53 protein-coding genes and 1 pseudogene (1 of these 54 only partly in view) are annotated in these 56,196 nt (G+C 73.0%); 12 read left to right on the forward strand and 42 right to left on the reverse strand.

Features of this window, described 5'->3' with window-relative positions:
* Positions 1 to 242: 242 nt before the first annotated feature.
* Positions 243 to 806 (forward strand): DoxX family membrane protein, encoded by a 564-nt coding sequence (locus AB0P06_RS18995; protein ID WP_363608691.1) that lies wholly within the window; start codon positions 243 to 245, stop codon positions 804 to 806.
* 353 nt (positions 807 to 1,159) lie between these two features.
* Here the strand turns inward: AB0P06_RS18995 and AB0P06_RS19000 are convergent, their stop codons facing one another.
* Positions 1,160 to 4,015, reverse strand: coding sequence for a DEAD/DEAH box helicase (locus AB0P06_RS19000; protein ID WP_363608693.1), 2,856 nt, complete (start codon positions 4,013 to 4,015; stop codon positions 1,160 to 1,162).
* A 239-nt stretch (positions 4,016 to 4,254) separates the two neighbouring features.
* Here AB0P06_RS19000 and AB0P06_RS19005 point away from each other — a divergent pair, with 239 nt between their 5' ends.
* Positions 4,255 to 4,629: a hypothetical protein gene (locus tag AB0P06_RS19005; RefSeq protein ID WP_363608695.1), complete on the forward strand. Its 375-nt coding sequence runs from the start codon at positions 4,255 to 4,257 to the stop codon at positions 4,627 to 4,629.
* Between the two features lie 28 nt (positions 4,630 to 4,657).
* Positions 4,658 to 5,008: a metalloregulator ArsR/SmtB family transcription factor gene (locus tag AB0P06_RS19010; protein WP_363608697.1), complete on the forward strand. Its 351-nt coding sequence runs from the start codon at positions 4,658 to 4,660 to the stop codon at positions 5,006 to 5,008.
* A gap of 62 nt (positions 5,009 to 5,070) precedes the next feature.
* Here the strand turns inward: AB0P06_RS19010 and AB0P06_RS19015 are convergent, their stop codons facing one another.
* Positions 5,071 to 6,243, reverse strand: a complete 1,173-nt coding sequence (locus AB0P06_RS19015) for an aminotransferase class V-fold PLP-dependent enzyme (RefSeq protein WP_363608698.1) — start codon at positions 6,241 to 6,243, stop codon at positions 5,071 to 5,073.
* A 79-nt stretch (positions 6,244 to 6,322) separates the two neighbouring features.
* On the opposite strand from AB0P06_RS19015, the gene AB0P06_RS19020 reads away from it, so the two are divergent.
* Both AB0P06_RS19020 and AB0P06_RS19025 read left to right on the forward strand, forming a co-directional pair.
* Entirely contained in the window at positions 6,323 to 8,389 is a 2,067-nt protein-coding gene (locus tag AB0P06_RS19020; protein WP_363608700.1) for a prolyl oligopeptidase family serine peptidase, read from the forward strand.
* A gap of 201 nt (positions 8,390 to 8,590) precedes the next feature.
* Positions 8,591 to 10,963, forward strand: coding sequence for an immune inhibitor A domain-containing protein (locus tag AB0P06_RS19025; RefSeq protein WP_363608702.1), 2,373 nt, complete (start codon positions 8,591 to 8,593; stop codon positions 10,961 to 10,963).
* A gap of 336 nt (positions 10,964 to 11,299) precedes the next feature.
* On the opposite strand, the gene AB0P06_RS19030 is transcribed toward AB0P06_RS19025, so the two are convergent.
* Genes AB0P06_RS19030 through AB0P06_RS19050 form a run of 5 tightly spaced genes read right to left on the reverse strand, consistent with a single transcriptional unit; the run spans position 11,300 to position 16,982 of the window.
* Entirely contained in the window at positions 11,300 to 12,277 is a 978-nt protein-coding gene (locus tag AB0P06_RS19030; RefSeq protein WP_363608704.1) for an oligopeptide/dipeptide ABC transporter ATP-binding protein, read from the reverse strand.
* Positions 12,274 to 13,275: an ABC transporter ATP-binding protein gene (locus tag AB0P06_RS19035; protein ID WP_363608706.1), complete on the reverse strand. Its 1,002-nt coding sequence runs from the start codon at positions 13,273 to 13,275 to the stop codon at positions 12,274 to 12,276. The genes AB0P06_RS19030 and AB0P06_RS19035 overlap by 4 nt, the downstream gene beginning before the upstream one ends.
* Positions 13,275 to 14,261: an ABC transporter permease gene (locus AB0P06_RS19040; RefSeq protein WP_363608708.1), complete on the reverse strand. Its 987-nt coding sequence runs from the start codon at positions 14,259 to 14,261 to the stop codon at positions 13,275 to 13,277. Before AB0P06_RS19040 ends, AB0P06_RS19035 begins: the two co-directional genes overlap by 1 nt.
* Positions 14,258 to 15,217, reverse strand: coding sequence for an ABC transporter permease (locus tag AB0P06_RS19045; RefSeq protein ID WP_363608710.1), 960 nt, complete (start codon positions 15,215 to 15,217; stop codon positions 14,258 to 14,260). The genes AB0P06_RS19040 and AB0P06_RS19045 overlap by 4 nt, the downstream gene beginning before the upstream one ends.
* 13 nt (positions 15,218 to 15,230) lie before the next feature.
* On the reverse strand, positions 15,231 to 16,982 hold the full coding sequence (locus AB0P06_RS19050; RefSeq protein WP_363608712.1) for an ABC transporter substrate-binding protein: 1,752 nt from the start codon (positions 16,980 to 16,982) through the stop codon (positions 15,231 to 15,233).
* Between the two features lie 215 nt (positions 16,983 to 17,197).
* Here AB0P06_RS19050 and AB0P06_RS19055 point away from each other — a divergent pair, with 215 nt between their 5' ends.
* Complete coding sequence (locus AB0P06_RS19055) at positions 17,198 to 18,673, forward strand: aminopeptidase P family protein (RefSeq protein WP_363608714.1); 1,476 nt, start codon at positions 17,198 to 17,200, stop codon at positions 18,671 to 18,673.
* Positions 18,674 to 18,694: 21 nt separating this feature from the next.
* Here AB0P06_RS19055 and AB0P06_RS19060 read toward each other — a convergent pair whose 3' ends face one another.
* From AB0P06_RS19060 to AB0P06_RS19070, 3 genes are all read right to left on the reverse strand, one after another.
* The gene (locus tag AB0P06_RS19060; RefSeq protein WP_363608716.1) at positions 18,695 to 19,024 is read right to left on the reverse strand and encodes an XRE family transcriptional regulator; all 330 of its coding nucleotides are present in this window, start codon (positions 19,022 to 19,024) and stop codon (positions 18,695 to 18,697) included.
* Positions 19,021 to 19,392, reverse strand: a complete 372-nt coding sequence (locus tag AB0P06_RS19065) for a type II toxin-antitoxin system RelE/ParE family toxin (RefSeq protein ID WP_363608718.1) — start codon at positions 19,390 to 19,392, stop codon at positions 19,021 to 19,023. Before AB0P06_RS19065 ends, AB0P06_RS19060 begins: the two co-directional genes overlap by 4 nt.
* A 98-nt stretch (positions 19,393 to 19,490) precedes the next feature.
* Positions 19,491 to 20,462 (reverse strand): aldo/keto reductase, encoded by a 972-nt coding sequence (locus tag AB0P06_RS19070; protein ID WP_363608720.1) that lies wholly within the window; start codon positions 20,460 to 20,462, stop codon positions 19,491 to 19,493.
* 95 nt (positions 20,463 to 20,557) lie between these two features.
* Between AB0P06_RS19070 and AB0P06_RS19075 the strand changes: the two genes are divergently transcribed.
* Positions 20,558 to 20,968, forward strand: a complete 411-nt coding sequence (locus AB0P06_RS19075) for a MerR family transcriptional regulator (RefSeq protein ID WP_363608722.1) — start codon at positions 20,558 to 20,560, stop codon at positions 20,966 to 20,968.
* Here AB0P06_RS19075 and AB0P06_RS19080 read toward each other — a convergent pair.
* The 3 genes from AB0P06_RS19080 to AB0P06_RS19090 all read right to left on the reverse strand — a co-directional run bounded on the left by AB0P06_RS19080 (position 20,956) and on the right by AB0P06_RS19090 (position 23,975).
* On the reverse strand, positions 20,956 to 21,981 hold the full coding sequence (locus AB0P06_RS19080; protein ID WP_363608723.1) for a nitronate monooxygenase: 1,026 nt from the start codon (positions 21,979 to 21,981) through the stop codon (positions 20,956 to 20,958). The genes AB0P06_RS19075 and AB0P06_RS19080 overlap by 13 nt on opposite strands.
* A 118-nt stretch (positions 21,982 to 22,099) precedes the next feature.
* On the reverse strand, positions 22,100 to 22,747 hold the full coding sequence (locus AB0P06_RS19085; RefSeq protein ID WP_363608725.1) for a response regulator transcription factor: 648 nt from the start codon (positions 22,745 to 22,747) through the stop codon (positions 22,100 to 22,102).
* A gap of 13 nt (positions 22,748 to 22,760) precedes the next feature.
* Complete coding sequence (locus AB0P06_RS19090) at positions 22,761 to 23,975, reverse strand: sensor histidine kinase (RefSeq protein WP_363608727.1); 1,215 nt, start codon at positions 23,973 to 23,975, stop codon at positions 22,761 to 22,763.
* Positions 23,976 to 24,143: 168 nt separating this feature from the next.
* On the opposite strand from AB0P06_RS19090, the gene AB0P06_RS19095 reads away from it, so the two are divergent.
* Positions 24,144 to 25,220, forward strand: a complete 1,077-nt coding sequence (locus tag AB0P06_RS19095; RefSeq protein WP_363608729.1) for an ABC transporter permease — start codon at positions 24,144 to 24,146, stop codon at positions 25,218 to 25,220.
* Positions 25,217 to 25,897, forward strand: a complete 681-nt coding sequence (locus AB0P06_RS19100; RefSeq protein WP_363608731.1) for an ABC transporter ATP-binding protein — start codon at positions 25,217 to 25,219, stop codon at positions 25,895 to 25,897. The genes AB0P06_RS19095 and AB0P06_RS19100 overlap by 4 nt, the downstream gene beginning before the upstream one ends.
* A gap of 85 nt (positions 25,898 to 25,982) precedes the next feature.
* Here AB0P06_RS19100 and AB0P06_RS19105 read toward each other — a convergent pair whose 3' ends face one another.
* The 25 genes and pseudogenes from AB0P06_RS19105 to arc form a co-directional block, all read right to left on the reverse strand.
* Complete coding sequence (locus AB0P06_RS19105; protein ID WP_363608733.1) at positions 25,983 to 26,693, reverse strand: GntR family transcriptional regulator; 711 nt, start codon at positions 26,691 to 26,693, stop codon at positions 25,983 to 25,985.
* A 367-nt stretch (positions 26,694 to 27,060) separates the two neighbouring features.
* The gene (locus AB0P06_RS19110; RefSeq protein ID WP_363608735.1) at positions 27,061 to 28,014 is read right to left on the reverse strand and encodes an ornithine cyclodeaminase family protein; all 954 of its coding nucleotides are present in this window, start codon (positions 28,012 to 28,014) and stop codon (positions 27,061 to 27,063) included.
* The gene (locus AB0P06_RS19115) at positions 28,011 to 29,057 is read right to left on the reverse strand and encodes a proline racemase family protein (protein WP_363608737.1); all 1,047 of its coding nucleotides are present in this window, start codon (positions 29,055 to 29,057) and stop codon (positions 28,011 to 28,013) included. The genes AB0P06_RS19110 and AB0P06_RS19115 overlap by 4 nt, the downstream gene beginning before the upstream one ends.
* Positions 29,057 to 30,421, reverse strand: a complete 1,365-nt coding sequence (locus AB0P06_RS19120; RefSeq protein WP_363608738.1) for an aldehyde dehydrogenase family protein — start codon at positions 30,419 to 30,421, stop codon at positions 29,057 to 29,059. The genes AB0P06_RS19115 and AB0P06_RS19120 overlap by 1 nt, the downstream gene beginning before the upstream one ends.
* Before the next feature lie 20 nt (positions 30,422 to 30,441).
* Positions 30,442 to 31,446 (reverse strand): proline racemase family protein, encoded by a 1,005-nt coding sequence (locus tag AB0P06_RS19125; RefSeq protein WP_363608740.1) that lies wholly within the window; start codon positions 31,444 to 31,446, stop codon positions 30,442 to 30,444.
* 82 nt (positions 31,447 to 31,528) lie between these two features.
* Positions 31,529 to 32,437: a dihydrodipicolinate synthase family protein gene (locus AB0P06_RS19130; RefSeq protein ID WP_363608742.1), complete on the reverse strand. Its 909-nt coding sequence runs from the start codon at positions 32,435 to 32,437 to the stop codon at positions 31,529 to 31,531.
* 90 nt (positions 32,438 to 32,527) lie between these two features.
* Positions 32,528 to 33,982: an NAD(P)/FAD-dependent oxidoreductase gene (locus AB0P06_RS19135; protein ID WP_363608744.1), complete on the reverse strand. Its 1,455-nt coding sequence runs from the start codon at positions 33,980 to 33,982 to the stop codon at positions 32,528 to 32,530.
* Complete coding sequence (locus AB0P06_RS19140) at positions 33,963 to 34,277, reverse strand: (2Fe-2S)-binding protein (RefSeq protein WP_363608746.1); 315 nt, start codon at positions 34,275 to 34,277, stop codon at positions 33,963 to 33,965. The genes AB0P06_RS19135 and AB0P06_RS19140 overlap by 20 nt, the downstream gene beginning before the upstream one ends.
* Positions 34,278 to 34,410: 133 nt before the next feature.
* On the reverse strand, positions 34,411 to 35,574 hold the full coding sequence (locus AB0P06_RS19145) for an FAD-dependent oxidoreductase (protein WP_363608748.1): 1,164 nt from the start codon (positions 35,572 to 35,574) through the stop codon (positions 34,411 to 34,413).
* Positions 35,575 to 35,744: 170 nt separating this feature from the next.
* Positions 35,745 to 36,635 carry a twin-arginine translocase subunit TatC gene (gene tatC / locus AB0P06_RS19150; RefSeq protein WP_363608750.1) on the reverse strand — a complete coding sequence of 297 codons (891 nt, stop codon included), beginning with the start codon at positions 36,633 to 36,635 and terminating at the stop codon, positions 35,745 to 35,747.
* Between the two features lie 124 nt (positions 36,636 to 36,759).
* The gene (tatA, locus tag AB0P06_RS19155; protein WP_363608752.1) at positions 36,760 to 37,077 is read right to left on the reverse strand and encodes a Sec-independent protein translocase subunit TatA; all 318 of its coding nucleotides are present in this window, start codon (positions 37,075 to 37,077) and stop codon (positions 36,760 to 36,762) included.
* Positions 37,078 to 37,290: 213 nt separating this feature from the next.
* Positions 37,291 to 37,467, reverse strand: a complete 177-nt coding sequence (locus AB0P06_RS19160; RefSeq protein WP_363608754.1) for a hypothetical protein — start codon at positions 37,465 to 37,467, stop codon at positions 37,291 to 37,293.
* A 36-nt stretch (positions 37,468 to 37,503) separates the two neighbouring features.
* The gene (locus tag AB0P06_RS19165) at positions 37,504 to 37,734 is read right to left on the reverse strand and encodes a hypothetical protein (protein WP_363608756.1); all 231 of its coding nucleotides are present in this window, start codon (positions 37,732 to 37,734) and stop codon (positions 37,504 to 37,506) included.
* A 3-nt stretch (positions 37,735 to 37,737) separates the two neighbouring features.
* Positions 37,738 to 38,694, reverse strand: coding sequence for a WYL domain-containing protein (locus tag AB0P06_RS19170; RefSeq protein ID WP_363608758.1), 957 nt, complete (start codon positions 38,692 to 38,694; stop codon positions 37,738 to 37,740).
* A complete protein-coding gene (locus AB0P06_RS19175; protein ID WP_363608760.1) occupies positions 38,691 to 39,713 on the reverse strand; it encodes a WYL domain-containing protein in 1,023 nt (340 codons plus the stop codon). The genes AB0P06_RS19170 and AB0P06_RS19175 overlap by 4 nt, the downstream gene beginning before the upstream one ends.
* A 168-nt stretch (positions 39,714 to 39,881) precedes the next feature.
* The gene (locus AB0P06_RS19180; RefSeq protein WP_363608762.1) at positions 39,882 to 40,256 is read right to left on the reverse strand and encodes an FKBP-type peptidyl-prolyl cis-trans isomerase; all 375 of its coding nucleotides are present in this window, start codon (positions 40,254 to 40,256) and stop codon (positions 39,882 to 39,884) included.
* A gap of 163 nt (positions 40,257 to 40,419) precedes the next feature.
* Positions 40,420 to 41,730, reverse strand: coding sequence for an FKBP-type peptidyl-prolyl cis-trans isomerase (locus AB0P06_RS19185; RefSeq protein ID WP_363608764.1), 1,311 nt, complete (start codon positions 41,728 to 41,730; stop codon positions 40,420 to 40,422).
* A 240-nt stretch (positions 41,731 to 41,970) separates the two neighbouring features.
* Positions 41,971 to 42,960, reverse strand: coding sequence for an FKBP-type peptidyl-prolyl cis-trans isomerase (locus AB0P06_RS19190; protein WP_363608766.1), 990 nt, complete (start codon positions 42,958 to 42,960; stop codon positions 41,971 to 41,973).
* Between the two features lie 140 nt (positions 42,961 to 43,100).
* Positions 43,101 to 44,462, reverse strand: a complete 1,362-nt coding sequence (pafA, locus tag AB0P06_RS19195; RefSeq protein WP_363608768.1) for a Pup--protein ligase — start codon at positions 44,460 to 44,462, stop codon at positions 43,101 to 43,103.
* 269 nt (positions 44,463 to 44,731) lie between these two features.
* The gene (gene prcA / locus AB0P06_RS19200) at positions 44,732 to 45,487 is read right to left on the reverse strand and encodes a proteasome subunit alpha (protein WP_363608770.1); all 756 of its coding nucleotides are present in this window, start codon (positions 45,485 to 45,487) and stop codon (positions 44,732 to 44,734) included.
* Positions 45,488 to 45,518: 31 nt separating this feature from the next.
* The gene (gene prcB / locus AB0P06_RS19205) at positions 45,519 to 46,316 is read right to left on the reverse strand and encodes a proteasome subunit beta (RefSeq protein WP_363608849.1); all 798 of its coding nucleotides are present in this window, start codon (positions 46,314 to 46,316) and stop codon (positions 45,519 to 45,521) included.
* A pseudogene (locus AB0P06_RS19210) lies at positions 46,313 to 46,390 on the reverse strand (recombination endonuclease VII); the annotation flags it as partial. The gene prcB and the pseudogene AB0P06_RS19210, both read right to left, overlap by 4 nt.
* A 134-nt stretch (positions 46,391 to 46,524) precedes the next feature.
* On the reverse strand, positions 46,525 to 46,743 hold the full coding sequence (locus tag AB0P06_RS19215; RefSeq protein WP_344321819.1) for a ubiquitin-like protein Pup: 219 nt from the start codon (positions 46,741 to 46,743) through the stop codon (positions 46,525 to 46,527).
* A gap of 174 nt (positions 46,744 to 46,917) precedes the next feature.
* Positions 46,918 to 48,429 (reverse strand): depupylase/deamidase Dop, encoded by a 1,512-nt coding sequence (dop, locus tag AB0P06_RS19220; protein WP_363608772.1) that lies wholly within the window; start codon positions 48,427 to 48,429, stop codon positions 46,918 to 46,920.
* 240 nt (positions 48,430 to 48,669) lie between these two features.
* Positions 48,670 to 50,436 (reverse strand): proteasome ATPase, encoded by a 1,767-nt coding sequence (gene arc, locus AB0P06_RS19225; protein ID WP_363608774.1) that lies wholly within the window; start codon positions 50,434 to 50,436, stop codon positions 48,670 to 48,672.
* A 285-nt stretch (positions 50,437 to 50,721) separates the two neighbouring features.
* Here arc and AB0P06_RS19230 point away from each other — a divergent pair, with 285 nt between their 5' ends.
* On the forward strand, positions 50,722 to 51,024 hold the full coding sequence (locus AB0P06_RS19230) for a ferredoxin (RefSeq protein ID WP_363608776.1): 303 nt from the start codon (positions 50,722 to 50,724) through the stop codon (positions 51,022 to 51,024).
* Positions 51,025 to 51,027: 3 nt separating this feature from the next.
* On the opposite strand, the gene AB0P06_RS19235 is transcribed toward AB0P06_RS19230, so the two are convergent.
* The 3 genes from AB0P06_RS19235 to AB0P06_RS19245 form a co-directional block, all read right to left on the reverse strand.
* Positions 51,028 to 51,633, reverse strand: a complete 606-nt coding sequence (locus tag AB0P06_RS19235; protein WP_363608778.1) for a hypothetical protein — start codon at positions 51,631 to 51,633, stop codon at positions 51,028 to 51,030.
* Between the two features lie 142 nt (positions 51,634 to 51,775).
* Complete coding sequence (locus AB0P06_RS19240) at positions 51,776 to 52,741, reverse strand: tRNA (adenine-N1)-methyltransferase (protein ID WP_363608780.1); 966 nt, start codon at positions 52,739 to 52,741, stop codon at positions 51,776 to 51,778.
* A gap of 69 nt (positions 52,742 to 52,810) precedes the next feature.
* Entirely contained in the window at positions 52,811 to 54,028 is a 1,218-nt protein-coding gene (locus tag AB0P06_RS19245) for a site-2 protease family protein (RefSeq protein ID WP_363608782.1), read from the reverse strand.
* Between the two features lie 174 nt (positions 54,029 to 54,202).
* Here AB0P06_RS19245 and AB0P06_RS19250 point away from each other — a divergent pair, with 174 nt between their 5' ends.
* Positions 54,203 to 55,111 carry a RecB family exonuclease gene (locus AB0P06_RS19250; protein ID WP_363608784.1) on the forward strand — a complete coding sequence of 303 codons (909 nt, stop codon included), beginning with the start codon at positions 54,203 to 54,205 and terminating at the stop codon, positions 55,109 to 55,111.
* On the forward strand, positions 55,112 to 55,783 hold the full coding sequence (locus tag AB0P06_RS19255) for a response regulator transcription factor (protein ID WP_030299918.1): 672 nt from the start codon (positions 55,112 to 55,114) through the stop codon (positions 55,781 to 55,783).
* Positions 55,784 to 55,889: 106 nt separating this feature from the next.
* Here AB0P06_RS19255 and AB0P06_RS19260 read toward each other — a convergent pair whose 3' ends face one another.
* Positions 55,890 to 56,196, reverse strand: the 3' end of a protein-coding gene (locus AB0P06_RS19260) for an ABC transporter substrate-binding protein (protein WP_363608786.1). 1,304 nt of this gene lie beyond the right edge of the window; 307 of the gene's 1,611 nt are visible here — the last part of the coding sequence; the start codon falls outside the window, past its right edge; it ends in the stop codon at positions 55,890 to 55,892.

Raw genomic sequence — 56,196 nt, forward strand, 5'->3', positions numbered from 1 at the left:
GGGGCGCGGGCGGGCGCCGGCGCGCGCCCGGCCTGGACCGATCTTCATCGCATCATCGGACAACACAATGAACCTACCCGCCGCGGCAGCAGGGCGCTAAGCTGCGAACTTCCGAGCCGGCACCTGACAGGCCGCGCCCCGGTTGGTGCTTCGGGCCGCCCCTCACCCGGATCCAGCCAACCGCGGTGTGCCCCGTCCTCTTCGGTGCCGGGGAACTCTGAAGGGATCTGAAGGAGGGGCGGATGGAGTCACATCTCGCACGGCTGGTTCGGACGGGCAGACGCCGGGCCGACGATTTCTCCCGCGGCTACCGGCGGGTGGCCCCCGGAGTCCTGCGGGTCAGCGTCGGGGTGGTGTACCTCTGGTTCGGGGTGCTCAAGTTCGTCCCGGGAGCCAGCCCCGCCGAGGACCTCGCCACCCGCTGCATGAGCCTGATGACCTTCGATCTGGTGCCGCCCGGCGTCTCACGGCCGCTGCTGGCACTCATGGAGGTCATCATCGGGGCCGGCCTGGTCACCGGACTGCTGCTCCGCGTGGTGCTGGCAGTCTTCTTCGCGCACATGACCGGGGTGTTCGCGACGCTCGTCCTGCTGCCGAACGACGTGTGGGTGCACGGCATCCCGCCCGTCCCGACGCTGGAGGGGCAGTACATCCTCAAGAACATCGTGCTGATCGCGGCCTGCCTGACCGTCGCCGGCCGACGAGAGGAACGGACCGAACCCGGCCCGGCACCCGAGCCGGCCCCGCGCGGCGGTCACCTCGTCGGCACCAGCGCCCGAGCCGACCGACAGGCGATGACGGGCTGACCGCGGACCAGACCGCGGCGGCCCCGGGGAGCCTCGGCCCGTCGCGGCAGGACGGGCTGCGGTGGCGGCCTCGCTCGGGTCGGGCGAAGCCGCCCCGGTCGAGCGCGGTGGTCGGGTTCGCCATCTGGATCGTGCAAGGCCAAGGCAGTGGCACCGGGCCCTGATACCGGTCTTCGCCGTCCTCGAAGACCAGGGCGGAGGCTGCAGAAACACTCTCGCCGTCTTCTGCGCAGGAGGTCGGCTGGGCCGGCTTCCTGCGAGAGGCAGGGGGCGGGGGTGGAGGGTGGAAGTCACCGGCACGCGAAGGGGCCCGCACGTTCGTGGCGAACGTGCGGGCCCCTCCGGGTGTCCGGCTAGCCGACCGAGGAGTAGGCGATGATGCCGCGGCGCAGCCCGTCCACCGCCTTGCGAGCGGTCCGGCGCAGCTCGACGTCCTCGCCGGCCGCGTCCTGGATCTGGCCGAGCACGTCGATCAGCTGCTTGGTCCAGCGGACGAAGTCACCGGCCGGCATGTCGGCTTCGCGCAGGACGGCGTCCAGGCTGTGGCCGAGCGCCCAGCGGTAGGCGACCCAGGCGAAGCCCAGGTCCGGCTCGCGCTGGCCGACGCCCTCGGCGGTGTTGATCCGGTGCTGCTCCTCCAGGGCGTCCAGGTGGCCCCAGATCCGGACCATCTTGCCGAGCGCCTCCTTGGCGCCGCCCTCGGGCACCTTGGGGGCGGCGGCGTCGTCGGCCTGCCGGGCCTCGTAGACCAGCGCCGAGGCGCAGGCGGCCAGTTCGGCGGCGGCGAGGCCGTTCCAGACGCCCTCGCGGATGCACTCGGAGGCGAGCAGGTCCAGCTCGCCGTAGAGCCGGCCGAGGCGCTTGCCGTCGTCGGTGACGGTGTCGCCCTGGAGGTAGCCGAGGTCGGCGAGCAGCCCGCAGACCCGGTCGAAGGTGCGGGCGATGGTGTGCGTACGGGAGCGCATCCTGCGCTCCAGCAGGTCGGTGTCGCGGTGCAGCCGGTGGTAGCGCTCGGCCCAGCGGGCGTGGTCCTCGCGCTCGTCGCAGCCGTGGCAGGGGTGGCGGCGCAGCTCGGTGCGGAGCCGGGTGATCTCCGGGTCGTCGGCGGCGGCGGCCCGGCCCTTGCGGAACCGCTCGGGCTCCAGGTGGCCGGCCTTGGTGCGCAGTGCGGAGGCGAGGTCGCGCCGGGACTGCGGGCTGCGCGGGTTGAAGGACTTGGGGATCCGGACCCGCTCGATGGCGACGACCGGGTGCGGGAAGTCGATCATGGCGAGCCGCTTGACCTGCCGCTCGGCGGTGAGCACCACCGGGCGCGGCCCGTCCTGGTAGTCGGGGTGGCGCGGACCGCCGCGCGGCGAGCGGCTGACCGGCGGCAGACCCGGGTCGAGGACGAGGGCGAGACCGGCGAACTTGCCGGTGGGGACGTGGATGACGTCGCCCGGCTTGAGCTGCTCGATGGACTCGACGGCGGCGGCGCGGCGCTGGCTGCTGCCCTCGCGGGCGAGCTCGTTCTCGCGCTCCTTGAGCTGCCGGCGCAGGCCCATGTACTCGTCGAAGTCGCCGAGGTGGCAGGTCATGGAGGCGCGGTAGCCGTCCAGTCCCTCCTCGTTGCGCTGGACCTGCCGGGCGATGCCGACCACCGAGCGGTCCGCCTGGAACTGCGCGAAGGACGTCTCCAGCAGCTCGCGGGAGCGGTGCCGGCCGAACTGGGAGACCAGGTTGACGGCCATGTTGTAGGACGGCCGGAAGGAGGACTTCAGCGGGTAGGTGCGGGTGCCGGCCAGGCCGGCCAGGGCCTCCGGGTCGAGGCCGCGCTGCCAGAGCACCACGGCGTGGCCCTCGATGTCGATGCCGCGCCGGCCGGCCCGGCCGGTGAGCTGGGTGTACTCGCCGGGGGTGATGTCGGCGTGGGTCTCGCCGTTCCACTTGACGAGCTTCTCCATGACCACCGAACGGGCGGGCATGTTGATGCCGAGCGCCAGGGTCTCGGTCGCGAAGACGGCCTTGACGAGGCCCTTCACGAAGAGCTCCTCGACGACCTCCTTGAACCGCGGCAGCATGCCGGCGTGGTGGGCGGCGATGCCGCGCTCCAGCCCGTCCAGCCACTCGAAGTAGCCGAGGACGTGCAGGTCCTCGTCGGGGATGTCGGCGCAGCGCTCCTCGACGATGGCGCGGACCTGGGCGCGGTCGGCGTCCTTGTTGAGCCGCAGGCCGGAGCTGAGGCACTGCTGGACGGCGGCCTCGCAGCCGGCCCGGCTGAAGATGAAGGTGATCGCGGGCAGCAGGCCCTCGGCGTCGAGCCGGTCGATGACGTCGACCCGGCCCGGCGTCCAGACCCGGCCGGGGCGGCCGTTGGGCATGGAACGGCCGCGGCCGCGGCCGAACTTGTCGCGCGGGTTGCGGTCCAGCTCGGAGCGGGCGAGACGGACCAGTTCGGGGTTGACGGCCTTGGCCGGGTTGCGCGGGGCGTCCTTGGGGCGGCCGTCGCGGTCCGGGTCGGCGAACAGGTCGTACATCCGGTTGCCGGCCATGACGTGCTGCCAGAGCGGGACGGGCCGGTGCTCGGAGACGATCACCTTGGTGCCGCCGCGCACGGTGTCCAGCCAGTCGCCGAACTCCTCGGCGTTGGAGACGGTGGCGGAGAGCGAGACCAGGGTGACGGACTCGGGGAGGTGGATGATGACCTCCTCCCAGACGGCGCCGCGGAAGCGGTCGGCGAGGTAGTGGACCTCGTCCATGACGACGTAGCCGAGGCCGTCGAGGGTGCTGGAGCCCGCGTAGAGCATGTTGCGCAGCACCTCGGTGGTCATCACCACCACGGGTGCGTCGCCGTTGACGGTGTTGTCACCGGTGAGCAGGCCGACCTTGGCGGCGCCGTAGCGCTTGACCAGGTCCCCGTACTTCTGGTTGGAGAGCGCCTTGATCGGCGTGGTGTAGAAGCACTTGCGCCCGCCCTGGAGGGCGAGGTGGACGGCGAACTCGCCGACGATGGTCTTGCCGGAGCCGGTGGGCGCCGCGACCAGGACACCCTCACCGGACTCCAGGGCCTGGCAGGCCTCCAGCTGGAAGTCGTCCAGCGGGAAGTCGTAGAGCTGCTGGAAGCCGTAGAGGGCGGTCGCCTGCTCCTTGGCCCGGCGGCGGAAGGCCGCGTAGGCCTCGGCGGGGCCGAGCTCCTGGTCGTCGTGGGGCTCGGGCACAGGGGTGTTCATCGCCGTCCGGGTGTGATTGGTGTGATCTCGCATCTCAGCGAGAGGTTACCCGTGAGGGCCGACATCGATAGCACCGTTTTTCTGCGCTACTGGATCACTTCTCTCTCAGATCCATAGTTGCAAATGTCTTCAAGCGATCACGAACGCGCCAGCTTCGGACGTCTCCGGTCATCTTCGCTGGAGTACCGCCCACCCTCCCTAGATTCGGACCACAGCCACCACTCACGGGAGGAATGACGATGGCGAACCTGGAGACATCCCTCAAAGAAGCCATGGGCATCGAGGGCGCGATCGGTGTGGCCCTGGTCGACTACGGCAGCGGCATGGCGCTCGGCACCCTCGGGGAGGGCGGCGAGTTCGACCTCAACGTCGCCGCCGCCGGCAACACCGACCTGGTCCGGGCCAAGATGCGGACCATGGAGATGCTCAACCTCCACGACAACGAGATCGAGGACATCCTGGTCAGCCTGACCAGCCAGTACCACCTGGTCCGGCCGCTCACCATGCAGAACGGCCGGGGCCTCTTCCTCTTCCTGGCGCTCAACCGGGCCCGCGCCAACCTCGCGATGGCCCGCCACCAGCTGAAGCGGATCGAGCTGGGACTGGAGCTCTGACCGGCCGGGCAGCGGGGAAGGGGGCGCCGTGGCGGTCGCGCTGTACCAGGCCAAGGCCGAGTTCTTCCGGATACTCGGCCACCCCGTCCGGATCCGGGTGCTGGAGCTGCTGCAGGCCGGACCGACGCCGGTCCGGGACCTGCTCGCCGAGCTGGCGGTCGAACCGTCCAGTCTCTCGCAGCAGCTCGCCGTCCTGCGCCGGTCCGGCATCGTCACCGCCACCCGCGAGGGCAGCACGGTGGTGTACGCGCTGGCCGGGGGCGATGTCGCCGACCTGCTCCGGGCCGCCCGGCGGATCCTCACGGTGCTGCTCGCCGACCAGCACCTGCTGCTCGCCGAGCTGCGCGCCGCCGCGGACCGGCCGGAACAACCGGGCTGACCGAATCAGCCGGAGCAGCCGGGCCGAGCGGGCCCGGCCGCGGCCCGGCGGGGTGCCGCGGGTCAGCCGCGCAGCAGCTCCGGCAGCCGCTCCGCCAGCGTCCGGTACTCGTGCGGCCGGTTGTACAGCTGCGCGCTGACCCGCAGCACCCCGCCGCCCGGCCAGGGGCGCACCGCGATCCGGGCGGACAGCCGCCGCCACACCTCCGCCATCACCGCCCGTGCCTCGGCGTCGCTCTCGCCCACGCCCCGCGGCAGGCGCAGCGCGCGCATCGACAGGCCAGGGGTGGCCGGCAGCGGCGTCAGCCCGGCGTGCCCGGCCAGCAGCCGCGCGCCGTGGGCGGCGAGCCGCTCGTTGTGGTCGCGCACCCGGTCGGCGCCCAGTTCGCGCAGCAGGTCGAACCCGGCCGGGGCGGCCAGCCACGGCGTGTAGTCGCAGGTGCCGCGCCACTCGACGCTGGCGGGGAAGCCCCGGTGGTGCTCCCAGGAGAGCGCGAGCGGGCGGACCCGGCCGGTCCACTCCGGGCGGACCGCGAGGACGCCGGTGGCGCGCGGGGCGAAGGCCCACTTGTGCAGGTTGCCGAACCAGAAGTCGGCCGCCCCGGCCACCGGCGCGGGCAGCATGCCGGGCGCGTGGGCGCCGTCCACCACGGTCGTCACGCCGTGCTCGCGCAGCGCGGTGAGCAGCTCCGGGCCGGCGATCCGGCGGGCGGTGGGCGAGCTGATCTGGTCCAGGACGGCGAGCCGGGTGCGGTCGGTGACGCCGGCGAGGACGGCCTCCCGGACGGCGTCCTCGTCCGGGAGATCCAGCGGCAGGTGGACGGTGTGCACCTCGGCGCCGGTCTCCCGGGCACGCCGCCGGACCGCCTCGGTGACGGCTCCGTAGCCGTGGTCGGTGACCAGGATCCGGTCGCCCGGCGCGAGCGGGACGCTGTCCAGGGCGATCGCGACGGCCTCGGTGACGTTGGCGACCAGGGCGAGCCGGGCCGGGTCGGTGCCCAGCTCGGCGGCGATCCGGGTACGGGCGGCGGCGACCCGGTCGGGCAGGTCGGCGAAGAAGCCGTCCGGGTCGCGCTCCTGCTCGGCCCGGAGCAGCTCCTGGGCGCGCTGGACCGGGACGGGCACCGTGCCGAAGGAGCCGTGGTTGAGATGGGCCGCCTCCGGCGCCAGGGTGAACAGCGTGTCCGTCCCGGGCAGCGCGGCCGGGGGCTCGGCTGTCCGCAGGTCCTCGGTCACTGCGCCTCCTAAGTGATGTGTGACATTTCACATGACAGAATACTGGCCGGGCGAGGCACCGCGCGGAGACCATCGGGCCGTGACCATCACCGACCCCTTCCTCTCCCTCAGCGCCCGTACCGGCCGCTTCACCTACGGCGCTCCGCGGGCGATCACCCTCAGCGAGGACGGTACCCGGCTGCTGCTGCTCCGCTCGACCGGCCCGGAGGACCGGGTCGAGCGGCTCTGGCTGCTCGACCCGGCCGAGGGCGGCGAACGCCTGGTGGCCGACCCCGCCGCCCTCGCCCCCGGGCGGACCGGCGACCGGGCCGGCCTCCCGGCCGTCGAACGCCGCCTGCGCGAGCGGATCCGCCTCACCGCGGCCGGCATCGGCGCCTACGCCGCCACCGCCGACCTCTCCACCGCCGTCTTCACCCTCGACGGGCGGCTGTTCCGGGCCGACACCGCCACCGGCGAGTGCCGCGAACTCCCGGCCGCCGGGCCCGCCTTCGACCCCCGGCCCGACCCGGCCGGCGAGCACGTCGCCTACGTCGCCGACGACGCCCTGTACGTCACCCCCGGCCCCGCCCCGCTCAGCCCGGCCGACGGCGCCCGCTGGGGCGTCGCCGAGTTCGCCGCCGCCGAGGAGCTGGGCCGCTCCCGGGGCCACTGGTGGCGCCCGGACGGCGGCGCCCTGCTGGCCGCCCGGGTGGACGAATCCGCCCTGCCCAGGCGCTACTTCGCCGACCCGGCGCGCCCGGCCGAACAGCCCGAGGACTTCGCCTACCCGCAGGCCGGCGGGCCCAACGCCGACGTCCAGCTCTGGGTCCTCGGCCTGGACGGACAGCGGACCCGACTGCACTGGGCCGCCGCCGAGTTCCCGTACCTCTGCGCCGCGCAGTGGGCCGACGAGGGCGAGATCCTGCTCACCGTCGCCGACCGGCTCCAGCAGCACGTACTCCTGCTCAGCGCCGACCCCGCCACCGGCGAGACCCGCGAACTCTCGCGCACCACCGACGAGTTCTGGGTCGACGAGCTGCCCGGCACGCCCGCCCGGCTCGCCGGTGGACGGCTGCTCACCGTCCACGACACCCCCGGGGCCCGGGGCCTGGCACTCGACGGCAAGCCGCTGGACACCACCGGCCTGCAGATCCGCCGCGTGGTCGGCCGGCTCCACGGCAAGCTGCTCACCGAGACCGGCGAGGGCGACCCGGCCGACCAGCACGTCCACCTGATCGACCCGGACGGCGGCGCACCCGAGCGCCTCAGCACCGGCCCCGGCGTGCACAGCGCCCTCGCCGCCGCCGACACCCTGCTGCTCACCTCCGCCGACCCCGACGGCATCCGCCGCCGGCTGCTCCACCACGGCGAGGAGAGCGAGCTCACCGACCTGAGCGCCCGGTTGCCCTACCGGGTCGATCCCCGGCTCGCCCGGGTCACCGAACTCGGCCTGCCCACCGCCGTGGTGTACCCGCGCGACCATGTGGCCGGCCGCCGGCTGCCCGTCCTGCTGGACGTCTACGGCGGGCCCGGCTACCAGGCGGTGGCCACCGAGCCGCGCCGCTGGCAGCTGCGCCAGTGGTGGGCCGACCAGGGCTACGCGGTGGTCACCACCGACAACCGGGGCACCCCGTTCGTCTCGCCCGACTTCACCCGGGCGATCTTCCGGCGCTTCTCCCAGGTGGCGCTGGACGACCAGGTGGCCGCCCTGCGGGCGCTCGCCGACACCCACCCCGACCTCGACCTCGGCCGGGTCGGCGTCCGCGGCTGGTCGTACGGCGGCTACTTCGCGGCGCTCGCCGTGCTGCGCCGCCCGGACGTCTTCCACGCCGCCTGCGCGGGCGCGGCGCCCACCGACTTCCGGCAGTACGACACCGCCTACACCGAGCGCTACCTCGGTCTGCCGCAGCACAACCCGGAGGGCTACGCGGCCGACTGCCTGGTCGGGGACGCCCCGGCGCTCACCAGGCCGCTGCTGCTGATCCACGGCCTGGCCGACGACAACGTCCACCCCTCGCACTCCCTGCTGCTCTCCCAGGCGCTCACCCGGGCCGGCCGCCCGCACGCCGTGCTGCCGCTGCCGGGCGTCACCCACATGACCCCCGGCGGGGTGAACGAGGAGATCACGCAGGCCGAACTCGCCTTCCTGAACGGCGCGCTGCGGTAGCCGGCGGCACGGCGGTGAGCGGCGGCGCTCGGCACCGCCGTGGAGCACACCGGAACTGAGATCTCGTCACATCAGGGGCGCCGCACGACCGGCCGGGTCGCGCGGCGCCCTTTCCGTCAGCGCCACCCCTTCCACGTAACCCGTGACATGTGAAATATTACCTGCGCCCACCCGACCACCCCTCCGGAAAGGACCGGTCAGTTGCGCAGACTGTCCGCGGCACTCGCGGCCGCGCTCACCACGAGCGCGATAGCGGCCACCCTCCTCGGCACCCCCGCCCAGGCCGCCTCCCCCTCCCCCGTCACCACCGCGGCCATCGCCGCCCGGAGCGCCGAGGCCGGCGGCGCCGAGGCCCCGCCCGCACCGCTCGCGCCACAGGAACGCGAACGCCAGGCGCTTCGCACCAAGGCGCTGGAACAGCTCAACAAGGGCGTCGTCGCCAGGACTCCGGACCGGCGGACGCCGGCCAAGGTGAAGATCGGCAACGACTACGTCCAGCTCGCGCAGGAGCGCAAGGACAAGGTCTTCGTCATCCTCGCCCAGTTCGGCGACCAGGTGGACACCACCACGCTCCACAACGGCCAGCCCCGCTACGGCGGCACGCCGGGCCCGCGCCACAACACCATCCCCAAGCCCGACAAGAGCGACAACCACACGCTCTGGAGCGGCGACTTCGACCGCGACCACTACCAGCGGATGTTCTTCGACGACCGGCCCGGCGCCGTCTCGATGCGCAACTACTACCGCACCCAGTCCTCCGGCCGGTACGACGTCGAGGGCACCGTCAGCGACTGGGTGACCGTGCCGTACAACGAGGCCCGGTACGGCAGCAACAAGGGCCCGCAGGGATCCGGCGCCTGGACCCAGGCCCAGGAGTTCGTCCAGGACGCCGTGAAGGCCTGGTACGACGGCGAGATCGCCAAGGGCCGGACGGCGGCGGACGTCAGGAGCCAGCTCGCCCAGTACGACGTCTACGACCGCTACGACCACGACAAGAGCGGCACGTTCAGCCAGCCGGACGGCTACCTGGACAACGTGATCGTGGTGCACGCGGGCGTCGACGAGACCTGGGGCGGCGGCGCGCAGGGCGCCGACGCGCTGTGGGCGCACCGCAGCTGGGCCTTCCCCGACCCGGCCGGACAGACCGGCCCGACCGGCAACCGGATCGGTGGCGTCCCGGTCGGCGACACCGGGCTGTACGTCTACGACTACGTCCAGGCCGGCGAGAACAGCGGAGTCGGCCTGTTCGCCCACGAGTTCGGCCACAACCTCGGCCTGCCGGACCTCTACAGCACCGCCGGCGGCGACAACAGCGTCAACTTCTGGTCGCTGATGGCCTCCGGCTCCTACCTCGGCAAGGGCAGCAACACCACCGGCGGCTACCCCGGCGACCTCGACGCCTGGAGCAAGCTGCAGTTCGGCTGGCTCAACTACGACGAGGGGCAGGCCGCCACCCGCTCCAGCCACGCCCTCGGCGTCAGCGGCTACAACACCGACCAGGCCCAGGCCCTCCTGGTCCACCTGCCGGACAGCACCACCACCACCGAACTGGCCGACCCCTACCAGGGCGGCAAACAGTGGTGGAGCGACACCGGTGACAACCTCGACAACTCCCTGGCCCGCAGCGTCGATCTGCGCTCGGCCGGCGGACCGGCCGCACTGGACGCCGCCGTCTGGTACGACACCGAGTTCGACTACGACTTCCTGACCGTCGAGGCCTCCACCGACGAGGGCCGGACCTGGAAGCCACTCGGCGGCACGGTCGACGGCGCCCCGATCGGCAACACGAGCGCCAACACCCCCGGCCTGAGCGGCGCGTCCGGCGCCTACCGGCAGCTGCACATCCCGCTCGACGGGTACGCCGGGCAGCAGGTCCGGCTGCGCTTCCACGTCACCTCGGACAACAACACCCACGGCAAGGGCGTGCTGGTCGACGCCGTCCGGATCACCGCCGGTGGCACGGAGCTGTTCGCCGACGGTGCCGAGAACGGCGCCAACGGCTGGACGGCCACCGGGTTCTCGGTCATCACCGGGCGCGACGCGGTCAAGCAGCACCCGCGCGCCTACCTGGTGGAGAACCGCCGGTACGCGGGCTACGGCGCCTTCCTGAAGACCGGCCCGTACAACTTCGGGTACACGGGTGTCGCCGGTAAGCAGAACATCGTCGACAACTACCCGTACCAGGAGGGCGTGCTGGTCTGGCTCTGGGACACCGCCTACGGCGACAACAACACCGTGAGCCACCCGGGCGGCGGCCTGATCCTGCCGGTCGACGCGCACCCGGCGCCGATCCGGTTCGCCGACGGCACGCTGGTCAACGGCCGGGCGCAGACCTTCGACGCGACCTTCTCGCTGAAGCCCACCACGGCGTTCACGCTGCACAAGGGCGGCGTCCCGGTGCGGATCCCGTCCGAGCCGGCCGTCCCGGCCTTCAACGACCGCACCGGCGTCTACACCGACCCGGCCACCCCGCAGCTCGGGGTGAAGGTGCCGGACACCAACACGAAGATCGAGGTCGTCCGGGAGTCCCGCGACGGGCGGCTGACCACCGTCCGGGTCGGCCCGGCCTCCTGAGACCGGCACGCAGGCAGGCCCCGGCCCCCCTTCGGCGGAAGGGGGGCCGGGGCCTGCGCGTACTACCGGCTCCGCCTGGTCGCGCGGCACCGTCGAGCTGACGCCGAGGACGACCGCGGCCGGCGTCGGCGGCACCAACGAGGACAGCGGCACCGCACCGGCGCGACGGACCCGGTGGAGCCCGGTGCCACGGGTGGACCCGGCCGGGCGCGGCCCTCGTGAGGTTCCCCGCCGCGCCCGACCGGGGGTCGGTGAGGGGGCGCGCCCCCTCGGAGGGATGCCGTACCACTCGGCGTGGGGGTGACCGAGCGGTACGGCGGCCGGCGGCCCGGGGGCTCAGCCCTCCGGGAAGTGGCAGGCTGCCTCCCGGGCGCCCGGCCCGGCGATCCGCAGCAGCGGCCGCTCGGTCCGGCAGAGCTCCTGCGCCTTCGGGCAGCGCGGGTGGAAGGTGCAGCCGCTGGGCGGGTTGGCCGGGCTCGGCGGGTCGCCCAGCAGCACGATCCGCTCGCGCTCCCGCTCGGCGGCCGGGTCGGGCAGCGGCACGGCGGAGAGCAGCGCCCTGGTGTACGGGTGCGCGGGGCTGCCGTACACCTCAGCCTTGTCGCCGATCTCGACGATCCGGCCCAGGTACATCACCGCGACCCGGTCGCAGACCCGCTTGACCACCGAGAGGTCGTGCGCGATGAACACGTACGCCAGGCCCAGCTCGTGCTGGAGCCGCTCCATCAGGTTGACCACCTGGGCCTGGATGGAGACGTCGAGCGCGGAGACCGGCTCGTCGGCGATCACCAGCCGCGGCGAGGTGGCCAGCGACCGGGCGATGCCGATCCGCTGGGCCTGGCCGCCGGAGAACTCGTGCGGGTAGCGGTCCAGGTGTTCGGGGATGAGCCCGACCAGCTCCATCAGCTCACCGGCGCGCTTGCGTGCGTCGGCCGCGCCGGTGCCCTGGACCAGCAGCGGCTCGGAGATGATCCGGGCCACCGTCTGCCGGGGGTTGAGCGAGGAGTACGGGTCCTGGAACACCATCTGCAGGTCCCGCCGGTGCGGCCGGAGTTCGGCCTGGCTCAGGCCGCCGATCTCGGTACCGTCGAAGGTGACGGTGCCCGAGGTCGGGTCGAGCAGCCGGACGATCATGCGACCGGTGGTGGACTTTCCGCAGCCGGACTCGCCGACCAGGCCGAGCGTCTCGCCCTTGCCGACGTCGAAGCTGACGCCGTCCACGGCCCGGACCGGCGCCCCGGCCCGGCCGGTCCGCCCCCGTCGGCCGGGGAAGGTCTTCACCAGGTCCCTCACGGACAACAGCGTCTCCGTCACGACCGGGCTCCTTCCGGCACCAGGGGCAGATGGCAGGCGGCCTGGTGGCCGGGCGCCAGCGGGCCGAACCCGGGGCGTTCGGCCAGGCAGCGGGCGTGCTCCTCGGCGGTGGCGGCGACGGTGCGGGCGCAGCGCGGGGCGAAGGAGCAGCCAGGGGCGGGGGCGATCAGCGACGGCGGGCTGCCGGGAATGGCCCGCAGCGGGGCGTCGTCGGTGTCGTCGAGGCGGGGCAGGGAGTCCAGCAGCCCCCGGGTGTAGGGGTGCGCGGGCCTGCCGAACAGCTGGTCCACGGGGGCCTGTTCGGCGGCCCGGCCGCCGTACATGACGAGCACCTCGTGGGCGACCCGGGCGACCACACCGAGGTCGTGGGTGATCATGACGACGCCGAGGCCGCGGTCCTGCTGGATGCGGGCGATCAGGTCGAGGATCTGGGCCTGGACGGTGACGTCGAGGGCGGTGGTGGGCTCGTCGGCGATCAGCAGCTCGGGTTCGCAGGCGAGCGCCATGGCGATCATGACGCGCTGGCGCATGCCGCCGGAGAACTGGTGCGGGTACTCGTCGACGCGGCGGGCGGGTTCGGGGATGCCGACCTCGCCCAGCATCTCGATCGCCTTCTCCCGGCCGGCCTTGCGGTTGGCCTTGAAGTGCACCCGGTAGTGCTCGGCGATCTGCTCGCCGACGGTGTAGAAGGGGTGCAGGCTGGACAGCGGGTCCTGGAAGATCATCGCGATCCGCCGGCCCCGGACGGTGCCCAGCTGCCGCTCGGACAGGCCGTTGAGCTCCTGCCCGTGCAGCCTGATCGAGCCGGTGACGGCGGCACCGCGGTGCAGCCCCATGACGGCGAGCGAGGTGACGGACTTGCCGGAGCCGGACTCGCCGACCAGACCGAGGGTCCGGCCGGCCTCGACGGTGAAGGAGATGCCGTCCACGGCCCGGACGGTGCCGCGCGGGGTGTCGAAGGACACCCGGAGGTCGTCGACCTCCAGCAGCGCGCTCATCAGTACCTCACTCTCGGGTCGACGTAGGCGTAGAGCAGGTCGACCAGCAGGTTCGCCGCGACGATGAAGGTGGCCGCGAGCAGGGTGACGCCGAGGATGACCGGCTGGTCGGAGCGGACCAGCGCGTCGTAGAAGAGCCGGCCGATGCCGGGCAGACCGAAGATGGACTCGGTGATGACGGCGCCGGCCAGCAGGCCGCCGAGGTCCATGCCGAAGATGGTGAGGATCGGCGTCATGCCGGAGCGCAGCCCGTGTTTGACGGTGACGGTGCGGGCGGGCAGGCCCTTGGCGCGGGCGGTGCGGATGTACGGCTCGGCCATCGTCTCGATCATCGAGTTGCGGCTCTGCCGGGCGTACATGGCCGCGTACAGCAGGGCCAGGGCGATCCACGGCAGCAGCAGGTTGGAGGCCCAGGAGAACGGGTCCTCGGTGAACTTGGCGTACGCCGGGTAGGGCAGCAGGCCGGCGCTCCGGACGACGCCCCAGATCAGCATGATCGAGGTGAAGTAGACCGGCAGCGAGGCGGTGCCCACCGAGAGCACCATCAGCGCCTTGTCGGTCAGGGTGCCCTTGCGCAGGGCGGAGGTGACGCCGGCGCCGAGGCCGAGCACCAGCCAGAGCACGGCCGCACCGAGGGCGAGCGAGACGGAGACCGGCAGGCGGTCGATGAGCAGGTCCCAGACCGGCAGCGAGTAGTCGTAGGAGTAGCCGAGGCAGGGGAACTCGCAGCGGACGGCGCTGGGCCCGCTGCCGTAGTCGCGCCCGGCGAAGATGCCGGTCAGGTAGGAGGCGAACTGCTCCCAGACCGGCTTGTCCAGGCCCATCGCCACCTTGACCTCGGCGACCCGCTCGGCGGTGCAGGTCTTGCCGCAGGCGGCCGCCGCCGGGTCGTTGGGCAGCAGGTAGAAGATGGTGAAGGTGATGGCGCAGACGGCGAGCAGGATGCCGGCCACGCCGAGCAGCCGTCGGCCGAGGTAGAGGATCACGACCGGCCTCCCCTCGGGTCGAGGATGTCGCGCAGCGCGTCGCCGAGCAGGGTGAAGGCGAGCACCGCGAGGAACAGGAAGACCGTCGGGATCAGGAAGTAGGTCGGGTCGGTCTCGTAGTGGTTGATGCTCTCGGCGATCATCTGGCCCCAGGACGGGGTCGGCGGACGCACGCCGACGCCGAGGTAGCTGAGCGCGGCCTCGGTGCTGATCATGCCGGGGATCAGCAGCGTGGTGTAGGCGATGATCGGGCCGGAGACGTTGGGCAGGATCTCCCGGGTGAGGATGCGCCAGGAGCGGGCGCCGCCGACCTTGGCGGCCTCCACGTACTCGCGGTGCTTGAGCGAGAGGGTCTGCCCGCGCACCACCCGGGCGATGCCGGGCCAGCCGAACAGGCCGATCACCAGGGTCATCAGCAGGATCCGGTTGACGTCCTTGGCCACCGACATCATCGCGATCATGAAGATCAGCGAGGGGAAGGACATCGTCAGGTCCATCAGCCGGGAGAGCGCCGAGTCGACGCGGCCGCCGAAGTAGCCGGCGGCGATGCCGGCCAGGGTGCCGGCGGCCACGACCAGGGCGGTGGCGGTGAACGCGATCAGCAGCGAGACCTGGCCGCCGTGCAGCACCCGGGCGAACAGGTCGCGGCCGGTGGCGGGTTCGACGCCGAACCAGTGCCGGGCGCCGATCCCGCCGAAGTCCCCGAGCGGCAGGCCGCCGAGGTACGGGTCGATGGCGCGCTTGTCGAACTCCTCGGGCGTCCAGCCGCCGAGCGCGCTGAGCGGGCCGGCCAGAGCGGCCATCAGCAGCAGGAGGCCGACCATCACCAGGCCGAACCTGGCCGAACCCCTGGCCCAGAGCTGGTCCCAGACCAGCCGCCAGGGGCCGCGGCCGACGGCCTTCGCGGGGCCCGCCGCCGTGGTGGCCACGGCGGCGGGCTCAGTGGTTGAACTCATGGGTGACGGTCCCTCAGCCCTGGCTCTTCGAAGGGTCCTTGAGACCGATCGTGGCGAAGTCGAAGAAGCCGGTCCACACCGGGTGGCCGAAGGCGCCGGCGATGTTGGTGCCGACCAGCAGCGGGCGGCGCTGCCAGAGGACCGGCACCGCCGGGGCCTTCTTCATCAGGTCCTGGTCCAGCTGGAGCCAGGCGGCGCTCGCCTCGTTGAGGTCGGTCATCGCGTTGATCTGGTCGATCCGCTCCGAGGTGGCCTGGTCCCGGAACTGGCTGTAGTTGCCCTGGTTGCCGGTCTCCTTGATGGTGCGGCCGTCGAAGAGGAAGGGCAGGAAGGTGGCACCGGACGGGTAGTCCGGGCACCAGCCGCTCAGCGACAGGTCGGGGGCGTTCTTGGTGTCACCGATCGTGTCGCTGTAGACCGACGGGTCGGCGGTGTTGATGGTGACCTGGATGCCGGCCTTGGCCAGCGACTGCTGGAGCGCCTCACCGCGGGTCTTGTCGCCGGTGGAGACGGTCAGGCTGACCTTGAGGTCCGGCTTCCCGGCCGCCGCGAGCAGTTCCTTGGCCTTGGCCGGATCGCCGGTCGAGGGGATCTTCAGCGGGTCCTGCCGGGCGCCGCCGGTCAGCGCGGGCGGCAGGAAGGAGCTGGCGTAGTCGGTCATCGCCGGGCCGCCGAACGCGGTCACCTGCGAGTCCCTGTCGACGGCGTACATCATCGCCTCGCGGACCTTGGGGTCGTCGAACGGCGCCCGGGAGTTGTTCATGTACAGCAGGTCGGTACAGCCGGTCCGCTCGGCCACCAGCCGCTCCTTGACGTCCGGCTTGGTGAGCACCTTGGCGACGGACTCCGGGCGCATCCAGGGCATCTCGACGGCCGAGGCGTCCGCGCCCTCGCTGGCGATCAGGCGGTCGTCGACCTGGCCGCCCTTGAGGCCCTGCACGACGACGATCTTGTCCGGGTACGCCTTGCGGACGGGGTCGCCGGCCGGGTCCCAGTTGGTGTTGCGGACCAGTACCAGCTGCTTGCCGCGCTCGTACGTCTCGATCTTGTACGGGCCGGAGGAGAACGGGCGCAGGTCGTACTGGGTGCCCTTCTCCTGGGACTGCGGCACCGGCGAGAAGGTCGGCAGGGTCGCGGTGTAGGAGAACTCGGCGACCGGGCGCTTGAGATGGAAGATGATCGTCTTGTCGTCGGGCGTCTCGACACTGGCGAGGTGCTCACCGGTGAGCGGGCCCTTGTAGTTCTCGCCGCCGGCCAGGTACTGCGCGGCGTAGTCGGGGCCGCCGGTGAGGTCGGGGGCGAAGGAGCGCTCGACGTTGTACTTGATGTCGGCGGCCTTGATCGGGGTGCCGTCCTCGTACTTGACACCGTCCTTCAGGGTGAAGGCCCAGGTCTTGCCGCCGTCCGAGGGCCGGCCGACGTCGGTGGCCAGGTCGGGGACGATCTCGCTGCCGGCCGCGCCGGGCTCCGCTTTGAAGGTCACCAGGGTGCGGTAGAGCAGCCGGATGCCGAAGTCCATGTTCGGCATGGTCCAGTTGCGGGCCGGGTCGAGGTGGGCGAAGTCCTGGTTGGAGAGCACCGTGAGGGTGCCGCCCTTGACCGGCGTACCGCCGACGATGGTGCCGGATGCGGCCCCCGGGGCCTTGGTGCTGCCGGCGGCCTCGCCACCGGTGTCGCTCTTGTCGTCCTTGCCGCACGCCCCGAGACCGAGGGTGAGTGTCGCTGCGAGGGCCGCCGCGAGGGCGGCGTGGGTGCGCCTGGTCATGTGCAACTCCGCAGTGGGGGGCCTGCCGTGAAGGCCCGTGGTCGGCCCCGGGGCTGATCCGGGACCCGGCCGGGGAGGACGACCTCAGGGGGTCTAGCCGCTCCGCGGTGTGACCCGTAACATAGTAATGTGAAATTGCACTGCACAAGGGGTGGCGCATCCCGTTACCGACCTGTGTCCGTGCAGCTCCCCCGCCCCGCATAGGAGTTCCCCCGGTGACCCTCCACCAGCCCGCGCTCAACATCGGCAGCCACGACCTCCCCGTCTCCCCCGCCCTGGACGCCTTCATGGGCACCGCCTGGGCCGCCACCCCGCTCCCCGCCGACCAGCGCGCCCCCGGGTTCGCGGTGCTGCCCGCCCGGCGGACCCGGCTCTCCGCGGCCTTCCCCGGCGAGCGGCTGCTCGTTCCCGCCGGCGAGCTGAAGGTCCGCAGCAACGACGTGGACCACCGGTTCCGCCCGCACAGCGCCTACGCCTGGCTCACCGGCCTCACCGGCGAGGACCAGGTCGGGCACATCCTCGTCCTCGAACCGACCGGGCCCGAGGGCCACGAGCCCGTCCTCTACCTGCGCCCGCGCTCCCCGCGCGGCGGCGCCGGCGCACACGGCTCGCAGTTCTACCGCGACCGCCGCTACGGCGAGTTCTGGGTCGGCCGCCGTCCCGACCTCGGCGAGGCCTCCCGGCTCACCGGCGTACGCACCGAACACCTCGACGACCTCGGCAAGCTGCTGAGCGGCCCGCAGCCCGCCACCCGCGTCCTGGCCGGCGTCGACTCCTCCCTCGACGCCGCCACCGGCCGGCCCGGCGCCCCCGCCCTCGGCCAGGCCGACGCCCAACTCGCCTCGGTGCTCTCCGAACTGCGCCTGATCAAGGACACCTGGGAGGTCGAGCAGCTCCAGCTCTCCGTCGACCACACGGTGCTGGGCTTCCAGGACGTCGTCCGCGCGCTGCCCGCCGCGCTCCGCCACCCGCGCGGCGAGCGCTGGATCGAGGGCGTCTTCAACCTGCGCGCCCGCGCCGAGGGCAACGGCACCGGCTACGACACCATCGCCGCCTCCGGCGCCCACGCCTGCGTCCTGCACTGGATCCGCAACGACGGCCCGCTCGACCCCTCCGCCCTGCTGCTGCTGGACGCCGGCGTGGAGACCGACACCCTCTACACCGCCGACATCACCCGCACCCTCCCGCTCGGCGGCACCTTCTCGCCCGTCCAGCGCCAGGCCTACGAGCTCGTCCTGGCCGCGCAGGACGCCGGCATCGCCGCACTGCGGCCCGGCGCCCGCTTCCGCGACTTCCACCGCGCCGCCATGCGCGTCATCGCCGAAGGCCTGGCCGACTGGGGCGTCCTGCGGATCCCCGCCGAGCAGGCGCTCGCCGAGGACAGCGGCCTCTACCGCCGCTACACCCTCTGCAGCAGCGGCCACATGCTCGGCCTCGACGTCCACGACTGCGCCAAGGCCCGCGCCGAGACCTACCTCGACGGCGTCCTGGAGGAGGGCCAGGTCCTCACCGTCGAACCCGGCCTCTACCTCCAGCCCGACGACGAGACCCTCCCGCTGGAACTCCGCGGCCTCGGCATCCGCATCGAGGACGACCTCGTCATCACCGCCGACGGCGCCCACCTGATGTCCGGCGCCCTCCCGCGCACCGTCGCCGGCATCGAGTCCTGGATGTCCGACCTGCTCGGCTGATCCCGCGCACCGGCAGGGGGATCAGGCCACCTTGACCGTCCGATCCCCCTGCCGCACGGTCACCTCCACCTCGCCACCGATCGCCGCCGCATAGGCCCGCAGGTTGTCGAGGCTGTCCACCTGCCCGTGCTCGATCTGCGACACCCGCGCCTGGCTCACCCCCAGCAGCCCGGCCACCTCCCGCTGCGTCAGCCCCGCCTTCCGCCGCAGCTCCGCCAGCTCGTACCCGCGGATCCGCGCCAGCGTCTCCCGCCGCATCCGGGCCCGCTCCGCCTCCGCCTCGGGCGTGGCCAGCTCGGGGTTGAGGCGCTGTGCCTCGGCCCATACCTCGGTCCAACTACGGCCCTTCATGCGTCGGCTCCCTTCTCGGACTCCTTGACGTACTGCTCGTAGCGCCGCTCAGCCAACGGAATGTTCTCGTCGTACCACCGGGCCCACTGCCCGTTCTTGTCACCGGCGACCAAGAAGATCGCTTCCCGCTCGGCATCGAACACGAAGAGCATTCTGATCTCCGACTGCCCCGCCGAGCCTGGCCGCAGTTCCTTGAGGTTGTGCAGTCCGCTGCCGTGGACCCGGTCCACCAACGGACGCCCCAGCAGCGGCCCGCGGCGCGCCAGGAGGTTGACCGCATTGGCGATCTGGTTGGCGGTGTCCGGGTCATGGACACAGATATCCAGGAACCAGTCGTTCACCGGCCCAAGAAGAGTGATCTCCCACATACCCGCTACGTTAAGTTGTGTCTTATACGTTACCGGCCCCTCGCCCGGCTATCCACTCTTCCGGGGGACGACACGGGCTCCGGCCCGCGCCCCGGCGCTCACGCCCCGTCGAGGTGGGTGCGCTGGGCAGGGGTGAGGTCGAGGTCGGCGGCGTCGAGGGCCTCGTCGAGCTGGGCGAGGGTGGTGGCCCCGATGACGGGGAGGACAGGGATGTCACCGCCGAGGAGCCAGGCCAGGACGACCTGGCCCGGGGTGGCGCCGGTGTCGGCGGCGACCTCACGCAGGGCGGCGAGCCGGGCCGCCGAGTCCGGGTGGTCGTACTGCGGGGGCAGCGGCCGGGCCGGGGCCGCGTAGGCGCCGTGCAGCAGCGGGCCGTAGGCGAGCAGGGTGAGGCCGGGCTCGGCGCGGACGTAGTCGAGCAGTTCGGGGGTGACGGGCTGCTGGACCCCGAAGTCCGCGCCCGGCCGCGGCCGCAGGTACGTGTGGCGCTGCTGGAGACAGCTGTACCCGGCCAGGCCCCGGGTGCGGGCCAGCGCACGGGCCCGCTCCAGCCGCCAGGTCAGCTGGTTGCTGCTGCCCAGGACGTCGACCGTGCCCTCCCGGACCAGGGCCCCGAAGGCGTCGACCGTCTCCGCCAGCGGCGCCCGGCGATCGTCCAGGTGCCCGTACAGCAGGTCGATCCGCTCGGTGCCCAGCCGCTTCAGGCTGCCGTCGACGGCGGTACGGACCGCTGCCGCCGACAGCCCCTCCGCGTTGGCCGGCCACTCCCCCGGGCCGGCCGGGCGGGCGCCGACCTTGGTGGCCAGCACCACGGCGTCCCGGTTGCCGCGCGCCGCGAACCACCGGCCGAGCACCAGCTCGCTCTCGTCGCCGCAGGCGCCGTCGTGCCAGAAGCTGTAGTTGTCCGCCGTGTCGACGAAGGTGCCGCCCCGCTCGGTGAAACGGTCCAGCAGCGCGAAGGCGCGGGCCTCGTCGACCCGGGTGCCGAACGGCATCGCGCCCAGGCAGAGCACGCTGACCTCGGGCCCGGGGGTTCCGTCGGCGCGGCGTCCAAGAGTGCGGTGGCGCACGGTTTCCTCCGTGAAGAGCGGTGGGGTTCGCACCGGAAACCCTGGCAGCTGGAGCGCGGTCCAGGTCAACCGGCAACGGTGGCATGATCATTCGCATGAGTGCATCCGGCAGTGAGCTGTTGACGCCCGCGGAGGCGGTCGAGCGGTCCGGGTTCAGCCTGGACACCCTGCGGTACTACGAACGCATCGGCCTGCTGGGCAGTGTGCAGCGCGCCCGGACCGGTCATCGGCGGTTCAGCGAGCACGACCTCGCCTGGCTCGGCATGCTGCGCTGCCTGCGGGACACCGGGATGCCGATCGCCGGCATGCTGCGCTTCGCCGAACTGGCGCGCGGCGGCGACGGCACCGTGGCGCAGCGGCTCACCGTCCTGGAGGAGCACGACGCGCAGGTGGAGGAGCAACTCGCCCACCTGCGGCGGCAGCAGGAACACATCCGGGCGAAGATCGGCCACTACCGCGCCTTTCTCCACGCCGAGGGCGCCGAGCCCGCCGGTCAGGACCGCTGAGCCGCCCGCCACAGCTCCTCGACGATGGCCGCCACCGGACCGGTGCGGGCCGAGCGGTGGCCGGTGCCGGCCCACAGGTGCATGGCGCCGGTGTCCGCCCGCGCCGTCGCCGCCGCGCGCAGCGGCTGGGTGAGGTGGTGCACCTCGGGGTAGGCGGGCGGGGCGTACGGCTCGTACCGCTCGATGAAGGCGTTGCGCAGGCCGCGGGCCGGGCGGCCGGTGAAGGCCCGGGTGACGACGGTGTCCGGGAGTTCGGCGAGGGCGGCCTTGTGCGCGGCCGAGGCGCCGGACTCGTCCGAGCGCAGCAGCGCCGTGCCCACCTGGACGGCCACCGCCCCGGCCCGCAGCGCGGCGGCGATGGCCGGACCGTCGGCGAGGCCGCCCGCCGCGATCAGCGGCAGCACCGTCACCGCCCGTACGGCGGTGAGGAGTTCGAGCAGCGGGACGGCCCCCGGGCGGTCCGCCACCCGGTGGGTGGCGCGGTGTCCGCCCGCCTCCGGACCCTGCACGCAGAGCGCGTCCATCCCGGCCGCCTCCGCGTGCCGCGCCTCCTCGGGCGTGGTGACGGTGCCGATCTGGTACGCCCCGGCGGCCCGTAGCGCCCGCGCCTCCTCGGGCGAGGGCAGGCCGAAGGTGTACGAGACGACGGGGACGGGCCCGGCCAGCAGCGCGGCGATCTTGGCGTCCCAGTCGTCGCGGTCCGGTGCGATCGTCTCGGGGAGCCGGACGCCCCAGCGCTCGGCCTCCGGCAGCAGGTGCGCCCGGTACCCGGCGACGGCCGCCGGATCGCCGGGCGCGGCAGGGACGAAGAGGTTCACGCCGAACGGCAGGTCCGTCAACTCACGTGTCCGGTGGATCTGTTCGACCATCGCGGCGGCGCTGCGGTACCCGGCGGCGAGAAATCCCAGGGCGCCGGTCCCGTTCACGGCGGCCACCAGCTCCGGGGTGGAGGCGCCGCCGGCCATCGGCGCGGCGATGACGGGAACGGCGAGTTCGTCGAGACGGACGGCCATGAGGGGGTTCCTCCACTCCACACGTACACAAAGCGGTTCGAACCCGGCCCACCCTACGCCCGCCCGGCGGCGGCCGACCGCCGCCCGCACCCGGCACCGGATCAGCCCCCGCGCCGGATCAGCCCCCGCGCCGGATCAGCCCCCGCCCGCGCGCCTCCCGCACCGCCGCCGTACGCGAGTCCACCCCCAACTTGGTGTAGATGTGCACCAGGTGCGACTTCACGGTGGCCTGGCTCAGGTGCAGCTGCCGGCTGATCTGCTGGTTGGTCAGCCCGTCGGCGACCAGCCCCAGCACCTCCGTCTCCCGTGCGCTCAGCGCCGCCGAGGGGGTCCGCATCCGCTCCAGCAGCCGGTCCGCCACCGTGGCCGCCAGCGCCGACCGGCCCTCCGCCGCCGCGCGCACGGCCCGGGCCAGCTCCTCCGGCGGCGCGTCCTTGAGCAGGTAGCCGGTGGCCCCGGCCTCCAGCGCGGGCAGGGTGTCCGCGTCGGTGTCGTAGGTGGTGACGATCAGCACCCGGGGCGCGCCCGGCCGGGCGGTGATGGCCGCGGTGGCCTGCGCGCCGTTCATCGCCGAGCCGGGGCCGAACTGCAGGTCCATCAGCACCACGTCGACCTCGGCCTCCGCCGCCAGCTCGACCGCCCGCTCGGCGGTGGCGGCCTCGGCCACGATGACGAAGTCCCGCTCGCTCTCCAGGACGGCGCGCAGCCCGGCCCGGACCACCGGGTGGTCGTCCGCGAGCAGCAGTCGGATCAGCTGGTCGGTCACAAACGCTCCTCGGTCACGGACGCTCCTCGACAGCGGCGACGGGCAGCAGCACGGCGAGCGCCGTCCCCTCCCCCGGCGCGGACTCCACCGCGAAGGTACCGCCCAGCGCCCGCGCCCTCGCCCGCATCGACGGCAGCCCGAACCCGCCGTCCCCCTCCCCCGCCGCCGCGCCGGAGGCGACCGCCGCCGGGTCGAACCCGGCCCCGTCGTCCAGCACGTCCAGCGCCACCTCGCCCTCCATGTAGCTCAGCGTCACCTCTGCGTGCGAGGCCCGCGCATGCCGGACGGTGTTTCCGAGCGCGGACTGCGCGATCCGCAGCAGCGCGACCTCCTGCGGCACCGGCAGCCGCACCGGATCGCCCGCGACATGCAGCCGGACGGGCAGACCGCTGTGCGCCGTCGTGGTGGCGCAGAGCCGTTCGAGGGCGAGGGGCAGGGAGCCGCCCTCCAGGTCGGGCGGGGTGAGCGCGCGGACGAAGCGGCGGGCCTCGGCGAGGCTGTCCTGGGCGGCCTGCCGGGCCTGCTCGACATGGCCTGCGGCGGCCTCGGTGCGCTCGGGCAGGGCCCGCTGGGCCGCGCGCAGCAGCAGCTGGATGCTGGAGAGGCTCTGGGCCAGGGTGTCGTGGATCTCCCGGGCGAGGCGCTCCCGCTCGGCCAGCACCCCGGCGGCGTGGTGGGCGGCGGCGAGGTCGGCGCGGGCCTCGGTCAGTTCGTCGATGAGCCGGCGCCGCTCCTCGCTCTCCCGGTAGAGCGCCTGGTAGCCGAAGACGGTGGCCACCGCGACGGCCCCGCCGAGGGCCGGTCCGATGGCCGCGGCCAGGCTGAGGATGTGCAGGTGCCAGGAGTACGCGGTGATCGCGGCCACCGCGGTGAGCCCGACGGCGACGAGCCCCGACCGGCGGCCGAGCAGGTGCAGCTCCAGGAAGTAGAGCGGGAAGGCCAGCCAGACCCCGTCCGGGGTGGCGATCAGCACCCCGACCCAGGTCACGCCGAGCAGTGCCAGCCAGAGCGCGGCGGCCCGCCGCGACCGGCGGACGGCGCCGACCAGCGGGCCGGCCGCGTAGACGGCGGCCATCGCGGTGGCGGCGGCGATGACGGCCGCCGGGTCGCCGCCCCGGCCGACCACGGCGCGGGCGACGGCGAGCGCGAGCAGGCCCGCCACCAGCAGGTGCAGGCAGACCTGGAGTACGCGGGCGACGGGGGTGGTGCGGAATCGTTCGGTCGCCATCCGTCCAGCCTAGGATCCGCACCCGTCCTCAGGCATCAATCAAAAGGTTGAACTCCGCTCCTCACCTTTGATGCCGGGGATCCAATCCCCCGGGCGATGCCCCTCCGGCCCCTCCTCCGCCACTGTGGTGAGCGTCGGGGAAGAGCCTCACGGAAGAAAGGGCCATTCGTGTTCGTCGCCTGGAGGGATCTGGGGTTCGCCAAGGGGCGGTTCGCCCTGATGGGGACCGTCATCGTGCTGATCACCGTACTGGTCGGCCTGTTGTCCGGTCTGACGGCCGGGCTGGGGCGGCAGAACATCTCCGCGATCACCGGCCTGCCCGCCGACCAGCTGGTCTTCTCGAAGCCGGCCGACGGTCAGAAGCTCTCCTTCACCGACTCCCAGGTCACGCCCGAACAGTGGCAGGGCTGGGCCCGGACGCCCGGTGTCACCGCCGCGGAGCCGCTCGGCATCACCACCACCAAGGCGGCCGCCGACCGGCGCACCGCCGCGCTCTCCGCCTTCGGCGTCCCGGACGGCTCCGGGCTGGCCCCGCAGGGCGCGCTGATCGCACCCGGTCGCGCCGTCCTGTCCGAGGCCGCCGCCGAGGACCTGGGCGGCCTGCGGCCCGGCGCGAACTTCAGCCTGGCCGGCCACCCGCTCCAGGTCGCGGCGGTGACCGGCGAGGCCTCGTACAGCCACACCCCCGTCGTCTGGACCAGCCTCACCGACTGGCAGGCGTTCGCCCCGGGCGGCGCCGGGCACGCCACCGTGATCGCCCTGACCACCGCCACCGGTGCGGACCTCGCGACCGCCGACGGCCAGTACGGCACCGAGACCCGTGGCCGGGACGACGCGCTCGCCGCGATCGGCTCCTACACCTCGGAGAACGGCTCGCTGCAACTGATGCGCGGCTTCCTGTTCGCCATCTCGGCCCTGGTCATCGGCGCGTTCTTCACCGTCTGGACGATCCAGCGCAGCGGCGACATCGCGGTGCTGAAGGCGCTCGGCGCCTCCACCCGCTATCTGCTGAAGGACGCGCTCGGCCAGGCCGTCCTGCTGCTGGTGCTCGGCACGGCCGTCGGCACGGCGCTGGCGGCGGCCGTCGGCGCGCTGATCGGCTCGACCGTCCCGTTCGTCCTGGACGCGCCGACCGTCCTGTTCCCGGCCGCCGTGATGATCGCGCTCGGCGCGGTCGGCGCGGCCCTGTCCATCCGCCGGATCACCTCCGTCGACCCGCTGACCGCCCTGGGGAGCGCCCGATGAGCCTGCACCTCGACCACATCACCCTCACCTACCCGGACGGCGACGGCCGGCTCACCGCCCTGGACGAGGTCTCGCTCACCGTCCCGAAGGGCTCGATCACCGCGGTGGTCGGCCCGTCCGGCTCCGGCAAGTCCAGTCTGCTGGCCGTCGCCGCGACGCTGATCACCCCGGACTCCGGCCGGGTGGTGGTGGACGGCGTGGAGACCACCGGCCTGGGGCGGGCCGAACTCACCGCGCTGCGGCGGCACCGGATCGGCATCGTCTTCCAGCAGGCGAACCTGCTGCCCTCACTGACCGCCGCCGAACAGCTCCAGGTGATGGCCCACCTGGACGGCCGCTCCCCGCGCGCCGCTCTCCCCCGGGCCCTCGAACTCCTCGACGCCGTCGGCCTGCGCGCCCAGGCCGCCCGCCGCCCGAACCAGCTCTCCGGCGGTCAGCGCCAGCGCGTCAACATCGCCCGCGCCCTGATGAACGACCCCACCGTGCTGCTGATCGACGAGCCCACCAGCGCCCTGGACCACGAGCGCGGCGCCGCCGTCATCGACCTGGTCACCGAGCTCACCCACCGCCGGGCCACCGCCACCGTCCTGGTCACCCACGACCGCACCCACCTGACCGCCGTCGACCGGATCGCCGAGGTCCACGACGGCCGCCTCACGACTCCGGCGGTGGCGTGACTACTTCTTCACGGCGAGGACGTCGTCCACCGACAGCGTCACCGACGCCCCGATCGACTCCGGCAGCGTGAACGACTGCCGCCCCCTACCGCGCCCGCAGGCGCAGCGCCGGACGGTCCGCCTCGGTCTCCTCCTGGCCTGCGGCCCAGAGGGAGCGGACGTGGCCGAGGTGGCGGGCCATGCAGGCCTCGGCGGCGTCGGCGTCGGCGGAGATCATGAGGTCGAGGAGCTCCAGGTGCTCCTCGGCGGAGGAGACCAGCTCGCCGCGCTGGTCGAGGCGGTTGAGGCCGTAGAGGCGGGAACGCTTGCGCAGGTCGCCGACGACCTCGACCAGGCGGGCGTTGCCGACCAGACCGAGCAGGTCGAGGTGGAACTGGCGGTCGGCCTCCAGGTAGCCGATCAGGTCGTGCTTGCGGGCGGCGGCGACGATCGCCTCGGCCTGCGGGCGGAGCCGCTCCAGCTGCTCGGGGGTGGCGGTGCGGGTGACCCGGCCGACGGTGGGGACCTCGATCAGGGCGCGGATCTCGGTGAAGTCGTCGAGGTCGCGCTCGGTGAGTTCGGTGACCCGGAAGCCCTTGTTGCGGACGGCCTCGACCAGGCCCTCGCGGGCGAGGTCGAGCATCGCCTCGCGGACGGGGGTGGCGGAGACGCCGAAGTCGGCGGCGAGGGCGGGCGCGGAGTAGACCACGCCGGGGCGGAGTTCACCGGAGATCAAGGCGGCCCGGAGGGCGTGGGCGACCTGATCGCGCAGCCGCTCCTGGACGGAGATCAGAGTGCGGGGTTTGAGGTCGGCCATGGTGTTCCTCCGGAGGTTGCAGAACACCAGTGTACAATGTCACGTTACGTTGAGTGTGCAACAGTCCGCGATTCGGGCGGCCCACCGGACGGCCCGGCACACCGGTCACCGACGCCATGGTGGCAGCGGCCGCCGCGCGTGGCAACGGGCGATACCGCACTCCCTGCCCCACCCCTCCCCGAACAGCCCGACCCGCTGCCCGGCATCCGCCGCCGGGCCGGTGGAACGCGGAAGCGGCCGGCACGGCGGGGGATCCCTCCCCACCACACCGGCCGCGGCCTCCGGCCGTCCCGTACAACACCGAACCACCACCCGGGGTAACGGGCCCGGGCGTCAGCCGGTGGCGGGGCCGCGCCTCACGCGTTCATCACAGCCCGATCCGGTGGACCGCCGCCGCGACGGCGAGGTCCTGCCAGGCCATGCCGACGCTCTTGAAGAAGCGCGGCCGGTCCGACGGCACCGGCACCTCGCCGCGCACCAGCTCGGCCAGGTTCCAGAGCGGTTCGTCGCCCGTGACACCCGCCATCAGCAGGTCGCCGGCCTCCCGCAGCGCGGCGGCCCGCGCCTCCACGTACAGCTCGGCGCGGCGGACCAGCACGCCGTCCACCTCCCGCGCCTGCGGCTCGTGCGAGCCGACCGCCGCCACGGCGGCGTGGTCGGGCACCAGCGCCCCGTCGAACAGCGGGGTACGGGCGGTGGTGCAGCAGACCACCAGGTCGGCCTGGGCCACCGCCTCGGGCGTCCCCACCGCGGCGTCCAGCCCGCGCGCCCGGGCGTACCGGGCCAGTGCCTCGGCGGGCGCCGCACTGCGGGCGACCACGGTGAGCCTGGTCAGCGACCGGATGCCGAGCAGCGCGTCCAGATGCCCGTACGCCTGCGGTCCGGCGCCGAACAGCACCAGGTGCGCGGCGTCCGGCGCGGCCAGCCGGCGCAGCGCGACGGCGGTGACGGCGGGCGTGCGCAGGGCGGTCAGGGCGGCGCCGTCCAGCAGGGCGACGGGCTGGAGGGTCGGCCCGTCCAGCAGCAGGTAGCTGCCGGTGATCCGGGGCAGCCCGATGCCGGGGTTGGCGGGCGCGACCCCGGCGATCTTCACCCCGGCGTACTCCGCCGAGGCCGCCGGCATCAGCAGCAGTTCCCCGGCGGGCACCGGCACCGCCGACCGGGCGGGCGCGGTCTCCGGGTCCAGCCCGTCGAGCAGCACCCGCTCGATCGCGTCGGCGGCCTGGGTGGGCGTCAGCCCGGCGGCGCCCGGCGCGGCGTACTGGAGCGGCTCAGCCGCCGCGCCGGACAGGGTGGGGGCCTCGCGGCGGTCGGCGGTCACAGCAGGAACCCCGTTCCCAGCGTGTCGTCCCCGTCGAGCAGGAAGCGGTGCTCGCCGGTGCGGTGGGCGGTGCCGGTGACCTCGGTGACGACGCCCCCGGCCCGCGGGTCGCCGCCGGGCAGGACCCGGCCGGTGAAGACGGTGCCGATGACCGACTCGTGCCACAGCTCCTCGCCGGGCGCGAGCCGCCCCTCGGCGGCGAGCACGGCGAGCCGCGCCGAGGTGCCGGAGCCGCACGGTGAGCGGTCGATCTGGCCGTCGGCGAAGACCGTGACGTTGCGCTGGCTCAACCGCTTGCCGACGTCCGGCAGTTCGTCGTACAGGATGACCCCGTAGACGCCGGACAGCCGTGGGTCCTCGGGGTGGGCGACGGCCTCCGAGCCGGCCAGCGCGGCCCTGATCTCCCGCCCCACGGCGGTGAGTTCGGGCAGCAGCCCGGGCTCGACCGACAGGCCGAACGCCGCCGCCGGCACCGAGGCGTAGCAGGCCCCGGCATGCGCGACCGCCACCTCCACGGTGCCGCGCGAGGTCTCCACCGGCAGCTTCAGCGCGCTCACCCGGGTCGGCACGTTGCGGAAGGTCACACCGGTGGTCCGGCCGCCCGCACGGTGCACCAGGGCGGTGACCCGCCCGGACGGGACGTCGATCCGCACCCGCGCCACGCCGTCCTCGGGCGCCGCGACGAGCCCGGAGTCCACCGCGAAGGCGCCGAGCGCGATGGTGCCGTGCCCGCAGGCCGTGGAGTAGCCGTCCTTGTGCCAGAACAGCACCCCGAGGTGCGCCTCGTCGTCGTCCGGCGGCACCAGGAACCCGCCGTACATGCCCGCGTGCCCGCGCGGCTCGCGGGTGAGCAGTTGCCGCACCTGGTCGAGCGCGCTCGGCCGGGGCGCGGTCGCCGTACCGCCCGCGCCGATCGCGACGGCCCGCCGCTCGGCGACGCCGTCGCCGGGGATCACCGGCGCCCCGCCCACCACGATCCGGAACGGCTCACCGGCCGTGTGGTAGTCGACCGTCTCCACCACGCCCTCCACCACGCCGGTCATCACGCACCCCCGGCCGGGAGCAGGGTGACGGTCCGGCTCGCGGTGTAGAAGTCCAGCGCGGCCCGGCCCTGTTCGCGGTCGCCGTGGCTCGCGCCCTTGGCGCCGCCGAACGGCAGGTGGAAGTCGACGCCGCTGGACGGCGCGTTGACCCGGATCATGCCCGCGTCCAGCCGGTCGGCGGCGGCGAGCGCGGTGTCCAGGCTGCGGCTGTGCACCGAGGTGGCCAGGCTGTGCGGGGTGTCGTTGGCCAGCGCGATCGCCTCGTCCAGGTCCGCGGCGGGCAGCAGGACGGCGATCGGGCCGAAGAACTCCTCGCGCCGCAGCGGGTGTTCGGCGGGCACGTCGGCGAGCAGGGTCGGCTCGACGTACCAGCCGGCCCGCTCGGGCACCGCCCCGCCGGTGAGCACGGTGGCCCCCTCGGCGCGCGCCGAGGCGACGGCTCCGGTGAGCCGGTCGCGGGCGGCGGCGGAGATGACGGGCCCGCAGGCCGTGTCGTCGACCAGGCCGAGCGCCTTCACCAGCGCGGCGCGCAGCGGCTCGTACGCCTCGCCGACGGCGATCACCCGGCTGGTGGCGGTGCACTTCTGCCCGGCGTACCCGGCGATGGCGGCCGCCAGATGGGCCGCGGCCTGCTCGATGTCGGCGTCCGGCAGGACCAGCGCGGCGTTCAGGCCGCCCAGTTCGGCCTGGACCGGCACCCCGCGCCCGGTGGCGGCGTGGACGACGGCCCGGCCGACCCCGGTCGAACCGGTGAACGACACCACGTCCGCCGCGTCGACCAGCGCCTCGCCCTCCTCCGCGCCGCCCGGCAGCACCGTCAGCACGCCCTCGGGCAGGCCCGCCGCCGCGGCCAGCTCGGCCAGCCGCAGCGCGCACGCGGTCGCCTCCGGCGCCGGCTTGAGCACGGCGGTGTTGCCGACGGCCAGCGCCGGCGCGGCCTTCCAGGTCGGGATCGCCAGCGGGAAGTTCCACGGCGTGATCAGCCCGGCGACACCGTACGGGCGGCGCCGGGTGAGCAGCAGGCCCGGTCCGGCGGCGGGCTCGTGGACGGCGCCGGACGGCTCGAAGGGCGCCTGCGCGTAGTAGCGCCAGATCGCGGCGGTCCTGGCGACCTCGCCGCGCGCCTCGGCGAGCGGCTTGCCGACCTCGCGGACGATCAGCGCGGTCAGCTCGTCGGCGTGCGCCTCGACGGCCTCGGCGATCCGGGTGAGCGCGGCCGAGCGGGCCGCGGCGCCGGCCGCGTGCCAGCCGGCCTGCGCGGTCCTGGCCCGTCCGACGGCGGCCCGGACGGCCTGCGCGCCGGGCGCCTCGACCGCGAGGACGAGGTCCGCGGGGTCGGCGGGGTTGAGGGAAGTGATGGTCACAGCGGGAACCCTTCGGTGGTTCAGAGCAGGAACCCGGCCGGGAACGGGTCGCTCGGGTCGAGGAAGTACTGGGCGGTGCCGGTGATCCAGGCCCGCCCGGTGACGGTGGGCACCACGGCGGGCCGCCCGGCCACCTCGGTCTCCTCGACCAGGCGGCCGGTGAAGGTCGTCCCGATGAAGGAGTCGTTGCGGAAGTCCTGGCCGAGCGGCAGCTCGCCGCGCGCGTGCAGCTGCGCCATCCGGGCGGAGGTGCCGGTGCCGCAGGGCGAGCGGTCGAACCAGCCGGGGTGGATGGCCATCGCGTGCCGGGAGTGCCCGGCGGTGGAGCCGGGGGCGAGCAACTGGACGTGGTGGCAGCTGTGGATGGACGGGTTCTCCGGGTGCACCGGCCGGTCGGGACCGGCGTTGACGGCGTCCATCAGGGCCAGGCCGGCGTCCAGGATCTCCTGCTTGCGCTCGCGCTCGAACGGCAGCCCGAACTCGGCGAGCGGCAGGATCGCGTAGAAGTTGCCGCCGTAGGCGAGGTCGTAGCCGACCGTGCCGTAGCCGGGCACCTCGATCTTGCGGTCCAGGGCGACGGAGTAGGAGGGCACGTTGCGGATGGTCACCGCCTTGGCGGCGCCGTCCTCGACCAGCACCTCGGCGATCACCAGCCCGGCGGGCGTGTCCAGCCGGACGGTGGTGACCGGCTCCACCACCGGCACCATGCCGGTCTCGACCAGCACCGTGGCGACGCCGATGGTCCCGTGGCCGCACATCGGCAGCAGGCCGGAGACCTCGATGTAGAGCACGCCGTAGTCGGCGTCCGGGCGGGTCGGCGGCTGCAGGATGGCGCCGCTCATCGCGGCGTGGCCGCGCGGCTCGTACATCAGCAGGGTGCGGAAGTGGTCCAGGTGCTGCTGGAAGTGCACACGCCGCTCGGCCATGGTGGCGCCGGGGATGATGCCGAAGCCGCCGGTGATGACCCGGGTCGGCATGCCCTCGGTGTGCGAGTCGACGGCGTGGAACACGTGGCGGCTGCGCATGGGTGGCGACTCCCGTCGGGGTGGGGTGGGTGGGCCGGGGGCCGGCTGCCCCCGCAGCCGGCCGGTCCTTGGGGTGTTCGTGCTACGCGAGGCCCTCGGCCAGCGCCTTCTCGGTGGCCGCGCGGACGGCCGCCTCGATCTCCGGGGTGAGCGGCAGGCGCGGCGCGCGGGTCGGGCCGCCGGGCCGCCCGGCGATGTCCATCGAGAGCTTGATCGCCTGGACGAACTCGGTCTTGGAGTCCCAGCGCAGCAGCGAGTGCAGCGCCTTGTAGAGCGGCAGCGCGGTGTCCAGGTCGTGCTCGACGGCGGCCCGGTAGAGCGCCACACTGGCCTCCGGCAGGGCGTTCGGGTAGCCGGCGATCCAGCCGACGGCGCCGGCCAGGGCCAGCTCCAGCAGCACGTCGTCGGCGCCGATCAGCAGGTCCAGGCCGGGGGCCAGCTCGGCGATCTCGTACGCCCGCCGGACGTCGCCGCTGAACTCCTTGACCGCCACGATCGAGCCCTCGGCGTGCAGCTGCGCCAGCAGCGCGGGCACCAGGTCGACCTTGGTGTCGATGGGGTTGTTGTACGCGACGATCGGGATGCCCGCCCTGGCCACCTCGGCGTAGTGCCCGCGGACGGCGGTGTGGTCCGCGCGGTAGGCGTTCGGCGGCAGCAGCAGGACGGAGCCGGCGCCGGCCTCGGCGGCCTGCTCGGCCCAGCGGCGGGACTCGGCGCTGCCGTACGCGGCCACACCCGGCATCACGCGGGCGCCGTCGCCGGCGGCCTCGACCGCGACCTCGACGATCCGGACGCGCTCCTCGTCGGTGAGGGTCTGGTACTCGCCCAGAGATCCGTTGGGGACGACGCCGTCGCAGCCGGACTCGATCAGCCAGCGGACGTGGTCGGCGTAGGCGTCGTAGTCGACGGAGAGGTCCGGGCGCAGCGGGATCGTGGTGGCGACCATGACGCCGCGCCAGGGACGGGTGGCGTCGTACGCGGTGTTGGACACAGATGACTCCTTGGTGAGGTGTGACATTTTATTAGAGGGCGACGCCGGAGGCAAGAGCCCCCGGCGGCGAGTTCGTCGGTCCGCCGGCGCTCAGCCGTCTTCGGGCCCCGGCCCGGCGGCGAGCTGCGAGAGCGGCACCGGGCAGGCCAGCGGTCGCCGGTCGGCCGGCACCTCGCCGCCGCCCGAACCGCCGTCCGAACCGCCGTCCGGACCGCCACCGGCCAGGCAGGCCACCGCCGGACCGCACATCCGGCCCTGGCACCAGCCCATCCCGGCCCGGGTGAGCAGCTTGACGGTCCGCGCGTCCCCCGCGCCCAGCTCGTCCACCGCCTCGCGGATCGCGGCGACGGGGACCTCCTCGCAGCGGCAGACGTCGGTGTCCGGGCGCAGCCACTCCGTCCAGCCCGGGCCGGGGCGGTGCGCGGCGGCCATCAGCCCGGCGAAGGCCCGCAGCCGGGCGCGGCGGCGCAGCAGCGCGGCGCGCACCGGGCGGTCGGCCACCGCGTGCGCGGCCAGCTCGCCCTCGGCGATCGCCAGGTCGGCGCCGCCGACGCCGCAGGTCTCGCCAGCCGCCCAGAGACCGGGGACGGTGGTGCGCAGCCGGGCGTCGACCTTGAGCGCGGCCGTACCGTCCGGGGTGGTCCTGGTCTCGGCGCCCAGCTCGGTGGCCAGTTCGATCTGCGGCAGCAGGCCGTGGCCGACGGCGAGGGCGTCGCAGGCGATCCGCCGTTCGGTGCCGGGCACCGGCCGCCAGTCGGCGTCCAGCCGGGCTACCGTGACGGCGGTGACCCGGTCGGTCCCGTGCGCCTCGACCACGGCGCTGCGCCGGCGCAGCCGGACGCCGTGGCGCAGCAGCGCGGCGCCGTGGCCGGCCCCCTCGACGAGCTTGGCCGGGACGGCGGCCAGCACGCCGGGGCGCCGGGCGTAGCCGAGGTAGTCGGTGGCCTCGACCACCGCGGGCACCTCGGCCCCTGCGGTGACCAGCGAGGAGGCGGCCGCGAGCAGCAACGGTCCACTGCCGGCCACCACGATCCGCCGGCCGGGCAGGACCAGGCCGGCCTTGAGCATGGCCTGCGCCCCGCCCGCGGTGACCACCCCGGGCAGTGTCCAGCCGGGGAACGGCAGCTGTCGCTCGTACGCGCCGGTGGCGAGCAGCAGGGCGGCGGCGCGGACGGTCGCCCGGTCGCCGGCCCCGGGCCCGAGGGTGGCGTGCAGCACCCACCCCGTGTCGCCGGCCCGCTCGGCCGCCCACACCTGGTGGCCGCCGAGGAAGTCGACCCGGCCGGCGGTCTCGTGGGCGGCGAGCCGGTCCGCCAGGCCGGTGTAGACCGACCAGCCGTGGTGCAGCCGGTCGGGCCGGGCGGCGCCGAGGCCGGGCGCGGGGTGGCGGTAGTACTGGCCGCCGGTGCGCGGGCCCGCGTCCAGCAGGGCGCAGCGCAGACCGAGGTCGGCGGCGGTCACGGCGGCGGCGAGCCCGGCCGGGCCGGCCCCGATCACGGCGAGGTCGTAGGACCGCTCCTGGCGGTCAGACGGCGAGGTCGGCACGGCCGTTGCCCTCCTGGGTGGTGACGGTGGTGCCGGGCTCGGCGGGGAGCAGGCAGGTGCGCTGGTTGGGGCGGCCGTCCACGGTGGCCAGACAGTCGAAGCAGGCGCCGATCCCGCAGAACGCCCCGCGCGGCCGGCCGGCCACCCGGGTGGTGCGCCAGGCGAGCACGCCGTCGGCCCAGAGCGCGGCGGCGATCGACTGTCCCGGCAGTGCGGGGACGGGCCGGCCGTCGAACTCGATGGTGTGGGCGGGGCCGGGTTCCGCCCCGACCAGGGCGGCGGGGGTACGGCGCATCAGCGGGTTCTCCGTTCCAGGTTCTCGGTCTCGGCTCAGCGGCTCAGCGGCTCAGCGGCTCGGCTGTTCGGCTGTTCGGCGGGTTCGCGGCGGTTCGGGCACGGTGCGAGGTGGTTCCGGTCCGTCGCACGGTTCACGAGCCGGCCGGGAACCGGTCGGCCCGGAACGGTTCGAGGTCCAGCCCGGGCCGTTCGCCGGTGAGCTGCCGGCTGATCAGCAGCCCGGTCGCCGGAGCCAGCCCGATGCCCGCGCCCTCGTGGCCGCAGGCGTGGTACAGCCCGGGCACCCGCGGGTCGGCGCCGATCGCGGGCAGATGGTCCGGCAGGTACGGGCGGAAGCCCCGGTAGGCGCGCAGCACGCTGACGTCCGCCAGGACGGGGAACAGCGCGGCCGCCTGCGCGGCGAGCCGGTGCAGCACCTCCACCGAGAGGGTCCGGTCGAAGCCGACCCGCTCCCGGCTGGCGCCGATCAGCACCGGCCCGCCGGGGGTGCCCTCGACCACGGCGGAGATCTGCAGCGCGGCCGAGCCGCTGGCCACGTCCGCGACGTAGTCGGCCGCGTAGACCTTGCGCCGGACGATCCTCGGCAGCGGTTCGGTCACCAGGACGAAGCCGCGCCGGGGCAGCACCGGCAGGTGCACACCGGCGAGCGCGGCCAGTTCGCCGCCCCAGGTGCCGGCGGCGTTGACCACGGCGGGCGCGTCCAGCCGCCGCCGGTCGGTCTCGACGCCGAGCACGGCCCCGTCCGTTCCGGTCCGCACCGCCCGGACGGTCTCGCCGGTGTAGAGCAGGGCACCGTCCCGCCGGGCGACGCGCAGCAGGTGGGCGGCGGCCAGCGCGGGCTGGACCTGGGCGTCCTGCGGGTAGAGGAAGCCGCCGGCCAGCCCGGGGGCGAGGTGGGGTTCGAGTTCGCGCAGCCGCTCGCCGGGGATCTCCTCGGCGGTGACGCCGGCCGTCGCCTGCTTCTGGGCGAAGGCCCGCAGGGCGTCCTGCCGGGCCGGGGTGGCGGCGACCACCAGGCCGCCCTTGGGCTCGTACTCGACGGCGGGGCCGAGGACGGGCACCAGCTCCTGCCAGAGCCCGGCGCTGAACAGCGCGAGGTCGAGCTCGGGGCCGGGCTCCTTGTCGGAGACCAGCAGGTTGCCCTCACCGGCACCGGTGGTGCCACCGGCGACCGGCCCGCGGTCGACGACGGCGACGGCGAGTCCGGCGCGGGCGGCGTAGTACGCGCAGGCGGCGCCGACCACACCGGCACCGACCACGAGGACATCCAGGGGAGGTCTCTGGGACTTGGACACGGCAGTAATATGTCACATGCCATCGAACCTGCCAAGAGCCCCCGCCGTCCGGCCACGAGCAACCCGGCCGACCCCGCAGCAGAGCCCCGGCCTGCGCGAACCCCCCGGCCGACGCAAGAGCCCCGGCCCGCCGGAAGACGGCGGACCGGGGCTCAGGGCGCGTCAGGGCCTCAGGTGATGTCGTCCATCTGCTCGTGCCGGGCGGCCGGTACCGGAGCCCCGGCGACCGGCGTGACGGACGCCTCCACGGCCTCCGCCCCGGCCACCGGCTGCACCGAGAGGTCCAGCTCCGAGGCCTCCTCGTCGCTCAGCCCGAAGTCGGGGTTGCGACGCGCCTTCCGCCGGTCGTTGATCATCGCGATGGCCACGGCGACGAAGTACAGCCCCCAGATCGGCGCGGCCAGCGCCAGCATGCTCAACGGGTCGGCGCTCGGCGTGGCGAAGGCGGCGAACACCGTGATGCCCATGATCATGCCGCGCCACCAGCCCAGCAGGCGCTTGCCGGTGACCATGCCGACCATGTTGAGCATCACGAGCAGCAGTGGGAACTCGAAGGCCAGGCCGAAGACCAGCACCATCCTGGTGGCGATGTCGAAGTAGTCCTCGGGCGGCAGGATCGGGGTGGTGCCGTTCGGGGTGAACGAGATCAGCACCTCGACCGTGGTCGGGAGCAGCAGGAACGCGCAGCCCACACCGGCCAGGAACAGCGGCGCGCCGCAGGCCATGAAGATGACGGTGTACTTGCGCTCGTGCCGGTGCAGACCGGGCGCCACGAAGGCCCAGACCTGGTACAGCCAGATCGGCACGGTGGCGACCACGCCCGTCGTCAGCGACACCTTGAGCATCCAGGTGAAGCCGGCGGTGAGACCGATGTTGGAGACCTGGGCGCACTTGCCGTCGTACTTGAAGGCCGTCTCCGGCGTGCACTGCGGCAGTGGCTTCAGCAGGAAGGTCTCGATCTGCTTGTGGTAGATCGCCGCGACGATCGTGATCAGCACGATCGCCAGGACCGACTTGACCACGCGGTTCCGCAGTTCCCGCAGGTGGTCGGCGAGGGCCATCCGCCCCTCAGGATCCTTGGGCGCCTTAGACGCCTTGGAGAGCTTGCTCAACCCCGGTCCTCAACTCGTGCGTCGAGGCCCGCCGGTCGACGGGCCTCCCATGATCGCGTGCGTCGCGCGCCGCTCAGCGCGGCCGGCCGCCGTCGGCCGTCGGCTGGGCCGCCTGCCCCGGGACCGATTCGGTCACCGGCCGGGCCGTGGCGGACGCCCCGGGAGCGGCCTGGATGGTCTTCGCCGCGCCGGATTCGACGCTCACGGCGGGCGCGGGCTGCGCCGGCGCGCCCTCGTCCGCGGCACCGTCCGAACGCATCGCCTTGGTCTCGCTCTTCAGGATCCGCATCGACTGGCCGAGCGAACGCGCCAGATCGGGCAGTCGCTTGGCACCGAAAAGCAGAATGGCAAGAACGACGACCACCAGGATCGCAGTCGGCGAGATCCGCATGCTCGACCACCTTCAGTCATGGCGGCACCGGTGGGCCGCCCGCTGCGGGGATGGTAACCGCTGCGGGTGACGCCCTGACGACGGCCGCCCGAACAGGACAGCGGCCCCCAGTCGCACTTCAGGAGCCATCTGAGAGCGTAACGCGCCGCCGCCCCCGCGCAGCAGCCCCGTGCACCAACGGCCGTCCCGGACCGGGGCGGGTCCGCGGGCGGTTCAGCGCCCCGGCACCGCCGCCGCGAGGTCGCCGGCCGCCTCGGCCAGCGCCCGGGAGGCGGCGTCCACCCCCTTGGCCAGCGTCCGCACGTCCAGCCAGAGCCGGATCGCGAGAACGCCGAGGACCAGCAGCCCGGCGGTGGCGAGCAGGACGGCGGCGACGAGCATCCAGGACATGGCCACCACCCTATCCGGCCGCGCGGGAGGCCCCGCTCAGCCCTCCACCGGGACGAGCCGCATGGTGCGCACCCCGGCGCCGGTCAGCGCCGTGACGATCTTCTCCCCGGCCGGCTTGCGCACCGCCGCCCCGCAGAGCGGGCAGCTGAAGCTGTAGTGCGCCTGGGCCGGGGTCCGACCGAGGGTGAGGCGGAACTCGTCCGCCGGCAGGTCCACCTTCTCGCGGCACTCCGAGCAGTACACCTTGAATCTGGTACCGGGCTCCACGGCTCAGACCTGCCCCTCCCGGTAGCCGGCCAGCGCCTCCAGCGCCGCCGACCGCGCCTGCTCCACGAGCTCCGGCGGGGAGACGATCCGCCCGTCCCGGCCGAGCCGCAGCGCCAGCGGGCGCAGCTGCGACGGGTCGGCGCTGCGCAGGGTGATCCGCAGGCCGCCGTCGGGCAGTTCCTCGGCCCGGTCGTGGGTGTAGTACTCGGCCACCCAGCGCCCGCCGGAGGAGACCTCGACGACCACCTCGGGATCGTCGGCGGACGGGTTGACCAGCCCGCCGGAGAGGTCGCGCGGCTCGCGGCGCGGCGGGTCGGAGGGGACGTCCAGCACCTTGATCTCGGCGACCCGGTCGAGCCGGAACATCCGGTGGTCCTCGGAGGTGCGGCACCACGCCTCGAGGTAGGTGTGGCCCTCGGTGAGCAGCCGGATCGGGTCGACCTCGCGCTCGGTCATGCCGCCGCGCCCGTGCGAGTAGTAGCGCAGCCAGAGCCGGCGGCCCTCGCTGAGCGCGCGGTCGATGTCGGCGAAGACGTGGCTCTCGGCCTCGAAGGTGACCCCGACCCTGGCGCTGCCCTCGGCGCTGTCCCCGGCGGCGTTCTCGATCTTGGCGACGGCCCGGGTGAGCGCCTCCCGGTCACCGGCCCGCAGGCCGGGCAGGCCGGCCACCGCGCGGGCGGCGACCAGCAGCGCGGTCGCCTCGTCGGCGGCCAGCCGCAGCGGCTGGGCGACGTCGTCGACGTTGTGCCACCAGATCCGCTCGCCGTCGGTGTCGATGTCGAGCAGATCGCCGCCGCGGAAGCTGGTGCCGCACATCGGCAGCACGTTGAGGTCGCCGATCAGCTCGCGCTCGGTGATGCCGAAGGCACGGGCCACCTCGGCCACCTCGGCCCCGGGGCGCTCGCGCAGATAGGTGACCAGCGAGAGCATCCGGCGGGTCTGGTCGATGGCGTTGCTCATGCCCGCACTCCTTCGGTGGCGGCCGGGCCGGTGGCGGCCGGGTCGTTGACGGCCTCGGCGCCCGGTCCGGCGACGGCGCTCAGCCGGTCGATCACGTCGGCGCGCAGTTCCTCCGGGCCGACCACCAGCACGTCAGGACCGAACTCCGCGAGGTCGGCGCCGAGCCCGTTGCCGTACGGGATCTCCAGCTCGTCCCAGGTCCCGTCGACCCGGCGGCTGCTCAGCGCCTTGGTGCGCAGCGGGAACCCGGCGCCGCGGCGGACCCGGACGGCGGCGGTCGCGGTGGCACCCTCGCCGGCGAACTTGGCGACGGTGGCCCGGACGTCGACGTGCTCGGGGACGGTGCCGAGGAAGGCGCCCGAGCGGGCGCGGACCCTGCCGGTCATCCGGCTGAGCCGGAACACCCGGGCGTCACGCCGGTCGCGGTCCCAGCCGGCCAGGTACCAGTGGCCGCGCCAGCACTCCAGGGCCCAGGGCTCGACCGTGCGCTGCTCGACGGCGGCGGCACCGGCCTTGCGGTACTCGAAGGTGACCGGGCGGCGGTCGCGGGCGGCGGTGAGCAGCGGTTCGAAGGCGCTCTCCCGGGCGGGGATCCGCGGTTCCAGGGCGGTACGGCCCTCGGCCTCGGTGAACGGCACGCCGGCCGCGCGCAGCTTCTGCAGGGCGCCGCTGGCCGCGCCGGACATCTTGGCCTGCTGCCAGACCCGGGCGGCCAGGGTCAGCGCCGCGGCCTCCTCGGCGTCCAGGGCGATCTCCGGCAGCCGGTTGCGGTCGGCGCGGGCGAGGTAGCCGAGTTCGCCGTCGAGGGCGTTCTCGTCCACGTCGATGACCAGACCGAGTTCGCGCAGGTCGTCCTTGTCCCGCTCGAACATCCGGTTGAAGGCGTCCTCGCTGCTGTGCTGCCAGGCCTCGCGGTACGCCTCGATGGATTCCCGCAGCTCCTTCTTGGAGAGCGGACGTCTGGTGTTCATCAGGCACAGGGCGAGATTCATCAGCCGCTCTGCCTTGGCGATCGCCATCGCTGACCCTTCCGGTGTGCCGCGCCGCGCGCGGGGTGCGCCCGCCGGGCATATGTCGACCCGGCGGGACCGACCGTACCGGTAGCGGTACGCGCTGCAAAAGCCGAGTCCGCAAACGCGTGGGGCCGCACCCCGGGTACGGGGTGCGGCCCGGTGGAGCGGCCGGTCTCAGACGCCCAGCAGGTCGACCACGAAGATCAGCGTCGAGCCCGCGGGGATGAGCGGCGTCGGCGACTGGTTGCCGTACCCGAGGTGCGCCGGGATGACCAGCTCGCGGCGGCCGCCGACCTTCATGCCGACGACGCCCTGGTCCCAGCCCTTGATGACCCGGCCGGCGCCGAGCGGGAACTTGAAGCTGCTGCCCCGGTTCCAGCTGGCGTCGAACTCCTCGCCGGTCTCGAAGGTCACGCCGACGTAGTGCACCTCGACGACCTGGCCCGGCTTGGCCTCCTCGCCGGTGCCGACCTCGAGGTCGCGGATCTGCAGCTCGGCCGGCGGCTCACCGATCGGAAAGTCGATCTCCGGCTTCGTCTTGTCGCTCACAACTGCCTCTTCTCACGGTTTGGTTCCATACACGACCAAGCGGCGGGCACCCGCACCCCCGGTCCGTTCCCGGACCACGGTACGGGCGCCCGCCGCCCGTACGGGCCCGGCCACGCGGCCGGGCCCGAAGGTCACACGCACACCATTGTCACCCGAAAGTGGATCAGCCCTGACCGGCATCCAGGATGTCGACCACGAACACCAGGGTGGAATTGGCCGGAATGTCGCCCTGCGCCTGGTCCTTGTACCCCAGCGAGGCGGGGATCACCAGCTCGACCCGGCTGCCGACGGTCTGGCCCTCCAGACCCTGGTCCCAGCCCGCGATGACCTGGCCGCCGCCCACCGGGAAGGAGAACGCCTGGCCCTTGCTCAGCGAGGAGTCGAAGACCTTGCCGTCCTTGAAGAGCGCGCCGGTGTACTGGACGACGACCTTCTCGCCCTTCTCCACCTTGGGGCCGGTGCCCTTGATCAGGACGTGCGTCTTCAGCTCGGTCGGGTCGGCCGCGCCGGCCACCGGGGTGATGTCGGCCGGCTTCTTGCCGTTGTCCTTGACCTGCGGGAAGTCCGCGGGCGGCGGGGTGACGGTGCCGCTGACCACGGCGTCCGCCACGGTGGAGCGCTGGATGTCGATCACGAAGACCAGGTTGTCCGCGGCCCCGATCGACATGCTCGGGTTGCCCTGGGCGCCGAACGCGGCGGCCGGCGGGGCCACCACGAGGATCCGGCTGCCGGCCTTCTTGCCGAGCACGGCCTGGTCCAGCGCCGGGATCAGCGCGTCCGTACCGGCCTGGAAGATCTGCGGCTTGCCCGTCTCGTCGTACGAGCTCGGGATGTCCTTGCCGGTGGTCCAGTCCTTGGCGGTGTAGTCGACCGAGGTCCAGGAGTTCTTCTCGACCTTGGGGCCGCTGCCCTCGGAGAGGACCTTGACGACGAAGGAGCCGTCGGCCTGCTCGGCGGGCACCTCGATGCCGGCCTTCTTGCCGAACTCGCCGGTGACCGTCGGCAGCACCTTGGCGTTGTCCTTGATCGGCGGCACCGGTTCGGCGGTCGGCGTGGGCGGCGCGGACTTGGCCGCGTCGGCGGGCTTGGCGGTGCTCGACTTGGAGTCGTCCCGGTTCACCACGTACAGCGTGATACCGCTGCCGACCAGCAGCACGGCGAGCACGGTGCCGAGGATCACGCCCAGCTTCCCCACCCCGGGCGGGTTCTCGGCGTACCCGGCCTCCGAGGCCTCCTGGCGGCGCACGTTCGAGGCGAAGATCTGCGGGGCCTCGTCGGTCTTCGTCCCGCCCGCCGCCCGCGGGGCCTCGCCGGGCGTGGCCCAGCCGGCCTGCTGCTTCAGGATCGACGGCGGTACGACGATCGACTCGCCGTCGCCCGGAAGCGGACCACCGGGCCGCGAGTCAGCCGGATCACCGGCGGAGTTTCCGTTCGCGGTGCCGGCCCCGCCCGGGCTCGACGCTTTCTCAGACATGACTCCCCATCCATCTCGCCACGAGGTCTTCGAGGTCTACGGCCGGCGTGGTGAGCGCCGGGGTGCTGTCGCACTGCCGCCCGGGAACCGGACGCCGGCGGCGCCTACCACAGTGCGAGGGCAGTATGACAGGTCAGGATGAGGAGGGACGCTTCCCTGTGCGAGTGCCCGCCCAGGCGTACGGAACCGACCGGCCCTCCTCCCGGGCCGCCACAGGCTTCCCGGACCGCCTCGGGCTTCCTAGACCGCCTCAAGAATGTCGATCACGAAGACCAGTGTCGAGTTCGGCGGCACCGAGCCCTGCGCCGCGTCCTTGTAGCCGAGGGCCGGCGGCACGACCAGCAGCACCCTGCTGCCCACGGTCTGGCCGACCAGGCCCTTGTCCCAGCCCTCGATCACACTGCCGGTGCCGATCTGCAGCGCCTGCGCGCCGCCGTGGCTCCAGGACGAGTCGAACTGCTGGCCGTTGCTCCACAGCACCCCGGTGTACTGCACCACCAGGGTCTGCCCGGACTTCACCTGCTTGCCCTCGCCCTTGATCAGCACGGCCTGCTGGAGGTCGGTGGGCGGGGCCTCCCCGGCCGGGAGGGTGATCGTGACGGCGGCCTTGCCGTTGTCCTTCACCTGCGGCATCGTCGCGGGCGGCGGCGTCATGGTGCCCGACAGGGTGGAGTCCTGCGGCAGGCTCTCCATGATGTCCAGCACGAACACCACGGTGTCCCCCGCGGCCACCCCGAGCTGGGTGCTGCCCTGGTTGCCGAACGCGGCCGCCGGCGGGGCCACCACCAGCAGCCGGCTGCCGACCTTCTTCCCGATCACGGTCTGGTCGAACGCGGGCACCAGTTGCCCGCTGCCCGCCTGGTACAGCTGCGGCTTGCCGTTGGCGTCGTACGAGCTGGGCAGGTCCTTGCCGGTCGTCCAGTCCTTCGCCGTGTAGTTGACCGTGACCCAGTCGCCCTTGTTGACCGTGGACCGGTCGCCCTCGCTCACGGTGCTCACCACGAACTGACCGCTGGGCTGCTGCCCCTCGGGGATGGTGATGGTGGCCTTGCTCCCGAACCCGCCCTCCGACAGCGTCGGCATCGGCGAGGCCTCGGTCACCGGGGCCGGCACGGTGGGGGCCGCGGTGGCCGCCGTCGGCGTGGCCGGGCTGGTCGCCTTGGTGGAGCTGCTGCAGGCCACCGCCAGCAGCAGGGGCAGGGTGAGAAGCAAACCCGCGGTGCGGCGCACGGCGTTCCTAACTGTCGGTCAAAGTCGGCTCTCCGGACTCGACGGACAGCGTATGCCCCGGCGGTGCCCGGCCCCGGTAGACACCGCCGGGGCCGGGCACCGCAAAGATCACATTCGCCGTACGGGGGCGACCGCGCAGGTCACATCCCCGCGATGAGCTTCTCCACCCGCTCGTCGACCGACCGGAACGGGTCCTTGCACAGGACCGTGCGCTGCGCCTGGTCGTTCAGCTTGAGGTGCACCCAGTCCACGGTGAAGTCGCGGCGCTGCTCCTGCGCCCGGCGGATGAAGTCACCGCGCAGCCGGGCCCGGGTGGTCTGCGGCGGGATCGACTTGGCCTCGAAGGTCTTGAGGTCGGTCGTCACCCGCTGCGCCTGCCCCTTGGCCTGGAGCAGGTAGAACAGGCCCCGCCGGCGGTGGATGTCGTGGTACGCGAGGTCGATCTGGGCCACCCGCGGGTTGGACATGCCCATCTGGTGCTTGGCGCGGTAGCGCTCGATGAGCTTGTACTTCATGATCCAGTCGATCTCGGTGGCCACGGTGTCCAGGTTCTCGGTCCGGACGGCCTCCAGTGTGCGGCCCCACAGTTCGAGCACCCGGGCGATGGTCCCGGTGTTGATGCCCTTGCGGTCGGCGAAGTCCAGCGCCTTGGTGAAGTACTCCTCCTGGATGTCCAGCGCGCTGGCCTCGCGGCCGTTGGCGAGCCGTACCTGGTGGGTGCCGGTGAGGTCGTGGCTGACCTCGCGGATCGCCCGGATCGGGTTCTCCAGGGTGAGGTCGCGCATCACCACGCCGGCCTCGATCAGCCGCAGCACCAGGTCGGTGGCGCCGACCTTGAGCAGGGTGGTGGTCTCGGACATGTTGGAGTCGCCGACGATCACGTGCAGCCGGCGGTAGCGCTCGGCATCGGCGTGCGGCTCGTCGCGGGTGTTGATGATCGGGCGGGAGCGGGTGGTGGCGGAGCTGACGCCCTCCCAGATGTGCTCGGCGCGCTGGCTGACGCAGTACACCGCGCCGCGCGGCGTCTGGAGCACCTTGCCCGCGCCGCAGATCAGCTGGCGGGTCACCAGGAACGGGATCAGCACGTCGGCCAGCCGGGAGAACTCGCCGTGCCGGGCCACCAGGTAGTTCTCGTGGCAGCCGTAGGAGTTGCCGGCCGAGTCGGTGTTGTTCTTGAAGAGGTAGACGTCCCCCGCGATGCCCTCCTCGTGCAGCCGCCGCTCGGCGTCGACCAGGAGTCCTTCGAGGATGCGCTCGCCCGCCTTGTCGTGCGTCACCAGCTCGACGACGTCGTCGCACTCGGGGGTGGCGTACTCGGGGTGCGAGCCGACGTCGAGGTAGAGCCGGGCACCGTTGCGCAGGAACACGTTGCTGCTGCGGCCCCAGGAGACAACGCGGCGGAAGAGGTACCGGGCCACCTCGTCCGGCGACAGCCGTCGCTGTCCCCGGAATGTGCAGGTGACGCCGTACTCGTTCTCCAGCCCGAAAATTCGGCGGTCCATGGCACCTTCTTTCGAAGGAATCACCGGTTTTGGCCGGTAAGCGGATCGGGATCCTGAACTCTGCGGCTCGGCGCCGCAGCAGGCCTTCTAGGCTGATCCCCTGCTTCGGCAGCGGGCAGGGCTTGTCCGGGGCCAGCCGTCAGGCGGGCTTGAAGCCCCATGGTCTGGACCGTCGGGGAGGAGTCACGAGGCGTCCGTTCTCTGAGAGGGCCTCCGGAGGAAGTCCCGCACGACGGCGGGCGACCGCCGTACGGGACTCCTTGGCGCTGCTACTCCGGCGGCGCGGCCGCCGGCTTCTCGTCGTCGTCCGACTCGGCGGACTGGTCGCCGTCGAGCAGGCGGCCGAGCTGGCCGCCCAGGATGCGCTTGAACTTGCGCTGCTGGAAGCGCTGGCGGTCGAGCACCGCCACCTCCAGCTGCTCGGGGGTCAGGGTGCGCGGGCTCCCCCCGTTGGGGTCCCGGGCGAGGGAGTCCACCGCGACCTTGATCGCCTCGGTGAGGGTCAGCCCGCTGCGGTGGCGCTGGCCCAGGTAGTTGCCGATCGAGTCGGCGTTGCCGCCGACCACGACGTAGTTCTTCTCGTCGACGACCGAGCCGTCCGGCGTGAGCCGGTAGATCTGGTCCTCGTCCGGGGTGCGGCCGACCTCGGCCACGATCAGCTCGACCTCGTAGGGCTTCTCGCCGACCGAGGAGAAGATGGTGCCGAGCGTCTGGGCGTAGACGTTGGCCAGGCCGCGGGCGGTGACGTCGGCCCGGTCGTAGGAGTAGCCGCGCAGGTCGGCGTAGCGGACGCCGCCGATGCGCAGGTTCTCGAACTCGTTGTAGCGGCCGACCGCCGCGAAGGCGATCTTGTCGTAGATCTCGGAGACCTTGTGGAGGGCCCGGGAGGTGTTCTCGGCGACGAAGACGATGCCGTCGGCGTAGGTGAGCACGACCACGCTGCGACCGCGCGCGATGCCCTTGCGGGCGTACTCCGCGCGGTCCGCCATGGCCTGCTGGGGCGAGACGTAGAACGGTGTCGACACCGGCGGTCGTCCCTTCCTGTAGGAGTGATGGCTAGAGCAGCGGGGCCTGCGGGCCGTTGGGGTGGGCCAGGCGGTGGTCGGTGATGGAGACGGCGATCGCGGAGACCTCGGCCTCGGTGAGCCGGCGGAAGCCGTCCTCGGTGATCAGCGAGACGATCGGGAAGATCTTGCGGGCGAGGTCGGGACCGCCGGTGGCGGAGTCGTCGTCGGCCGCGTCGTAGAGGGCCTGGACGACCAGCGTGGCGGCCTGCTCGGCCGTCAGGCCGTCCCGGTAGAGCTTCTTCATCGAGCCCCGGGCGAAGACCGAGCCGGAGCCGGTGGCGGCGAACCCGCGGTCCTCGGAGCGGCCTCCGGTGACGTCGTAGCTGAAGATCCGGCCGCGGCCGAGGTCGAGGTCGTAGCCGGCGAAGAGCGGGACGACCGCGAGGCCCTGCATCGCCATGCCCAGGTTCCCCCGGATCATGGTGGTGAGGCGGTTGGCCTTGCCCTCCAGGGAGAGCACGGTGCCCTCGATCTTCTCGTAGTGCTCCAGCTCCAGCTGGAACAGCCTGACCATCTCGACCGCGAGGCCGGCGGTGCCCGCGATGCCGACCGCGCTGTACTCGTCGGCCGGGAAGACCTTCTCCATGTCGCGCTGGGCGATCATGTTGCCCATGGTCGCCCGCCGGTCACCGGCGATCACCACGCCGCCGTCGAACACCGCCGCGACGATGGTCGTCCCGTGCGGGGCCTCGACGACCGCTCCCTCGGGGAGGCTGCGGCGGCCGGGAATCAGCTCCGGCTGGTGCTCCGCCAGGAAGTCGAGGAACGACGAGGACCCCGGGGTCAGGAAGGCAGCCGGTAGACGCCCGGTGCCACGAGTGTTGGCTTCCACACGATTCCTTCCAGGTAGCTTGAAGCGCGCGCTGCCCGCACCCTACCCGCCCGGCGATCACTATCCACCCGTGCAGGGGCCGGACCCGGACGGACGGACGGCCCGTGCCGCCCGCCCGCCCTCGGCGGTCGCAACCGTGAATTCCCTGAATGCCCTGCCGGGGCTACTGGCCGCCCTTTTGCACGAACTGTCGGACAAAATCCTCGGCGTTGGACTCGAGTACTTCGTCGATTTCGTCCAGAACCGCGTCGACGTCATCGCTCAGCTTTTCCTGGCGTTCCTTGAGGTCGTCGGAATTCTGCGCTTCCGCGGCCTGCTCCTCGACCTCCTCGGAGGAGCGGTTCGCCCGCTGCTGGCCGCCGCCGGTGTCCTTGCTCGCCATTTCCCTCACCCCGCTCGAATCGTCTGGCACGGTTTGGTCGTTGCTTGCTGCATCGACCCTATACACAAGGTGCGACTGCTGCTCCCGGTTTGCCGGTGGCACTTCCTGTCCAACACCCGCTGCCACCCCGGATGATTCCCATTCGGCGGACGTTCACCCATGGTGATCGAAAAGTTACCCGCCGGAAAGCACCCGGAGCAGGTCCTCGGCCGTGCGACAGCGGTCCAGCAGTTCCTTGACGTGGTTGCGGGTGCCGCGCAGCGGCTCCAGGGTGGGGACCCGCTGCAGCGAGTCCCGGCCCGGCAGGTCGAAGATCACCGAGTCCCAGGAGGCCGCGGCGACATGCTCGGCGTACTGTTCGAGACAGCGGCCGCGGAAGTACGCCCTGGTGTCCTCCGGGGGCTTGGTGGCGGCCCGCTGGACCTCGTCCTCGGTGAGCAGCCGGTCGAACCGGCCCCGGGCCACCAGGCGGTTGTAGAGGCCCTTGTCGGGCCGGACGTCGCTGTACTGGAGGTCGACCAGCTGGAGCCGGGAGCTGTCCCACTCCAGGGCGTCGCGGCTGCGGTAGCCCTCCAGGATCTCCCGTTTGGCGATCCAGTCCAGCTGCCGGGAGAGCGACATCGGGTCGCGCTCCAGCCGCCCCAGCACGTCCTCCCAGCGGGCCAGGACGTCCACCGTCTGCTCGTCCGCGTCGTTGCCGAAGCGGTCCTCGACGTACTTGCGGGCCAGCTCGAAGTACTCCAGCTGAAGCTGGACGGCAGTGAGTCTGCGGCCGTTGCGCAGGGTGATGAGGTGCTTGAGCGAGGGGTCGTGGGAGACCCGGTGCAGGGTGCGCACCGGCTGGTCCACGGCGAGGTCGGAGGCGATGAAGGCGTCCTCGATCATCGACAGGACCAGTGCGGTGGTGCCCAGTTTGAGGTAGGTGGAGATCTCGGAGAGGTTGGCGTCCCCGATGATCACGTGGAGCCGGCGGTACTTCTCGGCGTCGGCGTGCGGTTCGTCGCGGGTGTTGATGATCGGCCGCTTGAGGGTGGTCTCCAGGCCCACCTCGACCTCGAAGTAGTCGGCGCGCTGGCTGATCTGGAAGCCGTGGGCGGAGCCGTCCTGGCCGATGCCGACCCGGCCGGCGCCGGTGACCACCTGGCGGGAGACGAAGAACGGGGTGAGGTGGCGGACGATGTCGGCGAACGGTGTCGCCCGTTTCATCAGGTAGTTCTCGTGGGTGCCGTAGGAGGCGCCCTTATTGTCGGTGTTGTTCTTGTACAGGAGGATGTTCTGGCCGTTGGGCAGTTCCAGGGCGCGCTGGGCGGCCGCCGCCATGATCCGCTCGCCGGCCTTGTCCCAGAGCACGGCGTCGCGCGGGTTGGTCACCTCGGGCGAGCTGTACTCGGGGTGCGCGTGGTCCACGTAGAACCGCGCGCCGTTGGTGAGGATGACATTGGCGAGGCCGATGTCCTCGTCGGTCAGCTGGCTGGCGTCCGCGACGTCGCGCGCGAGGTCGAAGCCCCGGGCGTCACGCAGCGGATTCTCCTCCTCGAAGTCCCAACGGGCCCGCCGAGCCCGGTGCATCGCCGCCGCGTACGCGTTGACGATCTGGGACGAGGTGAGCATGGCGTTGGCGTTGGGGTGCCCGGGTACGGAGATCCCGTACTCGGTCTCGATGCCCATCACGCGCCGTACGGTCATGCGGCCCTCCTTGCCCGGTGCGCCGCCCCCCACGGGCGGAACACGCTGACGTACCGCTGAACAACACCGACGCGGGCGTTGTGCCCGCGAACGGTGGGTCGAGCCTAGAACGCCGCGCCGACGGCCGGGTCCCGAGACGCGCCGTCCGGCTGCGGGGCCGCGAGGCGCCACAGCCGGACGGGATGCGTGCTGTCCCGGGGACCGCTGCCGGCCCGGGTGGTTCGGTTACGGGTACTGCGACTACAGGTACTGCCCGGTGTTGGCGACAGTGTCGATCGAGCGGCCGGACTCGGCGCCCTGCTTCCCGGTGACCAGCGTGCGGATGAAGACGATCCGCTCGCCCTTCTTGCCGGAGATCCGGGCCCAGTCGTCCGGGTTGGTGGTGTTCGGCAGGTCCTCGTTCTCCTTGAACTCGTCCACGCAGGCGGCGAGCAGGTGGGAGACGCGCAGACCGCGCTGGCCGTGGTCGAGGAAGTCCTTGATGGCCATCTTCTTCGCACGGTCGACGATGTTCTGGATCATCGCACCGGAGTTGAAGTCCTTGAAGTACAGGACCTCCTTGTCACCGTTGGCGTAGGTGACCTCCAGGAAGCGGTTCTCCTCGGTCTCGGAGTACATCCGCTCCACCACCGACTGGATCATCGCCGCCACGGTGGCCTCGACGGAGCCGTCGTGCTCCTTGACGTCGTCCGGGTGGAACGGCAGCGAGTCCTTGAGGTACTTGGAGAAGATGTCCTTGGCGGCCTCGGCGTCCGGGCGCTCGATCTTGATCTTGACGTCCAGGCGGCCGGGCCGCAGGATCGCCGGGTCGATCATGTCCTCGCGGTTCGAGGCGCCGATGACAATGACGTTCTCCAGGCCCTCCACGCCGTCGATCTCGGCGAGCAGCTGGGGGACGATGGTGTTCTCCACGTCCGAGCTGACGCCCGAACCGCGGGTGCGGAAGAGCGACTCCATCTCGTCGAAGAAGACGATGACGGGGGTGCCCTCGCCGGCCTTCTCCCGGGCCCGCTGGAAGACCAGGCGGATCTGCCGCTCGGTCTCCCCCACGTACTTGTTGAGCAGCTCGGGGCCCTTGATGTTGAGGAAGTAGCTCTTGCCCTGGGGCCGGCCGGTGACCTCGGCGACCTTCTTGGCCAGCGAGTTCGCCACCGCCTTGGCGATCAGCGTCTTTCCGCAGCCGGGCGGGCCGTAGAGCAGGACGCCCTTGGGCGGGCGCAGCTCGTACTCCTTGAAGAGGTCGGCGTGCAGGTACGGCAGCTCGACCGCGTCGCGGATCAGCTCGATCTGGTTGCTGAGACCGCCGATCTGGCGGTAGTCGATGTCCGGGACCTCCTCGAGGACCAGCTCCTCGACCTCGGCCTTCGGCACGACCTCGTACACGTAGCCGGAGCGGGGCTCCAGCAACAGGGCGTCCCCCGCCCGGATGGTGAGCTCGCGCAGCGGTTCGGCGAGGCGCACCACCCGCTCCTCGTCGGTGTGGCCGATGACCAGGGCGCGTTCGCCGTCCTCCAGGACCTCCTTGAGGGTGACGATGTCGCCGATCCGCTCGAAGGCCATCGCGTCCACGACGTTGAGGGCCTCGTTGAGCATCACTTCCTGGCCGCGCCGCAGCTCGTCGAGGTCGACGTTGGGGCTGACGTTCACGCGGAGCTTGCGCCCCCCGGTGAAGATGTCGGCGGTGCCGTCCTCGTTCTGGTCGAGGAAGACGCCGAATCCGGCCGGGGGCTGTGCCAGCCGGTCCACTTCCTCCTTGAGGGCCACGATCTGGTCGCGGGCCTCTCGCAGGGTGGAGGCGAGCCGTTCGTTCTGGGCGGACACTCCGGCCAGGTTGGTCTGGAGCTCGACGATCCGCTCTTCGAGGATCCTCGAATTGCGCGGCGAGTCGGCGAGCTTGCGGCGCAGAACGGCGATTTCCTGCTCAAGGTACGAGACCTGAGCGGCCTCGTCGGAACCACGAGCGGGCTTGCCGGTGCTGCGGTTGTAGTCGTCATCGTGGGCTGCCACGGTCCTCACCTCCTCCGGGGAGCTGGACGCTTCCAGACCCTACCTGGGACCAGGGGTCCGTAAACCCCTAGATCAAGAAAGATGGAACGGGCGTGTCCGATCTTCGCCCTCGCGTGCTTCCCCTCTGCTAAGGGGATACCCACCGCGCACCGCCCAAAGCGGACCAGATGTATCGTCGAACGAGTCGATATCCGATCGCGACCACGGCCTGGGGTCCGATCGTTGTACGAATGGCGGGAATGCCCTCAACAAGGGGCGACCCGGGACAGAAACGGCAGGAGACCCATGTCGGTGACCGAAGAGGCGACGCCGAGCGAGCCGCTGGAGGTGTGGATCGACCAGGATCTGTGCACCGGCGACGGCATCTGCGTGCAGTACGCGCCCGAGGTCTTCGAGCTCGACATCGACGGCCTGGCCTATGTGAAGGGGCCGGAGGACGAGTTGCGCCAGCAGCCCGGCGAGACCGCTCCGGTGCCGCTGACGCTGCTTCAGGACGTGGTGGACTCGGCGAAGGAGTGCCCCGGCGACTGCATCCACGTGCGCCGGGTCTCGGACCGGACCGAAGTGTACGGGCCGGACGCCGAGTAGCGGTCAGGCCCGTGCCGACGGGGCGGCGGTCTGGGAACGGTCCCAGCCGCCGCTCTTGCGCGTCCAGGTGAGGTCGAGTGAGATGTCCGGGCTGAACCGGGGCACGTCGTCGCTCGAATACCCCTGCGCGTGACCGGTGATGGCGCCGTCGGCGCGCAGCGCGAGCCTGCCGACGGTGAGGTTCTCGCGCTCGGAGAGCAGGGTGGCCAGCACCGCGGGACGGCCGTCGGTGCCCGGTCCGAGCAGGTAGACGGCGTCCGGCGGGGTGCCGTTCTCGGCCGCGCAGTGGGCGGCGGTGACGGTGCCGGGCCGGCCGTCGCCGAGGTCGGCGGCGAAGCTGACGGATATCCGGACCGGGAACGGGCCGCACTCCAGCGGGAGTTCGGCCTTCGCCGGGTCGGGGGCGACGGCCGCCGGGAGGGCCCGGGGCGTGGGCCGGGCGGGCCCGGGGGTGCCGGTGGCCGGGTTGGCCGCCAGCGTGGTGGCCACCACGGCGGCGCAGCCGACGACCGTGAGGGCCCAGTGCCAGGGGGTGGAGCGCGTCTCCCCGGGCCGGGTACGGCCCCGCGGTGTCTGCCTGTCAGCCGTCGCCTTGACCGCGGTCTCCACCAGGCGTCCCCTCCAGTGGTCTGTGTGAGCGAGCATCGTCCCACACGCCCCGGGCCGGCCGGCGACCCGGGTGCGGGAAGCACGAAGGGGTGGTACGGGCGGGCGGGGAGCCCGTCGTACCACCCCTTCCGGCGGTCGTGCGTCAGCCGAGGTCGGTCTCGTCGGCGGGAGCGGTGCGGGCGGCGGCGGCGGCCCGGGCCGCGGCGCGCTCCTGGAGGCTCGGCTCCGGGGTGCCGTTGTCGTAGTCCTCGCCGTAGGCGCCCTTGGCCGGGCGGCGGCGGCGCAGCGGCGGCTCGACGCCGTCGGCGAGGCGGCGGGCGGTGAGCAGGAAGCCGGTGTGGCCGATCATCCGGTGGTCCGGGCGGACCGCCAGGCCCTCCAGGTGCCAGGTGCGGACCATGGTCTCCCAGGCCTGCGGCTCGGTGAAGGTGCCGTGCTCGCGCAGCGCCTCGACGGTCTTCGACATCTGCGTGGTGGTGGCCACGTAGCAGCAGATGAGGCCGCCGGGGACGAGCGCCTCGGAGGCGACGTCCAGGCACTCCCAGGGGGCGAGCATGTCGAGGATGACACGGTCGACGTCGGTCTCGACCAGGTTGTCCTGGAGGTCGCCGACGGTGAGCTTCCACGCCGGGTGCGGCCCGCCGAAGTAGCGCTCGACGTTGCCCTTGGCGATGTCGGCGAAGTCCTGCCGGCGCTCGTAGGAGGCGAGCAGCCCGGTGTCGCCCACGGCGCGCAGCAGGTAGCTGGAGAGCGCGCCGGAGCCGACGCCGGCCTCGACGACGCGGGCGCCGGCGAAGATGTCGGCCATCGCCAGGATCTGCCCCGCGTCCTTGGGGTAGATCACGGCGGCGCCGCGCGGCATGGACAGGACGTAGTCGGGGAGCAGGGGGCGCAGCGCGAGGTACGGGACGTTCCCCGTGGTGCGCACGACCGTGCCCTCGGGGGCGCCGATCAGCTCGTCGTGGGGGAACGCACCCTTGTGGGTGTGGAACTGGTTCCCGGCCTGGAGCGTGAACGTGTAGTGGCGGCCCTTGGGGTCGGTCAGCTGGACCTGGTCCCCGACCTGGAAGGGCCCGCGTCGGCGGGTGGCACCGGTCGGTTCGGACATGCGGACAATCCTAAGGGAAGCCCGCGCTCCGGCCGACCACGGTGATCACCGCCCGGTCCGGCGGGGGCCTCAGCGGCCGGCGACGGCGGCGGTGAGGCGCTGCTCGATGTCGGTGAGCGCGGCGACGCCGTACACCCGGCCGTCGGCCTCGACCACCAGGTACTCCCCGGCGGGGGTGGCGCGCACGGCGCGCAGCAGGTCCTCGCCGGTGAGGTCGGCGGCCAGCCGCAGGCCGGGTTCGAGGTCGCGGGCCAGCGCCCCGACGGCCACCCAGGGGCGGCGGTGCTCGGGGACGGCCCGGACGGCGGACTCGCGGACCAGCCCGACCGGCTCGCCGCGGCCGTCCACCACGACCAGGGCGCCGGCCCGGGCCTCACGGGCCTGCCGCAGCGCCTCGCCGAGCGGGGTGTCGGCGGTGACCTCGACGGCCCGGCGGGCGAGGTCGCGCAGCCGCAGGCCGGGCAGGGCCTCCTTGAGCCGGGCGTTGCGCAGGCTGCCGCCGGCGCCGTTCCAGATGATCGCGGCGAGGACGGCGGCCAGCACCGCGTCGACCAGGGTGTCGGTGCTGCTGCGCTCGACGCCGCGGGCGGCGCTGAGCAGCGGCAGGCCGATCAGGACGGCGATGGCCAGCGCCCGGCCGATCCAGGCGGCGGCGACGGTGCCGCTCATGGGCTTGCCGGTGACGCCCCAGACGACGGCGCGCAGCATCCGGCCGCCGTCCAGCGGCAGGCCCGGCAGCAGGTTGAAGGCGGCGACGACGAGGTTGCTGACCATCAGGCCGGTCAGCAGCACCCCGGGCACGGTGGAGAGCTCCACGGCCTGGAGGGCGAGGTAGAAGAGGCCGCCGAGCGCCAGCGAGAGCAGCGGGCCGACGAAGGCCAGCCAGAACTCCCGCCAGGGGGTCTCGGCCTCGTTCTCGATCTCCGAGACACCGCCGAAGAACTGCAGCTGGATCCGGCGGACGCCGAGCCGGTAGCGCAGGGCGACGACGGTGTGGGCGAGTTCGTGCACCAGGACGGAGCCGTAGAAGGCGACGGCGAAGGAGAACGCCACGAGGTAGCGGGCGGCGCCGAGGCCGGGCAGGACGCGGTCGAGCTGGCCGCCGAAGACCCAGGTGATCAGGGCGGCGATGACGAACCAGGAGGGGGTGACGTAGATGGGCACGCCGAAGGGGCGGCCCATCAGGATTCCGCTCCGCCGTTCCGGTTCCTCGGGCGGCGGCCCGGGCTGGGCGCCGCCGCTGTGCGGTGGCTGGTCGGAGGTCTGCCGACCCCTGCTGTCGCTCACCGTGATCCCTTCGGTCGGTTCCCCCGCCGTGCGCCGCGCGCCGGTGCGCCCACGCTACGTGATCGGGGCCGCGGTCCTCCGCGCGCCCCTCTCTCTGCCTTCATACCCAGTGTGGGCCCGCGGGCGGCAGCCCCGTGGCAGCGGGATGACAGCGCAGGGCAATAGGGTCGGGGTATGCAGCAGACCGACACCAGCCGTGCCGCCGTGGCCCCGGCGCGTCCGGCGGCGCCCCCGACCGGCCTGTCCCCGTCGCGTGCGGGGGACTTCCTGACCTGCCCGCTGCTGTACCGGCTGCGGGTGATCGACCGGCTGCCGGAGCCGCCGAGCGCGGCGGCGACCCGGGGCACGCTGGTGCACGCGGTGCTGGAGCGGCTGTTCGACAGCCCGGCGGCGGAGCGGACGCCGGAGCGGGCGCTGGGCCTGCTGCGCCCGCAGTGGGAGCGACTGCTGGGCGAGCGGCCGGAGCTGCTCTCGCTGTTCCCCGAGGATCCGGACGGGGCGGCGCTGACGCGCTGGCTGGCGGACGCCGAGAAGCTGGTCGAGCGGTGGTTCCGGCTGGAGGACCCGACCCGGCTGCACCCGGTGGAGCGGGAGCTGTACGTGGAGACGGCCCTGGAGTCGGGGCTGCTGCTGCGCGGCTACATCGACCGGGTGGACGTCGCACCGACCGGCGAGGTCCGGCTGGTGGACTACAAGACCGGCCGGGCGCCCTCGCGGGACTTCGAGGCCAAGGCGATGTTCCAGATGAAGTTCTACGCGCTGGTGGTGTGGCGCTGGAAGGGCGTGCTCCCCAAGCGGTTGCAGCTGGTGTACCTCGGCGGGGGCGGGGACGTGGTGAGCTACGACCCGGACGAGGCGGACCTGCTCGCGGTGGAGCGCAAGCTGCGGGCGATCTGGGAGCGGATCACCCACGCGGTGGCGACCGGGGACTTCCCGGCGACCCACAACCGGCTCTGCGACTGGTGCGACCATCAGGCCAGCTGCCCGGAGTTCGGCGGCACTCCCCCGCCGTACCCGCTGCCGCTGGCCCGTACGTCCGACGAAGACGATCCCACGGGGGATCCGATGAGCAAGGAGTCCTAGGTGACGATCCGAGTGCTGCTGGTCGACGATCAGCCGCTGCTTCGCACCGGTTTCCGGATGATCCTGGAGGCCGAGTCCGACCTGGTGGTGGTCGGCGAGGCCGGCGACGGACAGCAGGCGCTGGACCAGGTCCGGGCGCTCCAGCCCGACGTGGTGCTGATGGACATCCGGATGCCCAGGATGGACGGCGTGGAGGCGACCCGCCGGATCGCCGGGCCGGGTCGGGACGGCCCGGCCAAGGTGCTGGTGCTGACCACCTTCGACCTGGACGAGTACGTGGTGGAGGCGCTGCGCGCGGGCGCCAGCGGCTTCCTGCTGAAGGACGTGCCGGCCGAGGAGCTGGTGCAGGCGATCCGGGTGGTCGCGGACGGCGCGGCGATGCTGGCGCCGAGCATCACCCGGCGGCTGCTGGACATGTACGCCACCAAGCTGCCCTCCGGCGAGGAGGCGCCGCCGCAGGCGCTGAACGCGCTGACCGAGCGTGAGCTGGAGGTGCTGAAGCTGGTGGCGCGCGGGCTGTCGAACGCGGAGATCGCGGCGGAGCTGTTCGTCAGCGAGACCACGGTGAAGACGCATGTCGGCCATGTGCTGACCAAGCTCCAGCTGCGTGACCGGGTACAGGCGGCGGTGTACGCGTACGAGAGCGGGCTGGTGCGCCCCGGCGCGCTCTGAGCCCGGGCATGACGGTGGCCCGTCCGCTCCCCCTCGCACCCTGGGGGAGCGGACGGGCCACCGTGCCGAGGGTGTCCCGGTCGCCCGGTGCCGTGCCGCCGCGCGGCTACTTGCCGATGCGGCTGATCTCCCAGAAGCGGAAGACGCCGGTGGTGTCGACGGTCGACTCCACGCCGGTGATGTTCGAACGCGAGGCGTAGAAGGCCTTGTTCTGGAACAGCGGGATCAGCGGCGCGTTGTCGGCGGCGATGGTCTGGATCTGGGCGTAGGCCGAGTTGGCCGCGGTGCGGTCGGCCTGCTTGAGGCTGTCGGGGACCAGCCGCTGGCTGATCCGGGTGTCGTCCCAGCCGTGGTGGTAGGCCCCGCCCTCGACCAGGAGCGGCGCGACGTAGTTGTCCGGGTCGGGGTAGTCG

This window comes from Kitasatospora sp. NPDC088351 (assembly GCF_040685575.1).
Classification (GTDB): domain Bacteria; phylum Actinomycetota; class Actinomycetes; order Streptomycetales; family Streptomycetaceae; genus Kitasatospora.

What these genes read in the sequence shown, in the direction of transcription:
- AB0P06_RS18995 (WP_363608691.1), top strand. Translation starts at nt 243, where the DNA reads ATGGAGTCACATCTCGCACGGCTGGTTCGGACGGGCAGACGCCGGGCC.
- AB0P06_RS19000 (WP_363608693.1), bottom strand. Translation starts at nt 4,015, where the DNA reads ATGAACACCCCTGTGCCCGAGCCCCACGACGACCAGGAGCTCGGCCCC.
- AB0P06_RS19005 (WP_363608695.1), top strand. Translation starts at nt 4,255, where the DNA reads ATGGCGAACCTGGAGACATCCCTCAAAGAAGCCATGGGCATCGAGGGC.
- AB0P06_RS19035 (WP_363608706.1), bottom strand. Translation starts at nt 13,275, where the DNA reads ATGAGCGCGCTGCTGGAGGTCGACGACCTCCGGGTGTCCTTCGACACC.
- AB0P06_RS19045 (WP_363608710.1), bottom strand. Translation starts at nt 15,217, where the DNA reads ATGAGTTCAACCACTGAGCCCGCCGCCGTGGCCACCACGGCGGCGGGC.
- AB0P06_RS19050 (WP_363608712.1), bottom strand. Translation starts at nt 16,982, where the DNA reads ATGACCAGGCGCACCCACGCCGCCCTCGCGGCGGCCCTCGCAGCGACA.
- AB0P06_RS19060 (WP_363608716.1), bottom strand. Translation starts at nt 19,024, where the DNA reads ATGAAGGGCCGTAGTTGGACCGAGGTATGGGCCGAGGCACAGCGCCTC.
- AB0P06_RS19065 (WP_363608718.1), bottom strand. Translation starts at nt 19,392, where the DNA reads ATGTGGGAGATCACTCTTCTTGGGCCGGTGAACGACTGGTTCCTGGAT.
- AB0P06_RS19075 (WP_363608722.1), top strand. Translation starts at nt 20,558, where the DNA reads ATGAGTGCATCCGGCAGTGAGCTGTTGACGCCCGCGGAGGCGGTCGAG.
- AB0P06_RS19080 (WP_363608723.1), bottom strand. Translation starts at nt 21,981, where the DNA reads ATGGCCGTCCGTCTCGACGAACTCGCCGTTCCCGTCATCGCCGCGCCG.
- AB0P06_RS19090 (WP_363608727.1), bottom strand. Translation starts at nt 23,975, where the DNA reads ATGGCGACCGAACGATTCCGCACCACCCCCGTCGCCCGCGTACTCCAG.
- AB0P06_RS19100 (WP_363608731.1), top strand. Translation starts at nt 25,217, where the DNA reads ATGAGCCTGCACCTCGACCACATCACCCTCACCTACCCGGACGGCGAC.
- AB0P06_RS19105 (WP_363608733.1), bottom strand. Translation starts at nt 26,693, where the DNA reads ATGGCCGACCTCAAACCCCGCACTCTGATCTCCGTCCAGGAGCGGCTG.
- AB0P06_RS19115 (WP_363608737.1), bottom strand. Translation starts at nt 29,057, where the DNA reads ATGACCGGCGTGGTGGAGGGCGTGGTGGAGACGGTCGACTACCACACG.
- AB0P06_RS19125 (WP_363608740.1), bottom strand. Translation starts at nt 31,446, where the DNA reads ATGCGCAGCCGCCACGTGTTCCACGCCGTCGACTCGCACACCGAGGGC.
- AB0P06_RS19140 (WP_363608746.1), bottom strand. Translation starts at nt 34,277, where the DNA reads ATGCGCCGTACCCCCGCCGCCCTGGTCGGGGCGGAACCCGGCCCCGCC.
- tatC (WP_363608750.1), bottom strand. Translation starts at nt 36,635, where the DNA reads ATGGCCCTCGCCGACCACCTGCGGGAACTGCGGAACCGCGTGGTCAAG.
- tatA (WP_363608752.1), bottom strand. Translation starts at nt 37,077, where the DNA reads ATGCGGATCTCGCCGACTGCGATCCTGGTGGTCGTCGTTCTTGCCATT.
- AB0P06_RS19160 (WP_363608754.1), bottom strand. Translation starts at nt 37,467, where the DNA reads ATGTCCTGGATGCTCGTCGCCGCCGTCCTGCTCGCCACCGCCGGGCTG.
- AB0P06_RS19170 (WP_363608758.1), bottom strand. Translation starts at nt 38,694, where the DNA reads ATGAGCAACGCCATCGACCAGACCCGCCGGATGCTCTCGCTGGTCACC.
- AB0P06_RS19175 (WP_363608760.1), bottom strand. Translation starts at nt 39,713, where the DNA reads ATGGCGATCGCCAAGGCAGAGCGGCTGATGAATCTCGCCCTGTGCCTG.
- AB0P06_RS19185 (WP_363608764.1), bottom strand. Translation starts at nt 41,730, where the DNA reads ATGTCTGAGAAAGCGTCGAGCCCGGGCGGGGCCGGCACCGCGAACGGA.
- pafA (WP_363608768.1), bottom strand. Translation starts at nt 44,462, where the DNA reads ATGGACCGCCGAATTTTCGGGCTGGAGAACGAGTACGGCGTCACCTGC.
- AB0P06_RS19215 (WP_344321819.1), bottom strand. Translation starts at nt 46,743, where the DNA reads ATGGCGAGCAAGGACACCGGCGGCGGCCAGCAGCGGGCGAACCGCTCC.
- dop (WP_363608772.1), bottom strand. Translation starts at nt 48,429, where the DNA reads ATGACCGTACGGCGCGTGATGGGCATCGAGACCGAGTACGGGATCTCC.
- AB0P06_RS19230 (WP_363608776.1), top strand. Translation starts at nt 50,722, where the DNA reads ATGTCGGTGACCGAAGAGGCGACGCCGAGCGAGCCGCTGGAGGTGTGG.
- AB0P06_RS19240 (WP_363608780.1), bottom strand. Translation starts at nt 52,741, where the DNA reads ATGTCCGAACCGACCGGTGCCACCCGCCGACGCGGGCCCTTCCAGGTC.
- AB0P06_RS19250 (WP_363608784.1), top strand. Translation starts at nt 54,203, where the DNA reads ATGCAGCAGACCGACACCAGCCGTGCCGCCGTGGCCCCGGCGCGTCCG.